This is a genomic window from Pseudomonas sp. YJ42 (assembly GCF_047225135.1).
Classification (GTDB): Bacteria; Pseudomonadota; Gammaproteobacteria; order Pseudomonadales; family Pseudomonadaceae; genus Stutzerimonas; species Stutzerimonas stutzeri_E.
On record NZ_CP178378.1, the window covers coordinates 2,430,343 to 2,486,972 of the forward strand.

Annotated in this window: 54 protein-coding genes and 2 pseudogenes (2 of these 56 only partly in view); 25 read left to right on the forward strand and 31 right to left on the reverse strand. The window is 61.7% G+C overall.

Features of this window, described 5'->3' with window-relative positions; translation table 11 throughout:
- Together ACL0K2_RS11045 and rpmE are read right to left on the reverse strand one after the other, a co-directional pair.
- Positions 1-459, reverse strand: the 5' portion of a protein-coding gene (locus tag ACL0K2_RS11045) for a thermonuclease family protein (protein WP_045160486.1). The gene continues 336 nt to the left of window position 1, outside the view; 459 of the gene's 795 nt are visible here — the first part of the coding sequence; it begins with the start codon at positions 457-459; the stop codon falls past the left edge of the window.
- 23 nt (positions 460-482) lie between these two features.
- Positions 483-695, reverse strand: coding sequence for a 50S ribosomal protein L31 (gene rpmE / locus ACL0K2_RS11050; protein ID WP_045160485.1), 213 nt, complete (start codon positions 693-695; stop codon positions 483-485).
- A 223-nt stretch (positions 696-918) separates the two neighbouring features.
- Between rpmE and ACL0K2_RS11055 the strand changes: the two genes are divergently transcribed.
- The 3 genes from ACL0K2_RS11055 to ACL0K2_RS11065 all read left to right on the forward strand — a co-directional run bounded on the left by ACL0K2_RS11055 (position 919) and on the right by ACL0K2_RS11065 (position 5,658).
- Entirely contained in the window at positions 919-3,141 is a 2,223-nt protein-coding gene (locus ACL0K2_RS11055; RefSeq protein ID WP_239610199.1) for a primosomal protein N', read from the forward strand.
- A 117-nt stretch (positions 3,142-3,258) separates the two neighbouring features.
- Entirely contained in the window at positions 3,259-4,998 is a 1,740-nt protein-coding gene (gene argS / locus ACL0K2_RS11060) for an arginine--tRNA ligase (protein ID WP_413044402.1), read from the forward strand.
- Entirely contained in the window at positions 4,999-5,658 is a 660-nt protein-coding gene (locus tag ACL0K2_RS11065; RefSeq protein ID WP_045160483.1) for an SPOR domain-containing protein, read from the forward strand. It begins immediately after the preceding gene.
- An 85-nt stretch (positions 5,659-5,743) separates the two neighbouring features.
- Here ACL0K2_RS11065 and ACL0K2_RS11070 read toward each other — a convergent pair whose 3' ends face one another.
- The 4 genes from ACL0K2_RS11070 to trxA all read right to left on the reverse strand — a co-directional run bounded on the left by ACL0K2_RS11070 (position 5,744) and on the right by trxA (position 10,157).
- Positions 5,744-6,715 (reverse strand): CDP-6-deoxy-delta-3,4-glucoseen reductase, encoded by a 972-nt coding sequence (locus tag ACL0K2_RS11070; protein ID WP_239610197.1) that lies wholly within the window; start codon positions 6,713-6,715, stop codon positions 5,744-5,746.
- 34 nt (positions 6,716-6,749) lie between these two features.
- Positions 6,750-8,216 (reverse strand): 4-hydroxy-3-polyprenylbenzoate decarboxylase, encoded by a 1,467-nt coding sequence (ubiD, locus tag ACL0K2_RS11075; RefSeq protein ID WP_413044403.1) that lies wholly within the window; start codon positions 8,214-8,216, stop codon positions 6,750-6,752.
- Positions 8,217-8,340: 124 nt separating this feature from the next.
- Positions 8,341-9,600, reverse strand: coding sequence for a transcription termination factor Rho (rho, locus tag ACL0K2_RS11080; protein WP_019341285.1), 1,260 nt, complete (start codon positions 9,598-9,600; stop codon positions 8,341-8,343).
- A 230-nt stretch (positions 9,601-9,830) separates the two neighbouring features.
- A complete protein-coding gene (gene trxA / locus ACL0K2_RS11085) occupies positions 9,831-10,157 on the reverse strand; it encodes a thioredoxin TrxA (RefSeq protein ID WP_019341284.1) in 327 nt (108 codons plus the stop codon).
- A gap of 209 nt (positions 10,158-10,366) precedes the next feature.
- Here trxA and ppx point away from each other — a divergent pair, with 209 nt between their 5' ends.
- Positions 10,367-11,869 carry an exopolyphosphatase gene (ppx, locus tag ACL0K2_RS11090; protein ID WP_413044404.1) on the forward strand — a complete coding sequence of 501 codons (1,503 nt, stop codon included), beginning with the start codon at positions 10,367-10,369 and terminating at the stop codon, positions 11,867-11,869.
- A 50-nt stretch (positions 11,870-11,919) separates the two neighbouring features.
- Here the strand turns inward: ppx and ppk1 are convergent, their stop codons facing one another.
- Both ppk1 and hemB read right to left on the reverse strand, forming a co-directional pair.
- A complete protein-coding gene (ppk1, locus tag ACL0K2_RS11095; RefSeq protein WP_045160479.1) occupies positions 11,920-14,121 on the reverse strand; it encodes a polyphosphate kinase 1 in 2,202 nt (733 codons plus the stop codon).
- A 19-nt stretch (positions 14,122-14,140) separates the two neighbouring features.
- On the reverse strand, positions 14,141-15,154 hold the full coding sequence (hemB, locus tag ACL0K2_RS11100; protein ID WP_045160478.1) for a porphobilinogen synthase: 1,014 nt from the start codon (positions 15,152-15,154) through the stop codon (positions 14,141-14,143).
- 316 nt (positions 15,155-15,470) lie between these two features.
- Between hemB and elbB the strand changes: the two genes are divergently transcribed.
- On the forward strand, positions 15,471-16,133 hold the full coding sequence (elbB, locus tag ACL0K2_RS11105; protein ID WP_045160476.1) for an isoprenoid biosynthesis glyoxalase ElbB: 663 nt from the start codon (positions 15,471-15,473) through the stop codon (positions 16,131-16,133).
- Between the two features lie 154 nt (positions 16,134-16,287).
- Positions 16,288-16,758, forward strand: coding sequence for a thioesterase family protein (locus tag ACL0K2_RS11110; RefSeq protein ID WP_045160475.1), 471 nt, complete (start codon positions 16,288-16,290; stop codon positions 16,756-16,758).
- A 52-nt stretch (positions 16,759-16,810) separates the two neighbouring features.
- Here the strand turns inward: ACL0K2_RS11110 and ACL0K2_RS11115 are convergent, their stop codons facing one another.
- From ACL0K2_RS11115 to ACL0K2_RS11135, 5 genes are read right to left on the reverse strand one after another with little or no spacing between them, the layout of a single operon-like run.
- Positions 16,811-17,272 (reverse strand): YaiI/YqxD family protein, encoded by a 462-nt coding sequence (locus tag ACL0K2_RS11115; protein ID WP_239610275.1) that lies wholly within the window; start codon positions 17,270-17,272, stop codon positions 16,811-16,813.
- 14 nt (positions 17,273-17,286) lie between these two features.
- On the reverse strand, positions 17,287-17,919 hold the full coding sequence (locus ACL0K2_RS11120) for a LysE family transporter (RefSeq protein WP_045160474.1): 633 nt from the start codon (positions 17,917-17,919) through the stop codon (positions 17,287-17,289).
- Positions 17,920-17,972: 53 nt separating this feature from the next.
- Positions 17,973-18,734: a TerC family protein gene (locus tag ACL0K2_RS11125; RefSeq protein WP_045160473.1), complete on the reverse strand. Its 762-nt coding sequence runs from the start codon at positions 18,732-18,734 to the stop codon at positions 17,973-17,975.
- Positions 18,735-18,739: 5 nt separating this feature from the next.
- Complete coding sequence (locus tag ACL0K2_RS11130; RefSeq protein ID WP_045160471.1) at positions 18,740-19,321, reverse strand: mechanosensitive ion channel family protein; 582 nt, start codon at positions 19,319-19,321, stop codon at positions 18,740-18,742.
- The gene (locus ACL0K2_RS11135) at positions 19,318-21,228 is read right to left on the reverse strand and encodes an ATP-binding cassette domain-containing protein (RefSeq protein ID WP_239610185.1); all 1,911 of its coding nucleotides are present in this window, start codon (positions 21,226-21,228) and stop codon (positions 19,318-19,320) included. The genes ACL0K2_RS11130 and ACL0K2_RS11135 overlap by 4 nt, the downstream gene beginning before the upstream one ends.
- Before the next feature lie 66 nt (positions 21,229-21,294).
- Between ACL0K2_RS11135 and ACL0K2_RS11140 the strand changes: the two genes are divergently transcribed.
- Positions 21,295-21,774, forward strand: coding sequence for a TIGR02444 family protein (locus ACL0K2_RS11140; RefSeq protein ID WP_413042658.1), 480 nt, complete (start codon positions 21,295-21,297; stop codon positions 21,772-21,774).
- Here the strand turns inward: ACL0K2_RS11140 and ACL0K2_RS11145 are convergent.
- The 9 genes from ACL0K2_RS11145 to ACL0K2_RS11185 form a co-directional block, all read right to left on the reverse strand.
- Positions 21,750-22,505, reverse strand: a complete 756-nt coding sequence (locus ACL0K2_RS11145; RefSeq protein ID WP_239610181.1) for an AlgP family protein — start codon at positions 22,503-22,505, stop codon at positions 21,750-21,752. The genes ACL0K2_RS11140 and ACL0K2_RS11145 overlap by 25 nt on opposite strands.
- Before the next feature lie 102 nt (positions 22,506-22,607).
- Complete coding sequence (locus ACL0K2_RS11150) at positions 22,608-23,072, reverse strand: Rsd/AlgQ family anti-sigma factor (RefSeq protein ID WP_045160465.1); 465 nt, start codon at positions 23,070-23,072, stop codon at positions 22,608-22,610.
- Between the two features lie 248 nt (positions 23,073-23,320).
- A complete protein-coding gene (locus tag ACL0K2_RS11155) occupies positions 23,321-23,812 on the reverse strand; it encodes a disulfide bond formation protein B (protein WP_413042659.1) in 492 nt (163 codons plus the stop codon).
- A 118-nt stretch (positions 23,813-23,930) separates the two neighbouring features.
- Positions 23,931-25,169 carry a heme biosynthesis HemY N-terminal domain-containing protein gene (locus ACL0K2_RS11160; RefSeq protein ID WP_239610179.1) on the reverse strand — a complete coding sequence of 413 codons (1,239 nt, stop codon included), beginning with the start codon at positions 25,167-25,169 and terminating at the stop codon, positions 23,931-23,933.
- The gene (locus tag ACL0K2_RS11165; protein ID WP_413042660.1) at positions 25,166-26,395 is read right to left on the reverse strand and encodes a uroporphyrinogen-III C-methyltransferase; all 1,230 of its coding nucleotides are present in this window, start codon (positions 26,393-26,395) and stop codon (positions 25,166-25,168) included. The genes ACL0K2_RS11160 and ACL0K2_RS11165 overlap by 4 nt, the downstream gene beginning before the upstream one ends.
- Positions 26,396-26,411: 16 nt before the next feature.
- Complete coding sequence (locus ACL0K2_RS11170; RefSeq protein WP_413042661.1) at positions 26,412-27,182, reverse strand: uroporphyrinogen-III synthase; 771 nt, start codon at positions 27,180-27,182, stop codon at positions 26,412-26,414.
- Positions 27,179-28,117, reverse strand: coding sequence for a hydroxymethylbilane synthase (gene hemC, locus ACL0K2_RS11175; protein WP_045160458.1), 939 nt, complete (start codon positions 28,115-28,117; stop codon positions 27,179-27,181). The genes ACL0K2_RS11170 and hemC overlap by 4 nt, the downstream gene beginning before the upstream one ends.
- 212 nt (positions 28,118-28,329) lie before the next feature.
- Entirely contained in the window at positions 28,330-29,076 is a 747-nt protein-coding gene (locus ACL0K2_RS11180) for a LytR/AlgR family response regulator transcription factor (protein ID WP_045160455.1), read from the reverse strand.
- Positions 29,073-30,155 (reverse strand): sensor histidine kinase, encoded by a 1,083-nt coding sequence (locus ACL0K2_RS11185; RefSeq protein WP_045160453.1) that lies wholly within the window; start codon positions 30,153-30,155, stop codon positions 29,073-29,075. Before ACL0K2_RS11185 ends, ACL0K2_RS11180 begins: the two co-directional genes overlap by 4 nt.
- 681 nt (positions 30,156-30,836) lie before the next feature.
- Between ACL0K2_RS11185 and ACL0K2_RS11190 the strand changes: the two are divergent.
- The 5 genes and pseudogenes from ACL0K2_RS11190 to ACL0K2_RS11210 all read left to right on the forward strand — a co-directional run.
- Positions 30,837-31,499, forward strand: a pseudogene (locus tag ACL0K2_RS11190) (HAMP domain-containing protein); the annotation flags it as partial.
- Positions 31,473-32,357 carry a methyl-accepting chemotaxis protein gene (locus tag ACL0K2_RS11195; protein WP_413044462.1) on the forward strand — a complete coding sequence of 295 codons (885 nt, stop codon included), beginning with the start codon at positions 31,473-31,475 and terminating at the stop codon, positions 32,355-32,357. The pseudogene ACL0K2_RS11190 and the gene ACL0K2_RS11195, both read left to right, overlap by 27 nt.
- Positions 32,358-32,522: 165 nt before the next feature.
- On the forward strand, positions 32,523-33,917 hold the full coding sequence (argH, locus tag ACL0K2_RS11200) for an argininosuccinate lyase (protein ID WP_413042662.1): 1,395 nt from the start codon (positions 32,523-32,525) through the stop codon (positions 33,915-33,917).
- Positions 33,918-34,068: 151 nt separating this feature from the next.
- Positions 34,069-34,551, forward strand: a complete 483-nt coding sequence (locus ACL0K2_RS11205) for an N-acetyltransferase family protein (RefSeq protein WP_413042663.1) — start codon at positions 34,069-34,071, stop codon at positions 34,549-34,551.
- 70 nt (positions 34,552-34,621) lie between these two features.
- Positions 34,622-35,149: a hypothetical protein gene (locus ACL0K2_RS11210; RefSeq protein WP_045160447.1), complete on the forward strand. Its 528-nt coding sequence runs from the start codon at positions 34,622-34,624 to the stop codon at positions 35,147-35,149.
- On the opposite strand, the gene ACL0K2_RS11215 is transcribed toward ACL0K2_RS11210, so the two are convergent.
- Entirely contained in the window at positions 35,150-36,115 is a 966-nt protein-coding gene (locus ACL0K2_RS11215) for a magnesium transporter CorA family protein (RefSeq protein WP_413042664.1), read from the reverse strand.
- Between the two features lie 153 nt (positions 36,116-36,268).
- On the opposite strand from ACL0K2_RS11215, the pseudogene ACL0K2_RS11220 reads away from it, so the two are divergent.
- From ACL0K2_RS11220 to ACL0K2_RS11230, 3 genes and pseudogenes are all read left to right on the forward strand, one after another.
- Positions 36,269-36,526: pseudogene (locus ACL0K2_RS11220) on the forward strand (hypothetical protein); the annotation flags it as partial.
- A gap of 80 nt (positions 36,527-36,606) precedes the next feature.
- Positions 36,607-36,852 carry a TIGR02647 family protein gene (locus ACL0K2_RS11225; RefSeq protein WP_045160442.1) on the forward strand — a complete coding sequence of 82 codons (246 nt, stop codon included), beginning with the start codon at positions 36,607-36,609 and terminating at the stop codon, positions 36,850-36,852.
- A 197-nt stretch (positions 36,853-37,049) separates the two neighbouring features.
- Positions 37,050-39,881, forward strand: coding sequence for a class I adenylate cyclase (locus tag ACL0K2_RS11230; RefSeq protein ID WP_239610167.1), 2,832 nt, complete (start codon positions 37,050-37,052; stop codon positions 39,879-39,881).
- 30 nt (positions 39,882-39,911) lie between these two features.
- Here ACL0K2_RS11230 and rnk read toward each other — a convergent pair whose 3' ends face one another.
- Both rnk and cyaY read right to left on the reverse strand, forming a co-directional pair.
- Positions 39,912-40,319: a nucleoside diphosphate kinase regulator gene (gene rnk / locus ACL0K2_RS11235; protein WP_045160438.1), complete on the reverse strand. Its 408-nt coding sequence runs from the start codon at positions 40,317-40,319 to the stop codon at positions 39,912-39,914.
- 170 nt (positions 40,320-40,489) lie between these two features.
- Entirely contained in the window at positions 40,490-40,822 is a 333-nt protein-coding gene (cyaY, locus tag ACL0K2_RS11240) for an iron donor protein CyaY (protein ID WP_045160437.1), read from the reverse strand.
- Between the two features lie 199 nt (positions 40,823-41,021).
- On the opposite strand from cyaY, the gene lptM reads away from it, so the two are divergent.
- From lptM to ACL0K2_RS11270, 6 genes are all read left to right on the forward strand, one after another.
- On the forward strand, positions 41,022-41,162 hold the full coding sequence (lptM, locus tag ACL0K2_RS11245; RefSeq protein ID WP_045160435.1) for an LPS translocon maturation chaperone LptM: 141 nt from the start codon (positions 41,022-41,024) through the stop codon (positions 41,160-41,162).
- Positions 41,163-41,174: 12 nt separating this feature from the next.
- Positions 41,175-42,422 (forward strand): diaminopimelate decarboxylase, encoded by a 1,248-nt coding sequence (gene lysA / locus ACL0K2_RS11250; protein ID WP_413042665.1) that lies wholly within the window; start codon positions 41,175-41,177, stop codon positions 42,420-42,422.
- 10 nt (positions 42,423-42,432) lie between these two features.
- Positions 42,433-43,263, forward strand: a complete 831-nt coding sequence (gene dapF, locus ACL0K2_RS11255) for a diaminopimelate epimerase (protein ID WP_239610163.1) — start codon at positions 42,433-42,435, stop codon at positions 43,261-43,263.
- Positions 43,260-43,955, forward strand: coding sequence for a DUF484 family protein (locus ACL0K2_RS11260; protein WP_045160430.1), 696 nt, complete (start codon positions 43,260-43,262; stop codon positions 43,953-43,955). The genes dapF and ACL0K2_RS11260 overlap by 4 nt, the downstream gene beginning before the upstream one ends.
- A 102-nt stretch (positions 43,956-44,057) precedes the next feature.
- The gene (gene xerC, locus ACL0K2_RS11265) at positions 44,058-44,957 is read left to right on the forward strand and encodes a tyrosine recombinase XerC (protein ID WP_413042666.1); all 900 of its coding nucleotides are present in this window, start codon (positions 44,058-44,060) and stop codon (positions 44,955-44,957) included.
- Entirely contained in the window at positions 44,954-45,649 is a 696-nt protein-coding gene (locus tag ACL0K2_RS11270) for an HAD family hydrolase (protein ID WP_045160426.1), read from the forward strand. Before xerC ends, ACL0K2_RS11270 begins: the two co-directional genes overlap by 4 nt.
- A 77-nt stretch (positions 45,650-45,726) precedes the next feature.
- On the opposite strand, the gene sutA is transcribed toward ACL0K2_RS11270, so the two are convergent.
- From sutA to glnK, 5 genes are all read right to left on the reverse strand, one after another.
- Positions 45,727-46,056, reverse strand: coding sequence for a transcriptional regulator SutA (gene sutA, locus ACL0K2_RS11275; RefSeq protein ID WP_045160425.1), 330 nt, complete (start codon positions 46,054-46,056; stop codon positions 45,727-45,729).
- A gap of 74 nt (positions 46,057-46,130) precedes the next feature.
- Positions 46,131-46,556: a secondary thiamine-phosphate synthase enzyme YjbQ gene (locus tag ACL0K2_RS11280; RefSeq protein ID WP_239610158.1), complete on the reverse strand. Its 426-nt coding sequence runs from the start codon at positions 46,554-46,556 to the stop codon at positions 46,131-46,133.
- A 95-nt stretch (positions 46,557-46,651) separates the two neighbouring features.
- Positions 46,652-47,905 carry an ammonium transporter gene (locus tag ACL0K2_RS11285; RefSeq protein ID WP_045160422.1) on the reverse strand — a complete coding sequence of 418 codons (1,254 nt, stop codon included), beginning with the start codon at positions 47,903-47,905 and terminating at the stop codon, positions 46,652-46,654.
- An 81-nt stretch (positions 47,906-47,986) separates the two neighbouring features.
- Positions 47,987-49,303 carry an ammonium transporter gene (locus ACL0K2_RS11290; RefSeq protein WP_045160420.1) on the reverse strand — a complete coding sequence of 439 codons (1,317 nt, stop codon included), beginning with the start codon at positions 49,301-49,303 and terminating at the stop codon, positions 47,987-47,989.
- Between the two features lie 164 nt (positions 49,304-49,467).
- Positions 49,468-49,806 (reverse strand): P-II family nitrogen regulator, encoded by a 339-nt coding sequence (gene glnK, locus ACL0K2_RS11295; RefSeq protein ID WP_003096476.1) that lies wholly within the window; start codon positions 49,804-49,806, stop codon positions 49,468-49,470.
- Between the two features lie 391 nt (positions 49,807-50,197).
- On the opposite strand from glnK, the gene ACL0K2_RS11300 reads away from it, so the two are divergent.
- From ACL0K2_RS11300 to ACL0K2_RS11310, 3 genes are all read left to right on the forward strand, one after another.
- Positions 50,198-50,461 carry an accessory factor UbiK family protein gene (locus ACL0K2_RS11300; protein ID WP_045160570.1) on the forward strand — a complete coding sequence of 88 codons (264 nt, stop codon included), beginning with the start codon at positions 50,198-50,200 and terminating at the stop codon, positions 50,459-50,461.
- A 33-nt stretch (positions 50,462-50,494) separates the two neighbouring features.
- Complete coding sequence (locus ACL0K2_RS11305; protein ID WP_045160419.1) at positions 50,495-51,994, forward strand: YifB family Mg chelatase-like AAA ATPase; 1,500 nt, start codon at positions 50,495-50,497, stop codon at positions 51,992-51,994.
- A 190-nt stretch (positions 51,995-52,184) separates the two neighbouring features.
- The gene (locus ACL0K2_RS11310; RefSeq protein ID WP_413042667.1) at positions 52,185-54,152 is read left to right on the forward strand and encodes a BCCT family transporter; all 1,968 of its coding nucleotides are present in this window, start codon (positions 52,185-52,187) and stop codon (positions 54,150-54,152) included.
- A 36-nt stretch (positions 54,153-54,188) separates the two neighbouring features.
- Here the strand turns inward: ACL0K2_RS11310 and ACL0K2_RS11315 are convergent, their stop codons facing one another.
- A complete protein-coding gene (locus tag ACL0K2_RS11315) occupies positions 54,189-55,826 on the reverse strand; it encodes a putative bifunctional diguanylate cyclase/phosphodiesterase (RefSeq protein ID WP_413044463.1) in 1,638 nt (545 codons plus the stop codon).
- A gap of 263 nt (positions 55,827-56,089) precedes the next feature.
- Here ACL0K2_RS11315 and rep point away from each other — a divergent pair, with 263 nt between their 5' ends.
- Positions 56,090-56,630, forward strand: partial view of a DNA helicase Rep gene (rep, locus tag ACL0K2_RS11320; RefSeq protein ID WP_413042668.1) — the 5' end (the start) only. Its footprint extends 1,469 nt past the window's final position; only the first 541 of its 2,010 coding nucleotides appear in the window; it begins with the start codon at positions 56,090-56,092; its stop codon lies off the right edge, out of view.

Below are 56,630 nucleotides of genomic sequence, written 5' to 3' on the forward strand. Positions count from 1 at the left end.
TTCCACGGCGAGATGACAGTCAGCCAGCAGCGTGTTCGGTGCGATGGCGACAAAAAAGCCCAGCCCTTCGGCAAGCAGAACAGCTTCGAGATTTTCACCGTGCGAGTCGAAGGCATGGGCCAGCAGTCGGCCGTAATGATCACTGGCCTCCTGACCGAGCCGCAGCCCCACGCGTCCGCCACTGGCGTTTACAAGTGCTTGCAGCCGACGCTTGGCCGCCTCCGCGAACGGTTCGGCACTGCGCCCCTTGCGGCCGACTTCAGGGGCATTCACGCCGATGAGGCGTACGCGACGCCCATCGACCAGGCGCAGAGTATCTCCGTCGATGACTGTTGCGACCTTCGCTGACGGCAGCGGGCCGCTAACAGGACAAAGCGCCTGCGCCTGCAGACTGAAGAAGACGGAAACGAAAAAGGCGCCCACCAGGGACGCCTTTTTAAGATGCTCGGAAAACCTCATGGGATTCCCGTCGCGGCGACAGCTTACTTCGCGCCGAACACACCGAAACGCTGCTTGAAGCGGTCGATACGGCCGCCGGTGTCCAGCACTTTCTGCTTGCCGGTGTAGAACGGATGGCACTCAGAGCACACGTCGATGTTCAGGTTCTTGGCCAGCGTGGAGCGAGTCTTGATGACGTTGCCGCAGCTGCAAGTGGCTTCGATTTCAACGTAGTTAGGATGGATATCGGCTTTCATGGAAAAATCCTCTAGGACTTGTGCCGCCACCCGACCCTATGTCGAGTACCGCACGGAAGGGCGCGAATGATACCAGAGACCGTTAGCGATGCAAGGGCAGCTGATCGATCGGCGACAGCCCCCGATCACAGGCATCTGGCTATCGAACCGACTCTTGAACGCATGCCGGTCTGTTGCAGCGCTGGATCGTTTAACATCGGCGTTCGCCTCCAAGGACTTTCGTGTGCCCCAACCCATACTTCGCCTCGCGCTACCCTCCCCGTTGCGCAGACTCTTCGATTACCTCCCCCCAACCGGCATTCCATACGCATCGCTGCAGCCGGGTATGCGGTTGCGGGTGCCCTTCGGGCGACGCGAGATCGTTGGAGTTCTGGTGGAAGTGGCCAACCACAGCGAGATCCCCGAGGCGAAGCTCAAACCGGCCCTGGAGCTGCTGGATGCGCGCCCTCCGCTACCGTCGCCGCTGTTCAAGCTGTGCCTGTGGACCGCCCAGTATTACCAGCACAGCCTCGGCGACACGCTCAGTTGGGCGCTTCCGGTCCTACTACGCCAGGGCGAGCCTGCCGAGGCCAGGCAGGAGCGCTTCTGGCATGTTGTCAATGGAGCACGACCGGAGGATCCACGCCTTAGCCGGGCGCCACGTCAACGCGAGGCACTGAAGACCATCGGCCAACATCCGCACGGCGTGGCGCATTCATTGTTGACCCAACTGCAATTGAGCAAGGACAGTCTCGATCTGCTGCTACAGAAGGGCCTTTTGCGCGTCGAGACACGCCGCAGTCATCGGACTCAGCGGCACCAGGGTAGCTGGCTACTGCAGCCGGAGCTTCCGCTGAACCAGCAACAACGCGCAGCCTTCGAAGCCATCCGTGCCGGCCTCGATGGCTTCCAGCCGTTCCTGCTGGCCGGCGTCACGGGCAGCGGCAAGACCGAGGTCTATCTTCAGCTAATCCATCAGGTGCTCGAAGCCGGCAAGCAGGCGCTGGTACTGATTCCTGAAATCAACCTCGGCCCGCAAACCCTGGCGCGCTTCGAAAAACGCTTCAATGCGCGTATCGCCCTGCTGCACTCCAATGTCAACGACCGCGAACGCCTGGACGCCTGGCTGGCGGCACGCGATGGCGAGGCGGACATCATCATTGGCACCCGTTCGGCGCTGTTCACCCCAATGAAGAACCCGGGGCTGATCATTCTCGATGAGGAGCACGACGCCTCCTATAAGCAGCAAGAAGGCCTGCGCTATCACGCTCGCGACTTGGCTGTGGTCAGGGCCCGCCAAGAGAACCTCCCGATCCTGCTGGGATCGGCAACGCCGTCATTGGAAAGCCTGCACAATGCGCACATCGGTCGCTACGCGCTGCTGAAGCTGACCCAGCGTGCCGGTGGTGCCCAAGCGCCCCGGTTCCTGCGCCTCGACGTGAAAAGCCGACCGCTGGATTCAGGCATCTCCGGCCCGCTGCAACAAGCCATGGCACAGACACTCGCCGCCGGGCAGCAGGTGCTGGTGTTCCTGAACCGCCGCGGCTTCGCCCCTTCGCTGCTGTGCCATGATTGCGGCTGGCTCAGTCAATGCCCGCGCTGCGACGCCCGAATGACTCTGCATCAACGCCACAATGAGCTGCGCTGTCACCACTGCGGGCATTCCGAGCGTCCACCCCGCAATTGTCCGGAGTGCAACAAACTCGACCTGCGTCCTGTAGGTGCTGGCACCGAGCGCGCGGAAGAACGTCTGAGCATTCTCTTTCCGGACTATCCGGTGCTGCGCATCGACCGCGACAGCACGTCACGCAAGGGATCCATGGAGCAATTGCTGGCTACCATCAACCGTGGCGAACCCTGCCTGCTGGTGGGCACCCAGATGCTCGCCAAGGGACATCATTTCCCTCGGGTCACCCTGGTCGCGATCCTCGATGCGGACGGCGGCCTATTCTCTGCAGACTTTCGCGCCAGCGAGCGAATGGCCCAATTGATCGTACAGGTGGCGGGGCGCGCAGGCCGTGCCGAAGAGCCTGGCAAGGTCATCATCCAGACCCATCTGGCCGACCATCCGCTGCTGGTTCAATTGACCGAGCAAGGCTATTTCGCCTTCGCCGACCAGGCATTGAGCGAGCGCCGCGCCGCGGGCCTGCCACCGTTCAGCCATCTTGCTTTACTACGCGCCGAAGCGGCAAAGCCCGGCCAGGCTGAAGACTTCCTCGACCAGGCCTGCAGCCAAGCCGAACACCTGACGACGCAACTCGGCTTAAGCGGGGTTGAATTGCTCGGCCCGGTGCCCGCACCGATGGAGCGACGCGCCGGGCGCTTCCGCGCCCAGCTGCTGCTCCAGGCCAATGCCCGAGCCCCGCTGCACAAGCTGATGAGTGCATGGCTGCCCCTGGTGGAAGCGCTCCCGGGCAGCCGTACGGTACGCTGGTCGCTGGATGTCGATCCGATCGACCTGTTCTGACGCTGGATGAATCTGGCCTTAACCGGCAACCAAGCACCTTAAGCCTTGAAGGTTCGCCCCTCGGACGTCGATAATGCCCAGTTTTCGACCAAAGCCTTCGGGCCGACCGAGCTCACGATGAAAGACAGCATCCGCCACCTGATCCAGCAAGCCCTGACCCGTCTCACCGCTGAAGGCGTGCTGCCCGAAGGGTTGGGCCCGACCATTCAGGTGGAGAACACCCGCGACAAGGCTCACGGCGATTTCGCCAGCAACATTGCCATGATGATCGCCAAGCCTGCCGGGATGAAGCCTCGCGACCTCGCACAGAGACTCATCGAGGCGCTGCCGGCCGATCCCGGCGTCAGCAAGGTGGAGATCGCCGGCCCAGGCTTTCTCAACTTTTTCCAGAACAGCGCCGCGCTGGCCCAGCGCCTTGACACTGCGCTTGCCGACCCGCACCTGGGCGTCAGCAAGGCAAGCCCACCCCAGCGGGTCGTGGTCGACCTTTCCTCGCCGAATCTCGCCAAGGAAATGCACGTAGGCCACCTGCGCTCCACCATCATTGGCGATGCCGTGGCGCGGGTGCTTGAGTACCTTGGCGACGAGGTGATCCGGCAGAATCACGTCGGCGACTGGGGCACTCAGTTCGGCATGCTGCTCGCCTATCTAGAGGAGAACCCCGCCGCGGCCGAAAGCGAGCTGTCCGATCTCGAGCAGTTCTATCGCGCGGCCAAGCGGCGCTTCGACGAATCCACCGACTTCGCCGATCGGGCCCGTGAATTGGTGGTGAAACTGCAAGCAGGCGATGCCGACTGCCTGCGCCTGTGGACCCGCTTCAACGAGATATCCCTGTCGCACTGCCAGAAGGTCTACGACCGCCTCAACGTCAAGCTGACACCGGCCGACGTCAAGGGCGAGAGCGCCTACAACGCCGAGCTAGGCGACATCGTCGAGTCGCTCAAGGCCAAAGGCCTGCTGAGCGAAAGCAACGGTGCCCAGTGCGTCTTTCTCGATGAGTTCAAGAATGCCGAAGGCAACCCCTTACCGGTGATCGTCCAGAAGGCTGGTGGCGGCTACCTGTACGCCACCACCGACCTGGCGTCCATGCGTTACCGCAGCCAGCAACTCAACGCCGATCGCGCCCTGTATTTTGTCGATCAGCGTCAAGCGCTGCATTTCCAGATGGCCTTCGAGGTCGCGCGCCGCGCCGGCTTCGTGCATGAGGGAATGCAACTCGAACATATGGGCTTTGGCACCATGAACGGTGCCGATGGCCGCCCGTTCAAGACTCGCGATGGCGGCACGGTGAAGCTGGTCGACCTACTCGACGAGGCCGAGCAGCGCGCCTACAGCCTGGTCAAGGGTAAGAATCCGGACCTGAGCGAAGCCGAACTGCGGCAGATCGCTCGCGCTGTAGGCATCGGCGCCGTTAAATACGCGGACCTCTCCAAGCACCGCACCAGCGACTACAGTTTCAACTTCGAGCAGATGCTCAGTTTTGAAGGCAACACCGCGCCCTACCTGCTTTATGCCTACACTCGCGTGGCCAGCGTATTTCGCAGACTGGGCACCGGTATGGACGGGCTTGTAGGCGAGATACGGCTGGAAGCCGAACAGGAACAAGAGCTGGGCGCAAAACTCGCTCAGTTCACCGAGGTGCTGAACGGCGTCGGCGAAAAGGGCGTCCCGCATTTACTGTGCAGCTACCTGTACGAGCTGGCCGGGCTTTTCTCCAGCTTCTACGAGCACTGTCCAATACTCACCGCCGAAAGCGAAACCGTGAAACAGAGCCGCCTGCGTCTAGCTGCCCTGACCGGCAAGACCCTCAAGCAGGGTCTGGAGTTGCTTGGCCTGGAAACGCTGGAGCGGATGTAAGTGGCAGCCAGGAAGAAACCTGCACCGAAGCGTGGCGCGAGCCGCTACCAAGCGCCCGCTAAGAAACCCGTGCCCGGATGGATCTGGCTGGTTTGCGGCTTGGTCATCGGCGGCTTCATCATGTTTCTGATGAACCTCGAACCCGGCGGGGACGAGATCAAGCGTGCCAAGGACACGCCCAAGCCCAAGGAGCAGCCGAAGCGCCATCCGCCGACTACAGGCCAACCGGTGAAGCCGAAATACGACTTCTATACGCTGCTGCCCGAGTCCGAAGTGATCCTGCCGCCTGAAGCACCGAAACCGGAGCCTCCGAAACCGGTCACCGCAGAAGAGGCAGCCAAAATCGATGCGGCGCGTGCCGAAGCCGCTTTGAATGGCCAGGTACCGCCACCTCCGCCGATGGTGGCCAAAGCACCGGTTACCCAGTTTTTCCTGCAGGCAGGCTCGTTCCGCAAGCAAGCCGAAGCAGAAAGAGTCAGGGCTCAAATCATCCTGCTGGGTCAGGATGTGCGGGTCGAGAACGTCACCGTCCGCGACGAGGATTGGTATCGGGTGTTGGTCGGCCCCTACGCCAACCGGGAGCAGCTTGGCCAGGCTCAGAAGACGCTTTCGTCAAGCGGCTATAACAACCTGTTGCTGCAGCAGCGGCAGACTCGCTGAGCCGATGCCCCTACCGCAGCGCGCCATAAACGCCTGCGGTGCTCCAACCCCGGGCTCAGGCCTTACCCTACGAAGTTGCTGCCCGCTATCGCTCGCGCGGCGCGTAGGCGAACACGTCTGCGCGCATCTGAGTCGCATCCATTCCCGCCTCGACCAACGCATCCAGCGTGCCATAGATCATCGCTGGCGAACCGCTGGCATAGACATGAACCGGCTTGAGGTCAGCGAAGTCCTCGCAGACCGCTTCATGCAACATGCCGCAACGTCCCTGCCAGCCGCAGACGTCACTGACGACCTGATGGAGCGAAAGGTTCGGCATGTGCTGCCACTCATCCCAATGCGGTAGCTGATAGAAGTCCTCCGGACGCCTTACGCCCCAATACAGGTGCACGGGATGAGCGAAGCCTTCGGCTCGACAGTGCTCAATTAGACTGTGCATTTGCGCCATGCCGGTTCCCGCCGCGATCAGTACCAGCGGACCATCCGGCAGCTCGGCCAGATGGGTATCGCCGAACGGCATCTGCACTTTGACCATGCCATTGCGTCTGATGAAATCAAGCAGCCCGATCGCGGACGGCTCGCGCGCCAGCACATGCAGCTCTAGCTCACGCCCACGCCCAGGCGCGGACGCCAGGGAAAAGGCGCTGAACTCGCCATCTTCGCGCTCTAGTAGCAGATATTGGCCAGCGTGATAGCGCGGTGGTTTGCCGGCGGGCGCGCGGAGCCGCAGCCGGAACACGTCGCCACCCACCGCTTCGCAGCTGATCAACTGACAACTGAGGGTCCGCACCGGCAGTTCGCCCGGGGCCAGCACACCATCCCACAGCAAAACACAATCTTCCTCGGGCTCAGCCAGACAGGCGAAGACCTCCCCATGGTCGCGACTTTCGCCACGCTGGCGCACTCGACCGTTTACCAGCAAGGCGGCGCAGATCAGACAATTGCCGTTGCGACAGGCCTGCGGACAGTCGAAGCCTAGGCGCCGAGCCGCATCGAGAATCAGCTCGCCAGGTTGAACTTCAAGCACCGCGCCGGAGGGTTGCAGCGTAACTTTCATTTATTCAAAAACCTGAAATAACGACGGCCAGTCATCAGTCGATACCCAGCCCGGCCCAGAGTTCGTCGATACGCCGCTTGACCGCCTCGTCCTGAACGATGGCACGCCCCCATTCGCGACTGGTCTCGCCCGGCCACTTGTGCGTGGCATCGAGGCCCATTTTGCTGCCCAGACCGGAAACCGGGGAGGCGAAATCGAGGTAGTCGATGGGGGTGTTTTCGATCAGCACCGTATCGCGCTTGGGATCCATACGCGTGGTGATCGCCCAGATGACGTCGTTCCAATCCCGTGCGTTGATGTCGTCATCGGTGACGATGACGAACTTGGTGTACATGAATTGCCGCAGGAAGCTCCATACGCCCAGCATCACGCGCTTGGCGTGGCCGGGGTACTGCTTCTTCATGGTAACCACCGCCATACGGTAGGAGCAGCCTTCCGGTGGCAGGTAGAAATCGGTGATCTCCGGAAACTGCTTCTGCAGAATCGGCACGAAGACCTCATTGAGCGCCACGCCGAGGATTGCCGGCTCATCCGGCGGACGACCGGTGTAAGTGCTGTGATAAATGGCGTCGCGGCGCTTGGTGATGCGCTCGACAGTGAATACCGGAAAGCGATCGACTTCGTTGTAGTAGCCGGTATGGTCGCCGTAGGGGCCCTCGTCCGCCATTTCGCCGGGCTGGATATAACCCTCGAGCACGATCTCGGCACCAGCCGGCACCTGCAGATCGTTGCCGCGGCACTTGACCAGTTCGGTGCGGCTTCCGCGCAACAGACCGGCAAAGGCATACTCTGACAGCGAATCGGGTACCGGCGTGACCGCGCCGAGGATGGTGGCCGGATCGGCGCCAAGCGCCACCGCGACCGGATAGGGTCTGTCCGGGTATTTCTCGCACCACTCACGGAAATCCAGCGCGCCGCCTCGATGACTAAGCCAACGCATGATCACCTTTTTGCGGCCGATCACCTGCTGACGGTAAATACCCAGGTTCTGACGCTCTTTGTTCGGCCCCTTTGTGACAGTCAGTCCCCAGGTGATCAACGGTCCAGCATCACCCGGCCAGCAAGTCTGTATCGGCAGCGCTGACAGATCGACGTCGTCACCCTCGACGATGACCTCCTGACAGGGCGCGTCCTTGAGCACCTTTGGCGCCATGCTGATAACTTTCTTGTAGATCGGCAGCTTGCTCCAAGCGTCCTTGAGCCCCTTCGGTGGCTCTGGCTCCTTGAGGAAGGCCAGCAGCTTACCGATCTCGCGCAACTCCGACACCTCCTCGGCGCCCATCCCCAGCGCGACACGTTTGGGCGTACCGAACAGGTTGCCGAGCACGGGCATGTCGAAGCCGGTTGGATTCTCGAAGAGCAACGCCGGTCCCTGCTTGCGCAGGGTGCGATCGCATATTTCGGTCATTTCCAGAACGGGAGAAACAGCGGTCGAAACGCGCTTGAGCTCACCGCGCTGTTCCAAACCACTGATAAATTCGCGCAAATCGCGGTACTGCATGCTTGAGCCTCGCATGGGCCGGCAAGTGTCGAGGGCGCAGAGTTTAGCCTTGGCGCCGCCGATTCCGAAACCTGCAGACAGCCAAAGGCCGGGTTTCCCCGGCCTCGACGGTACAACCAGTCGCTTACTTGCGCTTCATCGACATGAAGAATTCTTCGTTGGTCTTGGTGTCCTTGAGCTTGTCCAGCAGGAACTCGATGGCGGCACTTTCATCCATCGGGTGTAGCAGCTTGCGCAGAATCCAGATGCGCTGAAGCTCTTCCTCACTGGTCAGCAACTCTTCGCGACGGGTGCCCGAGCGATTGATGTTGATGGCCGGGAACACACGTTTCTCAGCGATGCGGCGATCCAGTTGCAGCTCCAGGTTACCGGTACCCTTGAACTCCTCGTAGATTACCTCGTCCATTTTCGAACCGGTTTCGACCAGCGCGGTGGCGAGAATGGTCAAGCTACCCCCCTCCTCGATGTTGCGCGCCGCACCGAAGAACCGCTTGGGCTTCTCCAGCGCATGGGCATCGACACCACCGGTCAGCACCTTGCCGGAACTTGGGATCACAGTGTTGTAGGCACGGGCCAGACGGGTGATGGAGTCCAGCAGGATGACCACGTCTTTCTTGTGCTCGACCAAGCGCTTGGCCTTTTCGATCACCATTTCAGCCACTTGCACATGACGGGTCGGCGGCTCATCGAAGGTGGAAGCGACCACCTCACCGCGCACGGTGCGCTGCATCTCGGTCACCTCTTCCGGGCGTTCATCGATCAGCAGAACGATCAGATGGCACTCGGGGTTATTGCGGGTGATATTGCTGGCGATGTTTTGCAACATGATGGTCTTGCCCGCCTTCGGCGGTGCGACGATCAGACCACGTTGCCCCTTGCCGATCGGCGCGCAAAGGTCAATCACCCGGCCGGTCAGGTCTTCGGTGGAACCGTTGCCGGCCTCCATCGTCAGCCGCTTGTTGGCGAATAGCGGTGTCAGGTTCTCGAACAGGATCTTGTTCTTGGCATTTTCCGGCCGATCGAAGTTGATCGTGTCGACTTTGAGCAGCGCGAAATAGCGCTCGCCTTCTTTCGGCGGGCGGATCTTGCCGACGATGGTGTCACCGGTACGCAAGTTGAAGCGGCGAATCTGGCTCGGCGAGACGTAAATGTCGTCAGGCCCGGCGAGATAGGAAGAATCCGCGGAGCGCAGGAAGCCGAAGCCGTCCTGGAGAATCTCCAGCACGCCATCACCGGAGATTTCCTCACCGCTTTTGGCGTGCTTTTTCAGCAGCGAGAAAATCACGTCCTGCTTGCGCGAACGGGCCATGTTGTCGATGCCCATCTGTTCGGCCATTTCCAGCAGTTCGGTGATGGGCTTTTGCTTAAGTTCGGTCAGATTCATAGAAAGAGTCAGGAAGGATGAAGAAAGCGATTAGCTTGAGAAGCCGCGCAGCAAGAGACGAACGGAGTTCGTTGTGCTTTATGAGGCGGAAGTGCGTCGGCGACGGCATGCAGAGGGCGACGGGAGAAGCGTCGCGAGTCCGAATTTAGCACTGCGCAGACGAAGCGTCCACTCTGCAGTTAAAAAAAGCCCCCGCATTCGCGAGGGTCTTTTAAAGACGGAGCTTCGATTCAGATGTTGCTGTCGAGAAACGCAGCCAGCTGCGACTTCGACAGAGCGCCAACCTTGGTGGCTTCGACATTACCGTTCTTGAACAGCATCAGCGTCGGGATGCCGCGCACACCATACTTCGGTGGGGTTTCCTGGTTCTCGTCGATGTTCAGCTTGCAGACTTTGAGCTTACCCTCGTATTCCTTGGCAATCTCATCGAGCACAGGAGCGATCATCTTGCAGGGGCCACACCACTCGGCCCAGTAATCGACCAGCACAGGGCCGTCAGCCTGGAGCACGTCCTGCTCGAAACTGCTGTCGCTGACATTATTGATGTATTCGCTCATGGATTTTCTCCAGGGTCAAAACAGAAAGTGACGCCATCATAGCCCGGCTTGGTGCGGACCGAAAGCCGCAGCCTGTCACCTGGACAATCGCCAAATGGCAACGGGTGCAAGCTATGGGCGCGATATCCAGACGCTTCGTATGGGCGTTGCGCGTTGGCGGATGTCGATGATCATGTCAGGATGTCGGGGTTTTGCACAGAGACTGTCCCATGCGCCCACTAGTCGCCGAACCTTCTCCGATGATCGCCGCCCTGGATCTCGGATCGAACAGCTTCCACATGGTCCTGGCCCGCACCAGCAACGGCGAAATGCGCATCATCGAGCGGCTGGGTGAGAAGGTCCAGCTGGCCGCCGGTATCGACGAAAATCGGATGCTCGATGATGACGCCATGCAGCGCGGCCTCGACTGTCTGCGCCGCTTCGCGCAACTGGTCAATCATCTGCCTCAGGGCGCTGTACGGGTGGTCGGCACCAATGCCCTGCGCGAAGCCCGTAACCGTGCGCAGTTCATCCGTCAGGCCGAGGCGATTATCGATCATCAGGTCGAGGTGATCTCCGGCCGCGAGGAAGCACGACTGATCTATCTCGGCGTATCGCACACCTTTCCGGCGGCCGCCGGAAAGCGGTTGGTCGTAGACATCGGCGGCGGTAGCACCGAGTACATCGTCGGCCAGGGTTTCGATTCGCTGCTACGCGAAAGTTTGCAGATGGGCTGCGTGAGTTTCACCCAACGCTTCTTCCGTGACGGCAAGATTACCGCTGCGCGCTATGCCCAGGCTTATACGGCGGCGCGGCTGGAGCTGATGAGCATCGAGCACGGTTTGCGTCGGCTCGGCTGGCAGGATGCGGTGGGTGCGTCCGGCACCATCCGCGCCATTGGTCTCGCCATCAAGGGTGCCGGGTTGAGCAACGGTCAGGTCACCAGCGAAGGGCTTGGCTGGCTCAAGCGCAAGCTATTCAAGCTGGGCGACGTGGACAAGCTCGACATGGACGGCATCAAGCCGGATCGTCGGGCCATCTTCCCGGCAGGTCTGGCCATCCTCGAAGCGATCTTCGATGCGCTGGAGCTCACCAGCATGGCTCATTCCGAGGGCGCCCTGCGTGAAGGCGTGCTCTACGACCTCATCGGCCGCCATCATCATGAGGATATCCGCGATCGCACGCTGAGCTTTCTCATGGAGCGTTATCACGTCGATCTCGAGCAGGCGACGCGGGTCGAAAGCAAGGCACTGGAAGCGCTCGATCAAGTGTCGACCGACTGGGGGCTGGACGAGGATTGGCACCGTGAGCTGCTTAGCTGGGCCGCGCGGATTCACGAAGTAGGTCTGGATATCGCGCACTATCATTATCACAAGCACGGCGCCTACCTGATTGAGCACTCCGATCTTCCCGGATTTTCTCGTCAGGACCAGCAAATGCTCGCACTGCTCGTGCGCGGCCATCGCCGCAACATACCGAGCCAGAAGTTCGAAGAACTGAGCGAAGACGGCGTAAAGCTCACCCGGCTCTGCGTGCTGTTGCGCTTCGCCATCCTGTTCCACCACATCCGCGGACCCCAGCAGGCGCCAGCGTTCACGCTCAAGGCAGGCGACAACTGTCTCGATGTGGCCTTTCCCGAGGGCTGGCTGGAGAACAATCCGCTGACCCAAGCCGATTTCGCCCTGGAGGCGGAGTGGCTTAATCGGATCGACTTCACCCTGACGGTACGCTGATCGCGCCGTGCCGGACCGTATAGCGGCCGGCAAGGCACGCGGCGGACTGCTCAGCGTGCCGTCGGGCTACCTAGACGCTCTAACAGCGTATTCTGAACGTTACGCGGGTTCTGGTTGCCACTCGGGCTGTTGCGCAGGTAACCACCGTCGGGCTGCAGCACCCAGCTCTGCGTATTGTCGGTGAGGAAGCCTTCCAGCTCCTTTTTTACCCGTGTGATCAGCTTCTTGCCTTCCACTGGAAAACAGGTTTCGACCCGACGGTCCAGATTGCGCTCCATCCAGTCCGCACTGGACAGATAAAGTTTCTCGTCGCCGCCATTGAGGAAGTAGAAGACCCGGCTGTGTTCAAGGAAGCGGCCAATGATCGAACGCACTTGAATGTTGTGCGAAACACCAACGACCCCCGGGCGCAGGCAGCACATACCGCGCACGATCAGATCGATCCGCACGCCGGTCTGGCTGGCCTTGTACAGGGCGCGAATCATCTTCGCATCGGTCAGCGAGTTTATCTTGAGAATGATATGCGCCGGCTTCCCCTCGCTGGCGTGCTGGGTTTCCTGGGCGATCATGTCGAGCAGCGCCTTCTTCAGGGTGAACGGCGCATGCAGCAGCTTCTTCATGCGCATGGTCTTGCCCATGCCGATCAACTGGCTGAACAGCTTCGACACGTCTTCGCATAGCGCATCGTCAGAAGTCAGTAGGCTGTAGTCGGTGTACAGCCGGGCATTGCCGGCGTGGTAGTTGCCGGTCCCGAGATGCGCGTAGCGCCGCAATTCGCCATTTTCGCGGCGCAGGATCAGCATCATCTTGGCGTGGGTCTTGTAGCCAACCACACCGTAGATCACCACAGCACCGGCCTGTTGCAGTCGGCTCGCCAGCTGAAGATTGGACTCCTCGTCGAAGCGCGCCCGCAGCTCGATCACCGCAGTGACTTCCTTACCGTTACGCGCCGCTTCCACCAACGCGTCGACGATTTCCGAATTGGCGCCGGAGCGATACAGCGTCTGTTTGACTGCCAGCACGCACGGATCCTTGGCAGCCTCGCGCAGAAGGTCGACCACGGGCGTGAACGACTCATAAGGATGCAGCAGTAGAATGTCCTGCTTGCCGACGACGCTGAAAATATTCTCGCTGTTCTGCAACAGCTTAGGGATTGCCGGTGTGAATGGCGTGTACTGCAACTCCGGGTGGCTATCCAGACCGGTGATGCCGAACAGCCGGGTCAGGTTGACCGGACCATTGACCCGATAGAGCTCGCTTTCGCTCAGGCTGAACTGCTTGAGCAGGAAATCCGCCAGGTGCGGCGGACAGGTGTCCACCACCTCCAGCCGCACCGCATCGCCATAGCGGCGGGAAATCAATTCACCACGCAGCGCTCGTGCCAGATCCTCAACATCCTCGGTGTCCACCGAAAGATCAGCATTTCGCGTCAAGCGGAACTGATAGCAGCCCTTGACCTTCATGCCGTGGAACAGGTCGTCCGCATGCGCATGGATCATGGAGGACAGAAACACATAATTGGCACCGGGACCGCCCACCTCTTCGGGGACGCGTATCACCCGCGGCAGCAGCCTGGGTGCCGGAATGATCGCCAACCCCGAGTCGCGGCCAAAGGCATCGATACCCTCCAGCTCAACGATGAAATTCAGGCTCTTGTTCACTAGCAAGGGAAACGGATGGGTCGGATCCAGGCCGATCGGGGTGATAATCGGCGCGATCTCGTCTCGGAAATATCGACGCACCCAGGTCTTGAGCTTCGTCGTCCAGTGCCGCCGACGAATGAAGCGCACCTGATGCTTGGCCAATTCCGGCAGAAGCACCTCATTGAGAATCGAATACTGTCGATTGACCTGTTCATGCACCAGATCGGAAATCCGCGCCAGCGCCTGGTGCGGCTGCAGACCATCGGCACCTGCCTGTTCGCGAGCGAAGGTGACCTGTTTCTTCAGCCCGGCGACACGGATTTCGAAGAACTCATCAAGGTTGCTGGAGAAGATCAGCAGGAACTTCAACCGTTCCAGCAATGGATTGGACTCATCCAGCGCCTGCTCCAGCACTCGGATATTGAATTGCAGCTGCGACAGCTCACGATGGATATAGAGGCTGTTGTCGTCCAGATTCGGCACTGGTTGTACCGGCGGCGCGGGCACCTCCTCCACTTTCTCCGCTTCCTGCGGAAGCTCCAGTGGCAATGGCGCCTCATCGGCGGAGGCCAGCTGCAATTCGCTCTCGCTGAGTCCCTGAGTAGTCATCAATCTGCCTCGGAAGGGCTTATTGCCCCTGTTTCAATTGTTGTGCCGCCTGTTTGGCGAAATAAGTCAGGATGCCATCGGCGCCCGCGCGTTTGAAGGCAGTCAGCGATTCGAGAATTACCGCATCGCTCAGCCAGCCGTTCTGAATGGCCGCCATATGCATTGCATATTCACCGCTGACCTGATAGACGAACGTGGGCACGCGAAAGGCATCTTTGACGCGCCACAAAATATCCAGATAGGGCATCCCGGGCTTGACCATGACCATGTCGGCGCCTTCGGCGAGATCGGCTCCCACCTCATGCAGCGCCTCGTCCCCGTTGGCCGGGTCCATTTGATAGGTGTTCTTGCTGCCCTTGCCGAGGTTCGCCGCCGATCCCACCGCATCGCGGAACGGGCCGTAATAGGCGCTGGCGTACTTAGCCGAGTAGGCCATGATGCGCACGTTGTGGTGATCGGCGACTTCGAGCGCTTCACGAATCGCCTGGATACGCCCGTCCATCATGTCTGATGGTGCCACCACCTGGGCGCCGGCTTCGGCATGGGACAGCGCCTGCCGTACCAGCGCATCGACGGTAACGTCGTTCTGCACGTAGCCATGCTCGTCGAGTATGCCGTCCTGGCCATGAGTCGTGAACGGGTCGAGGGCCACATCGGTGATGACGCCAAGTTCCGGGAAGCGCTCACGCAGCGCTCGCGTCGCACGCTGGGCGATGCCGTCCGGATTCCACGCCTCAGAGGCATCGAGCGATTTCTTCTCCAGCGGAGTAACCGGGAACAGCGCCAGCGCAGGAATCCCCAACGCCACCCATTCCTCAGCCTCCTGCAGCAGCAGGTCGACGGACAGACGCTCCACACCTGGCATCGACGGCACCTGCTCGCGACGATTCTCGCCATCGAGGACGAATACCGGCAGGATCAGATCGTCCACGCTCAGCACGTTCTCGCGAACCAGCCGACGAGAAAACTCATCGCGACGGTTACGACGCAGGCGAGTAGCGGGAAACAATCGATTGGCAGGAACGAAACTCACAACGGACTCCTGACCCGCAACGCGGGCGAATATGACGTTTATAGGCCGACTTCGTGACCAGTTGATGACAGCGGCATCCACACCAGCCACCGAATGACGTCATTGTCGCCACCCAAGGCGGGCACTGCCAGTGCTTTGAGCGACCAATCCTCGCGCGAATGCATCTCGGCCGGAGTCTGCATCGACTGAACACCCGTCGCGATGGAGCATCCAAGCCTATGAGGCATGGGCTTACCTTGAACCTCGCCAAGGATTAGCATCGATCGCCTTCGTCCGGCTCTGTTGCTGGGCCGCTGAATCTGACCAGGAGTACCCGATGAACAAAAAAGTCGCCGTGATTCTTTCCGGCTGTGGCGTCTACGACGGCTCGGAAATCTATGAGAGCGTGATTACTCTGCTGCGCCTGGATCAGAGGGGCGCCACGGTTCAATGTTTCGCGCCGAACATTGAACAGATGCACGTGATCAATCACCTGACCGGCGACGAGATGCCGGAGACCCGCAACGTGCTGATCGAATCCGCGCGGCTGGCTCGCGGCCAGATCAAGGATCTGAAGGACGCGAACGTCGAAGACTTCGATGCGCTGATCATGCCAGGCGGGTTTGGTGCGGCGAAGAACCTCTCCGACTTCGCCACCCAAGGAGCAGACTGCACGATTCTTTCGGACGTGATATCGATCGCACAGGCCTTCGCCAAGGCCCGCAAGCCGGTCGGCATGATGTGTATCGCCCCCACGATGGCCGCACAAATCTTCGGTCCCGGCGTGGTCTGCACGCTGGGCAATGATGACGACCCAGCCGCAGCCGCATCACGGGAAATGGGCGCCGAACACCAGGCATGCGAAGTCACGGAGATCGTCGAAGATTCCAAGCACAAGCTGGTGACAACACCTGCATATATGCTCGCGCAATCGATCAGCGAGGCGGCGTCGGGCATCTACAAGCTGGTCGATCGGGTTCTGGAGCTGACCAATAAATAAGCATCCCTCGCGACGCCCCAATCCCGAGCCCCGGCTCGGGATTTTCGTTAAGCCTGTGGCTATACGGCCAATCGTACCGGTGCTCCCGCCGCACCACTGGTCAATCTTGCCTCGCTCCGGCAGCTTTGGCTGATCTGCCAGGAAGCCGCTGCTCATGCCCCCCTACAAAATCGACACAATCGAAGAGCAACAGCAGGCCGTACGCCAGCTTTTCGAGCGCATTCCGTTCAACGAGTATCTGGGCATCGAGCTTGACGAAGTGTCTCGCGAGCGCGTCGTGATGCATCTGCCGATGAAACAGGAACTGGTCGGCAATTTCTTTCATGGCATTCTGCATGGTGGCGTGATCGCCTCGCTGCTCGACGTCGTTGGTGGCGCCATGGCAATGATCGGCGCGTTCGAAAAGCATCAGCACCTAACCATTGAAGAACGCGCTCTGCGTCTCTCGCGTCTCGGCACCATTGATCTGCGCATCGACTATCTGCGCCCGGGACGAGGCAAGCGCTTCAGCGCCAGCGGAACGCTGTTGCGCTCAGGCAATAAGGTGGCGGTGGTTCGCTCTGAATTGCACAACGAGGAAGGCGTACTGGTGGCAGTGGGTACAGGCACCTATCTCTGCGGCTGAGCCATGCGCGCGGCACACCCGAAGGGGAACGGTCGGCCGCTAATTGTTTCGCCTAGCGGGCTCTGGCTCGCATCAGCTGGGTCAGCAGGCGATCCAAGGCATTGGCGAAGGCCTGGCGATCCCTTTCGCCATAGGCCGCCTGACCACCGCTGGCCTGGCCCTGTTCACGCAGGTCGGTGAATAGATTGCGCACCGCCAGACGGTCGCCCATGTTGCGCTCATCGAACTCGCGACCGCGCGGGTCGAGCGCAGCTACCCCCTTTTTGACCAGACGATCAGCCAACGGAACATCGCTGCAAATCACCAGCTCGCCGGGCTGGGCGTGCTCGACCAGATAATCGTCCGCAGCGTCCGGACCACTGGGTACTACGATCAGGCGAACACAGGCGAAGGCTGGTTTGATCTGACTCTGCCCCGCCACCAGCAACACGTCGAATTTGCGCTTGAGGGCGAACTTGATCAGCTGCTCTTTCGCCGCCTTTGGACAGGCATCGGCGTCGACCCACACCCGCAACGGTTCGATCGCCGTCATACCGCAGCCCGCCGCACCGTCGCCAGCAAGGCCGCCGTGCCGGCGAACATGGCGGCAAAGCTGCGATTGACCAAGCGCTGCTGGCGGGGCGTGCGCAGCAGCCTCAATACCTTGGCTGCCAGCCCGGTATAGCCAGCCATGACGATCAGGTCGACCACTACCATGGTGGTCCCCATATGCAGGTACTGCACCACCAGGTCCCGATGCGGATCAAGAAACTGCGGCAACACGGCAAGAATGAACACGATGGCCTTCGGGTTGCTGGCATTGACCAGAAACCCGCGGAAAATCAGGGCCAGCGGCTGCCCGATTGGCCGTGGCCCAGCGCTATCGTCAAGCACCGAGGGCACCGCTTGCCACTGCTTCAGAGCGAGCCATAGCAGGTAGGCGACACCAAACCATTTGATCAGGCTGAAGGCCAGTGAGGAGGTCGCCAGGACGGCGCCCACCCCCGCCGCCACGACTGCGATCTGCAACGCCAGCGCGATTTGCAGGCCAATGGCGTTCCAGTAGCCGCGCCAGAAGCCGTACCGCAACCCACAGGACATAGAGGCGATGGCCCCCGCGCCCGGCGACAGGCTGATGACCCAACAGGCAACAAAGAAGGCAAGCCAAGTTTCGAACGTCATGTTGAATCCTCACACCACCGGCTGCACCGAGCAGGCGCAGCCGGCGATAGGCCTCAGTCCGGTATGTCTTTGCCGAGCTTCACCGGCTCTTTCAACTTGCGATTCATTGCCTTGCGCATGCGAATGTTGAGGGCTTCGACCGTCAACGAGAATGCCATGGCGAAGTACACGTAACCCTTGGGTACGTGTGCACCGAACGCTTCTGCGACGAGCAGCGTGCCCACTACGATCAGGAACGACAGCGCGAGGATCTTCAGTGTCGGATGCTTGTCGATGAAATCGCTGATGGTGCCGGCCGCCAGCATCATCACCCCGACGGCGATGACGATCGCGGCGATCATAACTTGCACGTTGTCCACCAGCCCCACCGCGGTAATCACCGAGTCCAGCGAGAAGACGATATCGATCACCGCGATCTGCAGGATGATCCCAACGAAACCGGCCTTGGCCGCGCCTGCGGTGGTGCCGTCCTGCGCCTCTTCCCCTTCGACGCTGTGCCAGATTTCCATGGTGCTCTTGAACAGCAGGAACAAGCCGCCGAAGAACAGAATCAAATCCCGCCCGGACACGCCGTGGTCGAACACGGTGAACAGCTCGTTGGTCAGACGCATCACCCAAGCGATGGATAGCAGCAAGAGAATCCGCGTGCCCATCGCAAGGGCCAACCCGAAGAAGCGTGCCTTGGGCTGCTGCTCCTTCGGCAGGCGCCCCACCAAAATGGAAATGAAGATGATGTTGTCGATGCCGAGGACGATTTCCAGGGCGGTCAGGGTCAGAAACGCGACCCAGATTTCTGGGCTGCTAAGCCATTCCATGAGTGTTACTCGTGTGTGCTGTGATTGGAGGTTTGGATATCGGTCCCACGCCAGCGGCGCAAGACTTTCTGGAAGAACAAGCTGTTTGGCACCTGAACGATCGCACCGGTTCCACTCTCGGAGACTTCCTCCAACGTGGTGTAGAGCATGTTGATGTCGATGACACGGCCTTTGACGATCGGCTTGTCGAAGCTCTCGACCAACTCCACCAGATCGCCCAGCCGAAAGGGCCCCACAGTCATGATCAGCACGGCGCAGAGCAGATTGGACAAAACACTCCAGATAGCGAAAAAGGCGACTGCCGCCACCGCAACGAAACCGGAGAACGCTGTCCAGAGCACCGTCGCCGACACCCCGAAGCGCTCGAGCACCATGATCAGCGCGCCGCCGATGATGAGCCAGCGAACGCCACCGCGCAGCGGCAGCAGCAATTCAGGCGGCAATGGATAACGGCTGCCAAGTCGGCCTAGCCCACGCGTCACCAGACGTTGCAACAGGTAAGCGATGAACAGGATCAGCAAGACCTGCAGCCCGAGCAGCAACGGGTCGCGCCATTGCTGGGAAAGCAGTAACAATTGCTCGCTCATACGCTGCCCTCGAGCTGCACTTGCAAAGTTTCCAGCGCTTCCAGTGCGACCAGCCAGGCCTCCTCCAGCTCACCCTCGCGCACTTTCAGCTCCGCCTGCTTGGCCAGCAGCTCGCGCAACTCATCTTTGCGCGCAGCCTCGTAGAGTGCGGCATCACCTAAGCGCTGTTCCAGCACGGCCAGCTTTTCCTGAACTCCGGCCAGCTCGTTTTCAAGCTTGTCGGCCTGGCGCTTGAGCGGCGCCAGCTGTTGGCGCAACGCAGCCGCCGCCTGACGCAAGGCACGCTTGTCGGTCTTATCACCGGCGGGCTCGGCTGCGCTGGACGGTTGCTGACGGGCGCGGTAGTCCACCAACCATCGAGCGTAATCTTCCAGATCTCCGTCGAAGGTGACGACTCGCCCATCGGCCACCAAGAGAAACTCATCGGTCGTGCTCTTGAGCAGATGGCGATCGTGCGACACCACCAACACAGCCCCCTCGAAGTCCTGCAACGCCAGCGTCAGAGCCAGACGCATCTCCAGATCCAGATGGTTGGTCGGCTCGTCGAGCAGCAACAGGTTGGGCTTGCCCCAGGCGATCAACGCCAGCGCGAGTCGCGCCTTTTCTCCGCCGGAAAAATTCAGGACTGGCTCGTCACAACGATTGCCGCGAAAATCGAAACCACCGAGAAAATCGCGCAGCACCTGTTCGCGCTCACCCGACGCGACGCGCTGCAAATGCAACAGCGGGCTGGCCTTGGCATCCAATGCGTCGAGTTGATGCTGGGCGAAATAGCCGATCACCAAATTCTCACCGCGCTGCAGACGACCGCCCAGTGGTTGCAACTCGTTGGCCAGCGTCTTGATCAGCGTCGACTTGCCCGCACCGTTGGGACCGAGCAGGCCGATCCGTGCGCCAGGCACCAGCTGCAACTTGACCTTGTCCAGTATCAGCCTGTCGCCATAGCCGAGACGCCCTTCGGCCAGATCCAGCAACGGACTGGAAACCTTGTCCGCTTCACGGAACATGAAGTCGAACGGCGAATCGATATGCGCCGGGGCCAGTTCTTCCAATCTCTCAAGCGCCTTGATTCGACTCTGTGCCTGGCGCGCCTTGCTCGCCTTCGCCTTGAAACGCCGAATGAAATCCTCCATGTGCTCGCGCTGCGCCTGCTGCTTTTCGAACGCTTGCTGCTGCTGTGCCAGGCGTTCGGCACGGGCACGCTCGAATGCCGAGTACCCCCCGCGATAGAGGGTCAGCTTGCGCTGTTCGACATGCACCACGTGGCCGACCACCTCGTCGAGGAAGTCACGGTCGTGGGAAATCAGCATCAGGGTGCCCGGATAGCTTTTGAGCCAGGTCTCCAGCCAGAGAATGGCATCCAGATCGAGGTGGTTGGTGGGTTCGTCGAGCAACAGCAGATCCGAAGGACACATCAAGGCCTGTGCCAGATTCAGGCGCATCCGCCAACCGCCGGAAAAGCTGCTGACCGGTAGATCCATCTGTTCGTTGGCGAACCCCAGGCCGGCGAGCAGCTTGCGCGCTCGGGCATCGGCGGAATAGCCATCGGCGTTGTCCAGCTCGGTATGCAAACGCGCCAAGGCGGTGCCGTCATGAGCGGACTCGGCGATGGCCAGCTCGGTCTGGACACGGCGCAACTCGGTGTCGCCATCAAGGACATAATCGACGGCTAGGCGATCGAGCGTGTCGACCTCCTGGCGCATGTGGGCGATACGCCAATCCGGCGGCAGCTGGCAATCGCCGCCGTCTGCAGTGAATTCGCCACGCAGTAGCGCGAACAGGCTGGATTTGCCGGCGCCATTGGCACCTACCAGCCCCACCTTCTGGCCAGGATGAAGGGTCAGCTCGGCGCCTTCCAGCAGTCGCTGAGGCCCGCGCTGTAGAGTCAGGTTCTGAAGTCGGATCATAATGGCGGCGGAGTTTATCAGGTCGCCCGGAAATCCATCCGGCTCTTACGAAAAAAACCGACACTCATGATCCATGACGATCTCTGGACCTTCGCCCTCAGCTGCTATGCACAGCCCGGTGTGGAGGCAACCTGTCTTGAACTGCAAGCTGCAGGTGCTGATGTTTGCCTGCTATTGACCGGCGCCTGGCTGGAATGCCGCAGCGTCGGCTGTGATGACGCGCGGCTTGCTCAATTGAAAAATATCAGCGACGACTGGCGGACCAGCGTGGTCGCCCCGCTACGCAACCTGCGCCAGGGCTGGCGCCAACAGGCCATTTCGGACGACGATCTGACGGGTTTGCGCGCACGCGTGAAGAGGCTGGAACTGGACGCCGAACAAGTCCAGCTCCAGCGTTTGCAGGATGCAGCGCGACATTGGCCGACAGGCTGCAGGCCAGCCGACTGGCTGGAACGACTCTCCATCGACTTGCGCGGCGAGACACGCATGCCGATAGCCATCCTGCGACGTGCAGCAGCGGCTCAACTCGCAGCGGGCGAAGACTGACCGCTTGTTTCGCGTTTGGCCGCGGTCGGTTTGCGTGCTGCCGGTTTCTTCGCAGCCGTCGGCTTGGCTGCCGAAGCCGGTTTGGCAGGGCCAGACTTGGCAGCTGTGCTCGCGGGCCGGCGCGCAGCATTCGCCGCTTTCGCTACGGGCGCCTTGGCTTCGGAGGGCTTATCCGTGGCGCTGCTTTTGGCGCTGGCCGGTCTGGCTCGCGCCGCACGTGCAGGCACCTTGCCTGACGCTGCCTTGCTATCTGCTGAGACGTCGGCGGCCGGTTTGGCTACATTGGGAGTAGCTTTGGTTCGGCTCGCAACACGAGGGGCGGCGGGCTTGTCGCGCGACACCAGCGCTTGGGCGGCGGCTTTTTCGACCTGGGTAACGCCCTGAGCCAGTTTCAGGCTCTGTTCCGCGTCGCGTTTCAGTTCAGCCAGGTAACTCAGCGTTTCACTCTGCCGCGCCTGCAACACGGCGAGCACATCGTCCAGCTCGGCCAGTTTGGCGCGAGCCTTGGTCTGCGCCTTCGATTTGCCAGCATTACCGGCGTCATCAAGCTTGGCGCGCGCCTTGACGATTTTCTCCTGCGTCTTGCCACGCTGTTTTTCGAGCTGCGCCAACAGAACTTCAGCGTCCCTCTGCGCCTCGCTACAGGCCTTCTGCAGATGCACCACCAAACTGTGCGAAAGCTGCTGCAACAGATGCAGCGGAGTGCTGACGGGGTTTTTCTTTGCAGCCATGAAGACGTCTCCTGACGAAATGGATGCAGCCACCAAATAAGGTTCCCAGGCAATCGCCATAGGCCGCGGCTAAAACCGCAGCCACTCTATACAGGACCAGCTTCAAGCGGTAGCGGCGGTCTGTTTATGCGCGGTGTGGAGGACTTCGATCAGACAATCTTCCAACTCGAAGCGCTCATGCAATAACGGCCCCAGTCGCTTCAGCTCATCGGGCAAATCCGGGCTGCTCAAGCAATCGCCTTTATCGCAACGGTCATTGAAGGCCACCGCTACCTCGGTAATGGCTTCGATTCGCGGATAGATCTGACGGGCGAGTTCGAGGCCGCGCTCATCGCCGAACGCTTCGGCCTCATTGAGCAGTTGCTCGTAGATTTCGAAATGACCGGCCGACACGTAGTCGAGCAGAATTTCGCAGAATTTCTGCAAGGCGGAACGGCTGGCAACAGCCTCACCGACATGCAATCCATCGAATGCGTTGATCAATGCATGGCGTTCTTGCAGCCAGCGGTCGATCAGCAAGTGCACACCTCCCCAGCGTTCCTGGGCGTTCCGACAGCTCTCGAGCATGATGACCTCACTTCCCTAATCGATGATGCCTGTTGCGCCTTCCGAGACGGTTATTGTCTTGGGATATCGGCCTTGGGTGAGTGACAGCGACGGACGGAAACCGACGCTGCCAGAGCAGACTAAGCTGAGGCGATCGATGCATCAAGCAGCACAGACCAAATTACTCCGAGCAATCAAATGTCCATCGCTTCGCTCTGGATCATTGACCACCAAGCGCAGCGATCATTCGCTCACCCTGACGAAAAGCCTCAATCGCGTCGCAACAGCTGCCAGAGACAGAAAACCACCATCCCGATGAACGCCAACAAGGTCCATTCCGGGATGCTCATCCCCAGCAATGTCCAGCTGACTTCGGCGCATTCGGCCGTACCATGGAGCACCAGACGGGCAATCTCCTGGAACGGTAACGCATCCATCATGTACTCGAGACTGGGCAAGCAGCTCGGCAGTTGGTCGGCAGGCATGTTCTGCAGCCAAATCTGACGAATGGCCGTGGCACCGCCTGCCACCGCGAACAGCAGCGCCACCGCCGAATATACGCGGCGACCGGTTTTGTGCGGCCCGTGAAGCGCGGCAATCAGGCAGACCAGGCCGAAGCCGATAACGCAAATACGCTGAACGATGCACAGGGGGCATGGCGCGAGCCCGACCACATGCTCGAGATACAGTGCAGCGATCATCATCAGCACGCAGCCGATGAATGCCAGAAGAAACAGCGAACGTGGGCTGGCCAGGCTCATGGTGACTCCGCAGACAGGAAAAGTTCGCTACGGTAGTGCTGCGCGCGGCGAGCTGCAAGCCATACGGAAATCGACGCAACGGCACGGGATGGCCGTCACGCCACGCGCCCACTGGTTGCTAGCTGCCGTTGACCACTTGCAACCGGTTGTTGCTGGACTGATCGAGAAGCCCGAGCCCTTCCTGAAATAGGCGATTGCTACGCTCTTTGTCACCCAGCTGGGCCAGCAAGCGCGCCAGCTCGGCGCAGGTTTGCGGACGATGCTCGAGCCGCAGGCTCGCTTCCAGATAGTCCCGCGCCTTGCCCCAGAACTCGTTGCGGAGGCTCAGGCGGCCGAGCGCGAGCAGCAATTCGGGGTTGTCCGGATGCGCCTTGAGCCAGGCCTCCGCATGGGCCAATTGGCGTGAAGGCTCGCGCCCACGAACGCGACCGTAGCGCTCGATTAGGAGGTCGTCGAACTGGCGCTTGAGCGCGGCATACAGGATTTCCTCCGCCTTTTCCTCCACGCCCAGCCGGCTCAAGCCATCCGTATAGGCACGTACCAGCAGCGGTTCGTTACGCAATTTACTCGGTACGGTTTGCCAGCGCTGATTCAGCGCCTGCTGCGCGCCCTCCGAGGTCGCGGCTTGCACCTGCCCCACCTGCTCCAGAGCGGCGGTCCAGGCCAGCCGTTCCAGCTCATCTAGCCGAGCGGGAGGCAGCACGCGGTGCTTGCGCAGCTCTGGTAGCAGCCGGCACAGGGCAGGCCAGTCCTGCAGTTGCACGTAAAGCTGCTGAAGCAAGGTCAGCACATAGGGATGGCGCGGGTGATCGCTGTGCAATGCATTCAGGGACTCACGCGCCGCATCGTACTGGCCGCGAGCGATTTGCAACTGGGCCTGTGTCAGTCCTACAGCCAGGCCGGCTTCGGGTTCGCGTTCGCGGGCTTTGCGCAGCAACTCATCACTTTGCTCATACTCGCCCAGCTCGCTCGCGGCACGGGCGGCACCGAGATAGTGCACCAGCGGTTGGCGATCATGCTCGGCGGCGATACGCAGGTGCCCGAGCGCAAGCCCCCACTGTCCTTCGGCCAGCTCCCGCAATCCCGCGCGCGAGGCCTTGGCTACACGGCGCGCGCGATGGCGCCGGGACCAGGGATTGACCAGTGCGCCGGACGCATGAAGCAATCCGATAACCCAGTGAACCACCATCGCCAACAGCCAGAGACAGGCGATCAGGCCCAAAAATATCCAGAAGCTCGATTCATAGCGAAAGCGGTCATAGCTGATCAGAACGTAGCCGGGGTCTTGGTAAATGGCCCAGCCGAAAAAGCCGACCACCACCAGCAGGATAAGAACAACAAAGGCCAGTCGCTTCATGTGCGCAGATCCCCTTCGGCCGCTTGGTCGGCCTCGCCGGCCGGCTCACCGCGCTCGGCAGGAGCGGCAGCAGGTTCGCTGTTTTGGGACGATTCACGCTTTTGCACATAGGCCTGCATGGCCTGTAGCGCCGGCGCTAGATCCGGCAGGGTGACCGACACCTGCCGCTTCGCCAGCTGCTCGATGCGATCACGCAAACCTCGGCTCTGGCCGTTGTCCTCGCTGAAGTGGTCTTCGATCAGCCGGGCGGCCTGATCCAGCGATTGCCGATAGACTTGTTCGTTGCCATTGAGCACCGCCCACTGCGCCTGCTCGATGGCCAACGATAGGGCGAGCCGCACTTGCGCCAGGCTCTGGCCAGCCAGCAGTGGTTTGACATCGGTCCCGGCATTGAAATCGATCCGCACGTAGCGCGTCAGCTCGTCCAGCCATTGCCGCCAGCGGCTTTCGTTCTGCATATCTGGCGTGCCGGGGCCGTTTTCGAACTCAGGGGCCAGGCCGCTGAGTTGATTGGCCTGTCCACGCAGCGCGCCCAGTTGCATGAACAGGCCGGTCCGATCCAGATCCGGCAGGCTGCGCAAGGCCTCGAGCCCCTCCAGCAGTTTCTGACGTGCACCATACGCGCCCGGATCGTCCTGCTTGCGCAAAATCAGATCCGCCTCGGCAATCAAGGATTGCGCACTGTTCACGTCTTGCATGGCCGACAGACGCAACATCGCCATACGCAACAAATGTTCGGCCTCAGCCAACCGCCACTGTTCTCGGCTCGCCCCCAGCACCTGCTCCACCCGCCCCGCGAGCCGCTGCTGATCACTCTGCAACTCGGAAAGCAGGCGACGCCGGTCTTCCAACTGTTCCGCCGAAGGCAGCTGCTCCAACCGTCCGAGACGACTGGCCAGCTGTTGATTGCGCGTGTCCAACTGACTCGCCTGCTCACGGGTCGCCTGTACCGCATCGAGCTGCTGGCGCTCCCGCTCAGCCAATTGCTGGGTCTGCCAGACGCTGTAGCCTCCAGCAGCCAGACCGGCCAGGCCGACCAGCAGAGCCAGGCCGGCCAGTGCTTTACCGCCGCGGGAATCGGTCGCAACAGGGGTGGTTTTGGGTGGCGGAGCCTTGGGTGGCTCTTTCGAATCTTTTTTGTTCTCTTTTTCGACGGGCTTCGGTGGGGTGACGGGATCGCTGCCCGTGGGTTGTTTCGCTGTCTTATCGGAATCTGCTTCGCTCACGTTTCCATCCTTTGCATCAGGAGGCGGGCTCGGGATTGCCCCGTAGCGCCGCCAGCAAAGCCGCGGTTCCGGCACCACGGCAGTCCACTATTCTCTTGGCGCCCAAAGACGCAGCCATTCCGGCCACCCGAGGGCTAGGTACGAACAAGGGTAGCTCACGCAGCATGGGCCAGTCGTCCCCTGCCAGTTCGTGCAGGGACTCTAAACCCTGCCCACTGCTGACCACCACGGCATTCAGCCGTTCCGAACGAAGGATCTCGATCAGTGCGCCTGGGTGATAGTCGGGTAGGCAGCGCCGGTACAACTCAAGGCTGTCGACCTGGGCACCGCGGTGGCGAAGCGTTTCGGCAATATGTTCGCGACCGCCTTCACCGCGCAGGATCAAGACTTTCGGGTCCGCTATGTCGAGCGCCGCAGTCAGACGCGGCAGCGCCAGGAGAGCCTCGCTGTCGTCGCCACGATCAGGCCAACAGGCATTCACGCCATGGTCTTTCAGGATGGCCCCTGTAGCAGCACCAACGCTGAACCAAGCTTGGCCAGGCGATGGCTGCAGCCCATAGCGATCGAGCAATGCCAGACCCAGCCTCGCCGCTGGCTTGCTCACTACCACCACCGCGCCATAACGATCCAGCTCGCGTATCGTGGTGCGCTGCCCCACGGTCTCGTCCAATGCTTCGATCGCGAGCAGTGGCAGGCTCGCGCTGTGGATACCCGCCTCAGACAGCGCTGCAGCCAAGGCGACGCATTCTTCAGCCGGACGCGTCAGCAGCAGACGCCAGCCGCTCACGCCTTGCCGGCCTCACCGTAAACGTCCTGCAGGATCTTGGCCGCGCCTTGTGCCAGCAGCGCTTCGGCAACGCGCACGCCGAGCGTTTGCGCATCGGTGGCCGGAGCACGGTCTTCGGCGCGCAACAGCAAGGTGCCATCCGGCTGTCCGACCAGGCCGCGCAACCACAACTGATCGCCTTCAAGCACTGCATAACAGGCAATCGGTACTTGGCAACCGCCATTCAGATGACGATTCAGTGCACGCTCAGCACTGACACGCAACGCCGTCTGCGGATCGTTCATGCACTGCAGTAGTTGATGCAGCTCCGTATCGCCAGTCCGGCATTCGATACCGACTGCACCCTGGCCTCCTGCTGGCAGACTGTCTTCGACGCCGATGCTGGAGCGGATGCGTTCACCGAAACCAAGGCGGATGAGACCGGCCGCGGCGAGGATGATGGCGTCGTACTCGCCGGCATCGAGCTTGGCCAGACGGGTGTTGACGTTGCCGCGCAGGAACTGAATCTTCAGATCCGGGCGGCGCGCCAGCAATTGCGCCTGACGCCGCAGGCTGGAAGTACCGACGATCGCTCCCGGCGGCAATGCATCGAGATTCTCGAAGCGATTGGAAACAAAGGCGTCGCGGGGATCTTCACGTTCGCAAACGCAGTACAGGCCGAGCCCTTCGGGGAACTCCATCGGCACGTCTTTCATCGAGTGCACGGCAATATCTGCCTGGTTCTCCATCAGCGCCGTTTCCAGCTCCTTGACGAACAGCCCCTTGCCACCGATCTTCGCCAGCGGAGCATCGAGCAGCTTGTCACCGCGACTGACCATCGGCACCAGGCTGACGGACACGTCGGGATGAGCAGCCTCAAGGCGCGCCTTGACATATTCGGCCTGCCACAGGGCCAGGGCACTTTTTCGGGTGGCGATGCGAATTTCGCGGGACATGGGCAATTCCTGGCAAATGAACTGCCGCCGATGATAACAGGCCGGGCAACCCGGCTGGATTGGCAGGAATCAAGGAAAGTAGCGTGGAGCTAGAAGCTAAAAGCTAGAAACGGCGCAGCATGGTGCGTCCCTGCATCAACCCAGCCCCCACCGCCGCAGCACTCGCTCACGGCCCTGCGGCCACCCATCAGCTTCTGACTCACAGCTGCGCCTCAAAGGTTCTGCATCAGCTTACGCACACCGGCGACATGTCTCCGGCTGACCGTCAGCGGCTCACCTTCTAGGCCCTTGAGAAACAATTGGAAATGACCAAGCGGCGTGCGCTGTAGGCGTTCGATGCGGTCCCGGTACACCAGGGCGTTGCGATGAATGCGTACGAAGCGGTCGCCGAACTCGTCCTCGAGCGCCTTGAGCGGCTCGTCCAACAGCACCTCGCCGCCCTCGTGACGCAGGGTCACGTATTTATGATCGGCGATGAAATAAATCACCTTGGGCAGCGGAATCAGCTCGATGCCCTTGCGAGTCCGGGCGCTGATATGGCTGCGAGGTCCGGTCCCTGAAACCGCCGCAGGACGTGTGAGTGCGGCAAGCTGGACCCGGTTCGGGCGCTCAGCCTTCTTCAGCGCCTCGGCCAGATGCTCCGGGCGCACTGGCTTGACCAGATAGCCGACCGCACTGACCTGGAACGCATCCAGCGCGAATTCGTCATGGGCCGTACAGAAAATCACGGCCGGAGGGGCATCGCGCTCGCAAAGCTTGGCAGCGACCTGAAGACCATCGAGGCCTGGCATACGGATATCCAGCAACACGACATCGGGGCGCAGTTCCTCGATCAGGGACAGCGCCTCCTCGCCGTTGGCGGCGGAAGGTTCCAGGACACGATAGCCGTCAAGATCACCTACCAGTCGGCTAAGGCGCTCGCGGGCTAGAGGTTCGTCATCGACAATCAGCACATTCATATGGATCTGGCTTCCTGCTTTTGTGTCGCACACGGATAGCGTAGACAGGTGTAGTGACGGGCGTTATGCCGCTTCACGCTGAGACTCGCTGCGGGACCGAAAAGTGCCGTTAGTCGTGCGTCTATATTGTGCAGGGCCTGCTGCGTGCCCCGGGATGGCGGCGTTTGGGCGGCCTCATCAAAGGGATTGCTGACCTCCAAATGAAACACGCCATCGGCATAATGCGCCGCCACGCTGACCATTCCTCCCTCGATCCGAGGCTGAATACCATGAATCAGCGCGTTTTCCAGTAGCGGTTGCAAAGTCAGCTGAGGAATCGGCAGATCATCCGGAACGCCCTCCACCTGCCATTCGATCTGCAGCCGCTCGCCAAGACGGTAATGCTCGATCGACAGGTAGCGGCGCGACAGCTCCAGCTCCTCGCTCCAGGGCACCAGCGTTCCGGGACGCGCCAGGCTGGCGCGAAACAGATCGGACAGGTCCAGCACCGCCTGCTCGGCCTTGCTCGGATCCGTCGCGACCAGACTGGCGATACTGTTCAGGCTGTTGAACAGAAAATGCGGACGAATGCGCGCTTGCAGCGACTCGATGCGCGCCTTGAGCTCGGCCTGCTCCTGTCGCCGCCACTGGCTCTGGAGGTAGAAGTAGCGCAACAGCAGCCCCGACATGATCAGACTGATCAATGCATGTCGCAGGTACAAATTGACCTCACCGACACGAGTCAGCGGCCCGCCCAACTGGTAGATATCGGCCACCGCCGTGCAAGCCAGCGTCAGCCCAACCACCAAGGCGCAGCAGGCCAGGCCCGCCAGCCAGGGCGACAATCGCGCCAGTAACGGCCTCAACTGGCAGGTCAGGCCGGCCGATAGCAGCATCACCCACTGCACGAACAGCGATGTCAGCGCCAGACGCATCCAGTTGAAGCTGGGCTGCATCGGCTCGGCCAGCACCAATACCAGCACCAGTAGTTCGGCGAGCAAAACCAGTCCGAGAAGCGCTTCTGGCTCGCACAATTCGGGCACGAAGAAGTCATCGGTCTGGGCAGCTGGGCGTGACCGGCTGGAGGTTTTTATTTGCATGGAGTGAGTTTCCGCGCGGCTAGGACACAAAGCAATGAGCAGACCGGGGAAGGTCGAATGGCTGCCACCGCATCTGTAAACGCCTTAGTCTATCGACGCCTCAAGAACCGGAAGTACTAAGCCTTCGCAACTTGCGCGCGGAATCGAATCGGCGACGGTTCATCGGGGCGGTTAAAGACACGAACAGCCTGGCCGATACGGAAATAGTGGCCTAATGATTGCATTGCGCCTACCGACCATTGGCCGCCCGGGGCGGCAGGAGTATGAGCCGTGCTGCTGTTTTCCTCTTTGCGTAGCCGTTTGCTGCGTCCGGTATTTCTCACATTGTGTGCGGCGGTGGTGGTGCAGGTTGTGGTCGCTCTCGCACTGACGAGGGGCACTATCGGCGCGCTGGAGCAGGAAATTCGGAAAAGCCTGGACCAGGACGCCGCGCGCCTGCTGGGCGAACTTCAATCCGCTGATGTGGAAGTGCGAAGCGGTCTTTCCAGTCTGTCCGAGCGCATGCGAGGCGATCTCGCCCAAGGCCTGACGCAGCGCCTTACCGGCGAACAGGCACAGCTGCAGGACGTGCTCGAACGCCACCTCAAGCAATCCGGCGATGACTTGGCCATTTTGCTGGCTGGCGTCGCGCCTTCGGCGATCTGGGACAACGACATTCCCGCGCTGACCGAGTTCGTCAGGATGGCGCACCGAAACCCGGCGGTCGTCTTCGTCGTTTATTTCGATGCCGGCGGCAATCAACTCACCCGTCATCTGAATCGCAAGGACCCGAGAATCAAGGCACTGCTCGACAAGGGCAACGGTCGATCCGCTTTCGACAAGGTTCTGTCCGCAGCCGCGAACGACCCGGCGCTGTACCTCGCTAAGGCCGCCATCAATCCCAAGGGCGCCGTCATTGGCCAGGTCGTTCTCGGCTTGTCCACATCGGCGGTAGAAGCCGAGCTCGCCGCCTTCGACAGCCGGTTCCAGACGCTGATCGAGGGCACCGTGAAACTGGTCGAAACCGGCCTTGCCGCCACCGCCAGCGACAGCGCAAAGGTATTGGCTGCGCGCCTGACGGCTGCTGCGGAAGTGGCGCAAGCCCTCGATGCGAACAGCCAGAAAGCCGTGAAACAGTCGGCGACCAGCCTGCTGTGGAAAATCAGCCTCGGCCTCGCGATAACTGGCGCGCTCCTGCTGATTGCCGTGACGCTGGTGCTGGGCCGTCGGGTCTTGCGGCGCCTGGGTCTGTTGGTGACGGCGCTGCGCGACTTGTCGGCCGGCCACGGCGACCTCACCCAACGCGTGAAGATTCACAGCGCGGACGAAGTGGGCGACATGGCCGATGCCGTCAACCTCTTCCTGGCCAAACTTCAGCCCATCGTCCAGGAAGCGCGCGCGATCGCCGTGCAGACCGGCACTGAAATCGCTGCGCTGAGCAGCCGCAGCACTGCCGCAGCGACCGCTGCCGAGCGCCAGCGCGATGAGGTGGCCGGCAGCCTACAGGCGCTTGCGGACATGACGCACCGCGCCCAGGAAGAAAGCCAGGCAATGCAAGCTGCGCTGGAGCAGGTGATTTCGATCCGCAAGGCGGCTCGCGACAACGAGGCCATCTCGGACCAGGTCGAAAAAACCATCGCAGCACTCGGCGAAGGCGTACGCAGCAGCACCGAGGTGATCGAGAAGCTGGCCAAGCAGAGCGAACAGATCGACGTCGTGCTGACCGTGATCCAAGGCATTGCCGAACAGACCAACCTGCTCGCGTTGAATGCGGCCATCGAGGCAGCTCGTGCCGGCGAAAGCGGCCGCGGCTTTGCCGTCGTGGCCGATGAGGTACGAGCGCTGGCCAGCAAGACCCAACAGTCCACCGGCGACATCCGGGCGCATATCGAGAGCCTGCAGCAAGGTGCGCGGACTGCCGTATCGACCATCAGCAGCACAGGCGAGCAGGCCGACAGCGGCTTGGCTTCGCTCACGACCAGCCGCGAGCTGCAGCGCACGCTCCAGCTCGCCGTGGCGCAGGTGCATGACACCGTACAGGAAGCGACAGCGGGTGCCGAACGGCAGGCCAGTACTGCGTCCGATGTCCGCGCCCGGGTGCAGGTGATCCTGACCGAGGCCGAACGATCGGCCGACGCGGTTACCGCCACCGCCACCAGTGGCCGAGCGCTAGGCAATCTGGCAGACCGGCTCGAAGCCAGCCTGGGTCAGTTCAGGGCGTGACGGGAAATCGCGCCGGCTAGTCGCTCAGGTTTGAGCGCGATCCTAGCCGACGTCGCTTCCGGGCGGCTCCCCGGTTGGCCAAAGACCGGGGAGCGCATGAGGGGCCACTGAACCCTGTTATTATTCGGCCTTTCTTTCGCCCATTCCGATTCTGCGAGCGCATTCATGAGCACCGACAAGACCAACCAGTCCTGGGGCGGCCGCTTCAGCGAGCCCGTCGACGCCTTCGTCGCCCGATTCACCGCCTCCGTCGAGTTCGACAAGCGCCTGTACCGCCACGACATCATGGGCTCCATCGCCCACGCCACCATGCTGGCAAAGGCCGGAGTGCTGAGCGATGGCGAACGTGACGAGATCATCGCCAATCTGAAGGACATCCAGGGCGAGATCGAGGCTGGCAGCTTCGACTGGCGCGTCGATTTGGAAGACGTGCACATGAACATCGAAGCACGACTGACCGACCGCATCGGCGTGACCGGCAAAAAGCTGCACACCGGACGCTCACGCAACGATCAAGTCGCCACCGACATCCGCCTGTGGCTGCGGGATGAAATCGACACCATCCTCGGCGAAATCACCCGCCTGCAGCAGGGCCTGCTCGGACTGGCGGAAGCGGAAGCCGATACGATCATGCCCGGTTTCACCCACCTGCAAACGGCACAACCGGTCACCTTCGGACATCACCTGCTGGCCTGGTTCGAGATGCTCTCGCGCGACTACGAACGCCTGGTCGACTGCCGCAAGCGCACCAACCGGATGCCGCTGGGCTCGGCCGCACTGGCCGGCACCACCTACCCGATTCAGCGCGAAATCACCTGCAAACTGCTGGGTTTCGACGCGATCTCCGGCAATTCGCTGGATGGCGTCTCCGACCGCGACTTCGCCATCGAGTTCTGCGCCGCCGCCTCGGTGGCGATGATGCACCTGTCGCGATTCTCCGAAGAGCTGGTGCTCTGGACCAGCGCGCAGTTCCAGTTCATCGACCTGCCGGACCGCTTCTGCACCGGCTCCTCGATCATGCCGCAAAAGAAAAACCCGGACGTGCCGGAGCTGGTTCGCGGCAAAACCGGACGCGTGTTCGGCGCGCTGAGCGGCCTGCTGGTGCTGATGAAAGGCCAGCCACTGGCTTACAACAAGGACAACCAGGAAGACAAAGAGCCGCTGTTCGACGCCGCCGACACCCTGCGCGACTCGCTGCGCGCCTTTGCCGACATGGTCCCGGCGATCAAGCCGAAGCGCGAAATCATGCGTGAAGCGGCGCTGCGCGGCTTCTCCACCGCGACGGATCTGGCCGACTACCTGGTGCGCAAGGGGCTGCCCTTCCGCGATTGTCACGAGATCGTCGGTCATGCAGTGAAATACGGTGTCGACAGCGGCAAGGATCTGGCCGAAATGAGCCTCGACGAGCTGCGCCGGTTCAGCGACCAGATCGACGAGGATGTCTTCGCCGTGCTGACCCTAGAAGGCTCGGTGAATGCCCGCAACCACATCGGCGGCACCGCCCCGGCGCAGGTTCGCGCGGCCGTCCAGCGCGGACGCGAACTGCTCGCCTCGCGTTGATACGCAACCTGAAGAACAGTCGACGACTTCGTTCGTCGGCTGTCCCAGCGTGGTCAATTCCCTGGCTGCGCCGATTGCCCATCATCGTGGCCAGGCGCTGAAGTACGCTCCGCCGCCCGTCCAAGCCACACGTTCAGCTGGAAGTCTGTACATGCCCTTGAATATCCGTCATGCCACCCGAGAAGACGCAGCGTTGATCCTGCGCTTCATCACCGAACTGGCGATCTACGAGCGCGCCGAGCACGAGGTCAAGACTGACGTCGCTGGCATCGAAACCAGCCTGTTCGCAGAGAATGCCAGCGCCAGTGCGCTGATCTGCGAGAGCGATGGCCAACCGATCGGTTATGCGGTGTATTTCTTCAACTACTCGACCTGGCTCGGCCGCAACGGCCTGTACCTCGAAGATCTTTACGTCACCCCCGAGGCTCGCGGCACCGGTGCCGGCAAGGCGCTCCTCAAATATCTCGCGCGCCTTGCGGTGTCCCGTGGTTGCGGGCGCTTCGAGTGGTCGGTATTGAACTGGAACGAGCCGGCGATTCGTTTTTACGAATCACTGGGTGCGCGCCCGCAGGACGAATGGACGACCTATCGCCTGACGGGCGACGCGCTGCAGGCGCTGGCGGAGCAGGTCTAAGATCAACTCAAGGGGGAACTCGACCGACCGGATAGCGCCAAACGCGTTAATGCCCGAGTTGCTCCCCCTTATGACCGACCTCAAAACGCTGTTGCTCAATCAGGACACCGTAGGCGCTGAAGTCTTCGACTCGCCGAAGGAGCGGTTGAACTTCTATCGTTCGGAGATTCATTTCGAGTCGACGCTACTGGCCAGCCGCACCAGCGGCTACCTGTCTTCGCAGTCGTTTCTGATGATTGCCTTCGCATCTTCCATGGCCAATACCAATCCCGACTGGGGAAGCCTGTTCAGGCTGGTTGTGCCGAGCGTGCTAGCGCTGCTTGGACTGCTCACCTCGCTGCATGCGATACCCGGCATCCGGGCGAGCTTCGACGTGATAGAGCGCTGGCATCGCAAGCAGGCCGAGCTGCTGCAGACCGAAGGCAATGTCGGCCTGCTACCCAACCACGATTCTGCCCTGTTCGGCGAGGGAAATAGCCCGCCGGGCGGAGAGCGCTACAAACGTACACTGCTGTTCTCGCTGCGCACGCCCGTCATTTTTGGCGCCGTGTGGGCGCTGCTGGGCGCATTCTGCATCGTTCTTTATTTCTTCGGCTGATCAGAGCCAGTCGCGGAACTTGAACCAGGCATAGGGAATGATCGCGGAGATCACCATCATGCCCAACGCCATGGGGTAGCCGAGCGACCAGCCAAGTTCGGGCATGCGCTCGAAGTTCATGCCGTAGACCGTCCCCACCAGCGTAGGGGGCAGGAACAGCACCGCGGCGATCGAAAACACCTTGATGATGCTGTTCTGCTCGATATTGATCAGGCCCAGGGTGGCATCGAGCAGGAACGCGATATCGCCGAGCAGGCGTGCCTGGTGCTCGCCCAGTGATCGCACGTCCCGCTCCAGCGCCTTCAATAGGCCCTTGGCGACGCCCTGTTTGGGCTCGTCGGCATGCAGACGATAGAACGCGATCAGTCGACTCGAACTGAACAGGCTTTCGCCCAGCTGCGACAGCAGCGAGCGATGCTGCCCGAGCTGTTGAATGATCTGCTGCAGGTCCCTGCGGTGCTCCTTTCCTTCATCGAAGATGCGCCGCGACAAGGCCTGCAATTCGATTTGCACGCTTTCCAGCACGTCCGCGATGCGATCGACCACGGCGTCGGCCAAGGCGAGGAAGATCTGATGACTGGTGGCGTAGTTGGACGGCTGCCGTGAGCTCTTGGATTCGAACTGGCGAAACGCGCTGAGTTCGCTGTACCGCACCGTCACCAGGCGGCGCTTGGTCAGCACGAAGGTCACCTCGGCATTTTCCGGGCGCCGATCGGCGATCCCCATCACCACCGTGGTGGTCATGAAGATGGCGCCGTCCTCGTCGTAGAACCGCGACGAATCCTCGATTTCCGCCAGTTCTTCGCGGGTCGGAATATCCAGCCCCAGTTCCGACTCGACAAAGCGCTCTTCCTGTTGATCAGGCGACAACAGGTCGATCCACAGCACGTTATCGGGCAGCGTCTGCAGGCTTTCGGCAACGCGACGCACCAGCGCGCCATTTTCAAGGCAGTACAGAGTGATCATTGCTGCGGTCGTGCTCCTTGATGGTCCATAGTAGAAATAGAGACCGGCCCAAGCGAAGCGTTCAGAGGTTCGCGGCTGGCGCCAGCTTGCCGGGACTCGCCGAAACCCGCTATCGAGATTTTTCCTGACGAGAGTTGCGACATGAACGATGCCACGTCCGATGAAGATGAAAGCTTCGCCGAAGAAACCCTGATCCAGGCGATCGAAAACCAGCTCGAAGCCGGCGAGCCTGCCGCCGCGCAGGCTACGCTGAACAAACTGACCCTGGTCGGCTACGAACGCGACGAGATTCTCAAGCTGATGGCCCTCGTCCTCGCCCGCGAGATTCGGCAGATGCTCGAGCAAGACCGCGCATTCGACGTCGAGAGCTACGAAACGCAGCTGCGCAATCTGCCTGATCTCGCCGAATAGGCGAAGAGTGCGGCACGTCGCGGCGCACAGCATCTACACTTCGCAAACCGGGCCAAGGCCCACCACCCGAAGGAACAGTCATGTCCTATACCCCCGAACTGGTAGCCGAGCTGGAAATCCTTAGCCTGTTCAACCTCGACAACACACTCGAAGGTCTGAAAGTCCATCAAGACGCCGATCAGGCAGCGATCGCCGCTGCTCGCCGGCTGCATACCAAAGGCCTGACCACTCAACCCGACGGCGGCTATCTGACCAGCCTCGGCCGTGACGCAGCCGAGCACGCGCAAGCGCTGCTGACGATCCTTTCGGAAACCGTCCCGGCCTGAATTCGTTCGGTTCTTCGCGAGAGCACCGCGCCGACTGAATTGCGCCATAGCGCAACCGTTCTGTCGGCCGGCAGCGATTGTTGCTGTTCTTCCTCTTCCTGCCTTGCGTTTTTCCTCCGGCCTTCAGCCATGTTATTTTTCCGCCCTTTCTGCCTCGCTCAACAGGCGGATCCCAATCGCTTTCACGAACAATCTGAATGACCCGCCACCAGGAAATCCGCCCCGTTCTCGAAGAGGGTATCGACCGCAAGGTACTCGGCGTCCTGCGCGACCGCTTTCTGTCAGTGAATGCCGGACGCCTGGAGCGTACCCGGCTGGCGATGTCGCCACGTCAGCAAGCGGTGCTCAAATTGTTGCCGCTGCTGTTTCATGTCAATCACCCGATTCTCCCGGGGTATGTGTCGGGAACCACGCCAGCTGGACTGGCCGGCTTCGAACCGGACGCCGAAACCCTCGCCGAAGCTCAGCGCCTGAGCCGCTCGTTCGCCTACAAGCCCCTGCGCGGCAAACCACCGCAGCCGATCCTCGGCCTGTTCCTTATGGGCAGCCTGGGTACCGTTGCCCAGGGCGAGCAAAGCGATCTGGATGTCTGGGTCTGCCATGATCCAGAGCTGCCTGCACCTCGGCTCGATGAGCTGCAGCGAAAGTGCGAGCAGTTGCAGGCCTGGGCCGCGACCCAAGGTAGCGAGGCGCATTTCTTTCTGGTCGACCCGGTGCGTTTCACCCAGGGTGCGCGCGAAGCGAAACTGACCTCCGATGACTGCGGCACCACCCAACACTACCTGCTACTCGACGAGTTCTACCGCACCGCCATCTGGCTCGGTGGCCGCACACCGCTTTGGTGGCTGGTGCCGGATTACGAAGAGCATCGTTACCAGGATTACGTCCGCACCCTGCTAGATAAACGCTTCGTGCGCAGCGACGAGGTGCTGGATCTCGGCAGCCTCGGCAATATCCCGCCGGGCGAATACCTAGGTGCGGGCCTCTGGCAGCTGTACAAGGCCATCGAATCGCCCTACAAGTCACTGTTCAAGTTGCTGCTGGTCGAGGTCTACGCCAGCGAGCATCCTCAGGTGCGATGCCTGAGCCTTGATTTCAAACAGGCGGTTTACGCCAACCGCCTGGAACTGGACGACCTCGATCCCTATATCGTCGCGTACCGCCGGATCGAAGCCTATCTGGTCGAACGCGGCGACATGGAACGCATGGCCCTGTTACGGCGTTGCCTGTATTTGAAGGTCAACAAGCCCCTGAGCAATCCGCCAATCGGTCGCCGCAAGAGCTGGAAGCGACACCTGCTTGAACGCCTCACCCGCGACTGGGGCTGGGACGAGCGACAGTTCGCCCTGCTCGATCGTCGCAGCCAGTGGAAAACCCGACAGGTTGATCAGGAGCGCCGAGCGCTGGTCAACGAGCTGACTTATGGCTATCGCTTCCTCAGCGAATTCGCCCGACGCCTGCAGATCACCAGCAGCATCAACGGGCGTGATTTCGGCGTGCTCGGCCGGCGCCTGCATGCAGCCATCGAGCGCAAGGCGGGCAAGATCGAAGCGATCAATCTGGGCATCTCGCCTGACATGGCCGAGCACAGCTTGACGCTGGTGCAGGGCTACGACGCGGCCTCCGATATCTCTTGGGCGCTCTATGAGGGCAATCTGAACGCCCGGGAAGTCACGAACCACTCGCCGCTGAAGCGCTCGCGTGATCTGATACCGCTGCTCGGGTGGTGTCATCGCAACGGCATAGTCGATAGCGCCACCCACGTCGCGCTACACCCGGGCGATAGCGGATTGAGCGAAGCCGAGCTGTTCTCCTTGCTGACCGATCTGCGTCAGGCCTTTCCCATGCCGCCACCTGCCGTAGCCGAGGATGCACTGTTGACGGCGGCGGTACCGACCCAGGTGCTGCTGCTGGTGAATATCGGACTCGACCCGTTCAGCCCTGAGCACCCGCTCTCGCCCGACGAGCGCAACGATCCGTTCGGCTATGGCGCAGCGCGGGAAAATCTTGTCCTGAGCATCGATCGCCTCACCCTGAATAGCTGGAACGAGCTGATCGTCAGTCGCTACGAGGGCGCTTCGGCACTGCCCGATTGCCTGCGCGATTACCTTGACGAACTGCCCGCGCGCGGTGTTCGCCCCGCTCTGCAGGTGCGCTGCTTCTGTCGCCACTCCGGCCTGGCCATCGCACGGCGGGTGGAAACGCTCTTCAGCGACGCTCAGAGCGGCCTCGACGAAGCGAGCGACGGCCGCTACCTGCTGCAGGTACGCCAGCATTTTCACGTGCTCGACCTGACTGCAGGCAACGTCCATCACACGAAGCTGAGCGACCTGCAGGCCCTGGTCGAACATTTGGGCGAGGCACACCAGCGCGCTCGCCCGCTGCGCGTGGATCGACATGCCTTGGAAGGCCAGGACCTGGCGCTGATCCTGGCCCAAGCCAGAGCGCAATGCCTACAGGTGTTCTATCGCATCCAGGGAGCGATGGCGGAGCTGACGGTGTTGGACGAATTCAATGCCCTGTGGCGTCAGCAGGTGCCGTATCGCGACGAGCAGACCCTGCTGACGCCATTGCTGCGCTTCCTTCAGTCGGTGAGCTACCGCCGCACCACTCAGCTGCCGTTCGAAGAAAGCCGTCTGGCGGCCATGGACATCCTCTTCTACCGGCTACAACAGGCTTCGCCGGATCGCCCCTTGGCTGTCGAGCGCCGAGCGGCACCGCGCGAGGAAGCCAGCGATCCGCTCTACGACATCCAAGCGATCATCGAACCCAGCGAAAAGGGCCGCTCGCAGGTAGCGCTGTATTGCAACCATCAGGAGTTTTCCAGCCTGGAATATGGCGCCGGGCTCTTCGCCGCGGTAGCTCGCTACATCCTCGCCCAACGGAGCGGTGGCGAACGTTATCCCTGCTACATCACCGACCTGGATCTGTCCGGTCTGCACGGTGGGGGGAGAACCCAGACCGTGCAGCATCTGCGCTACAAAGCGCATCTCGAAGCAGCGCTCAATCAGGCACTGGGGTCGGTCTGAACGGACGCGACGCGAGGACTAAAACGCTCGTTACAGACCAACGTCGCCGGCCGCTTCAGGTTGGTACTCGACCGCCAGCAACGTGAGTTTGAGCACCTTGCCGCCAGGGGTCGGCCAATCGATGTGCTGGCCGACACTCATGCCCAGCAGGGCGGTACCTACCGGCGCCAATACCGATACGGTGCCCTCCTTTCCGGCATCCTGCGGGAAGACCAACGTAAGATGGTAGTCCTTGCCGCTCCCCTCCTCGCGACAATGGACGCGCGAGTTCATCGACACCACGCCAGCAGGCAGCTCGCTACGCTCGACCACCTGGGCACGCGACAACTCTTCTTCGAGCGCCTCGGCGGCCGGACCGTAGTCAGCCAGGCTGTCGAGCAGCCGCTCGAGCCGCTGCAAATCAGGTTGAGTGATGATAATGGGCGGTGCACTGGCCATGGTTCCGGGTGAGCTCCTGTAAAAAACGTCGGTGGGTAAAAAAGCAAAACCCCGCCCGAAGGCGGGGTTTTTTAACCTGCACTCGACCCTATCACAGCTCATTAAATAAGCAAGGGTGCCGGAAAAATCACGGCCCAGGTACGGCGACCCGGCTCAGGCAGCGTCGCGCATCACAAGTCTTCGAATTCGAGCGCCTCGCCCCCCTGCTCCTGCGTAACCCGGGCCAATAGTTCACCGAGTCGCTCGTCGTTGGTGTCACAGATCCACAACGACGCGGCTTCGTCGTAGTCGAAGTGGAAGCCGCCCGAACGCGCGGCCACCCACAGTTGGCGCAACGGCGGCTGACGGCTGAAGATCAACTGCGTGCCGTTTTCGAAACGCACGGTGAGAACGCCACCGGAATTGTCCAGATCGACATCCATGCCGCTGTGATCGAACACATCCTCGATTTCTTCCTGCGCGGCATCGACAAGATCGTGAAAGCGGGCTTCGCTCAGACTCATGAATCGTTTTCCTCGGTGCGATTTTGTACGGCGGGACAGGGCCGCCGACGATGCCGACGAGCTTAGCAGGCCACCGCCGCGTCTAGCGAGCGGCTGTCGGAGCGGTCGCCCGATGTGGCTGCCGACGAGCGCGGCCACATAGGCAATCCGGTAGGTGCTGGGTATACTCCGGCCCATCGATTTTCAAGGATTGCCCCCAATGAAGCGTCTACTGCTTCCACTTATTGCACTCGCGGTTCTCGCTTCCGCACTTAGCGGCTGCGGCCAGAAAGGCCCGCTGTATCATCCGGACGACGAAGCAACCGCCAACGAACGTTCCAAAGACCGTTTCGAACTGTAAAGGAGGCATTCCATGGAGGCCTTCTCGTACCGCGACGGTCAACTCTTCGCGGAGGGCGTGGCGCTGCCCGCTCTCGCGCAGCGCTTCGGCACCCCTACCTACGTCTATTCGCGCGCCCATATCGAGGCCCAGTACCGCGCCTATTCCGACGCGCTGCAAGGCATGCCGCACCTGGTCTGCTTCGCGGTCAAGGCTAACTCGAATCTAGGCGTGCTCAACGTACTGGCTCGCCTCGGTGCCGGTTTCGATATCGTGTCGCGCGGTGAATTGGAGCGCGTGCTGGCAGCAGGCGGGCAGCCTGAGCGCATCGTGTTTTCCGGCGTCGGCAAGACCCGTGATGACATGCGGCGCGCGCTGGAAGTCGGCGTGCACTGTTTCAACGTAGAATCCACCGACGAGCTCGAACGTCTGCAGCAGGTCGCTGCCGAGCTCGGTGTAATGGCGCCGGTGTCGCTACGGGTCAATCCCGATGTGGATGCCGGCACCCATCCGTATATCTCTACCGGCCTCAAGGAAAACAAGTTCGGCATCGCCATTGCAGACGCCGACGCGGTCTACGGCCGCGCTCACGCGTTGAGCAACATTGACGTGATCGGCGTCGATTGCCACATCGGCTCGCAGCTCACCACGCTGCCACCGTTTCTCGACGCGCTAGACCGCTTGCTGGCACTCATCGATCGTCTGGCCGTGCGGGGCATCCGCATTCAGCACCTGGATCTGGGTGGCGGGCTCGGTGTGCGCTATCGCGAAGAGCAACCGCCGCTGGCCGGCGATTACATACAGGCGGTGCGCAAGCGCATCGACGGGCGCGACCTGGCGCTGGTGTTCGAACCCGGTCGCTCGATCGTGGCCAACGCCGGTCTGCTGCTGACGCGTGTGGAGTACCTCAAGCACACCGAACACAAGGACTTCGCCATCGTCGATGCGGCGATGAACGATCTGATCCGCCCGGCGCTGTATCAGGCCTGGATGGACGTGGTGCCCGTGCAGCCACGCGAGGGTGATGCGCGTCACTACGACATCGTTGGCCCGGTCTGCGAAACCGGTGATTTTCTCGCCAAGGAACGCCCACTGGTCCTGGCCGAAGGCGACCTACTGGCGGTTCGTTCGGCTGGTGCCTACGGTTTTGTCATGAGTTCCAACTACAACACCCGCGGCCGAGCCGCCGAAGTGCTGGTGGATGGCGACGAAGTCTACGAAGTGCGCCGCCGCGAGAGCGTGCAGGAGCTATACGCCGGCGAAAGCCTGCTGCCTGCCTGAGGCCACGACGATGCTTTTGCGTTTTACCAAGATGCACGGCCTGGGTAATGATTTCATGGTCATCGACCTGATCAGCCAGCACGCGCATATCCAGCCGAAACACGCCAAGCAATGGGGCGATCGGCATACCGGCGTGGGCTTCGATCAGCTGTTGCTGGTCGAGCCGCCGCACGATCCCGATGTTGATTTCCGCTACCGCATCTTCAACTCGGACGGTTCCGAAGTGGAGCAATGCGGCAACGGTGCGCGCTGCTTCGCACGCTTCGTGCTCGACAAGCGTCTGACCATGAAGCGGCAGATTCGCGTCGAGACCAAAGGCGGGATCATCGAGTTGGACATCCGCCCCGACGGGCAGATCAGTGTCGACATGGGCCCTCCACGTCTGGTGCCGGCCGATATTCCGTTCCTGGCTGATGGCGAAGCCCTGAGCTATCCGTTGAATGTCGACGGCCAGCAGTTAGAGATCGCCGCGCTGTCCATGGGCAACCCACACGCCGTGTTGCGGGTGGATGACGTCACCACCGCGCCGGTGCATGAACTGGGGCCGAAGATCGAGCACCACCCGCGCTTCCCGCAGCGAGTCAATGCCGGTTTTCTGCAGGTGGTTGACCGCCAGCACGCGAAACTGCGGGTTTGGGAACGTGGCGCTGGCGAAACCCAAGCCTGCGGCACCGGCGCGTGCGCCGCAGCGGTCGCTGCGATTCGCCAGGGCTGGATGGACTCACCCGTACAACTCGATCTACCGGGTGGCCGTTTGTCCATCGAATGGGCAGGACCAGGGCAGCCGGTTATGATGACCGGTCCCGCCGTTCGCGTTTTCGAAGGACAAGTTCGCCTATGACCGAGCAAAACCAGGATAAGCCGCACCTGCCGGACGCCGAAACCGTCGTGGCCTATCTGCGCGCCCATCCGGAATTCTTTGTCGATCACGACGAGTTGATTCCCGAGCTGCGCATCCCCCACCTGCCCGGCGGCGCCGTGTCGCTGGTCGAGCGGCAGGTGAAGCTGCTACGTGAACGCAACATCGAAATGCGCCATCGCCTGTCGCAGCTGATGGATGTGGCTCGCGACAACGACAGGCTGTTCGACAAAACGCGCCGGCTGGTCCTCGACCTGCTGGACGCCAACAGCCTGGAAGAAATCATCGGCGCGGTGGATGAAAGCCTTCGGCATGAGTTCCAGGTGCCCTATGTCAGCCTGATCTTGTTCAGCGATTCGCCGTTGCCGGTTGGCCGCAGCGTGACCGCCGCCGAGGCGCAGCAGGCCATTGGCGGCCTGCTCGGCACCGGCAAAACCGTCTGCGGTGTACTGCGCCCGCATGAGCTGGCGTTTTTGTTTGGCGAAGAAGAAAGCAGCGGCATCGGCTCGGCCGCGGTGGTTGCGCTCAACCAGCAGCAAGGCATCCTGGCGATCGGCAGCCAGGACCCGCAGCATTACAAGAGTTCGCTGGGCACGCTGTTTCTCGGCTATATCGCCGAGGTGCTGACGCGCGTCCTGCCGCACTACTCAGCACCGCTGCGCTCGGTACGTTAGACGCCGCTGGACGCTGGAAGCCAATGCACGAACCACGAGCACTTCGTCCGGCTTCTACGTTCAGCTTCCATCTGATGGCTGCCTCTTATCGAAGTGAGCCCGATGCAGAACGATCTCGACGCCTATTTCGAACACCTGCGCAGCGAGCGGCAGATGTCGCCTCACACCCTCGATGGTTATCGGCGCGATCTAATCAAGGTGATGAACTTCTGCCATAAGCAGCACCTCGAGCAATGGGCCGAACTGAAAAGTCCTCAGGTTCGCCAGCTGATCGCCGAACAGCATCGCCAAGGTCAATCCGGCCGCAGCCTGGCACGTCTGCTGTCGTCGTTGCGGGGCCTTTATCGCTATCTCAACGAGGAAAAGCGCTGCGCCCATGATCCGGCGGCCGGTATCTCCGCGCCCAAGGGCGAGAAGCGTCTGCCGCGCCTGCTCGATACCGATAGAGCGATGCAGCTGCTCGACGGCGGGATTGAGGACGATTTCATCGGCCATCGCGATCAGGCCATGCTCGAACTGTTCTATTCGTCCGGTCTGCGTCTGGCCGAGCTGGTCGGTCTCAACCTCGATCAGCTCGATCTGCCGGCCGGTCTGGTTCAGGTTCATGGCAAAGGCAACAAGGAGCGTGTGCTACCCATCGGTCGCAAGGCCCGTGAAGCGCTGCAGGCCTGGTTACCACTGAGGACGCTGAGCAATCCAGCCGATGGCGCGGTCTTCGTCAGCCAGCATGGTCGGCGCCTCGGGGCTCGCGCGGTACAGCTGCGGGTACGCCAAGCCGGCGTGCGAGAGCTCGGCCAGCATCTTCACCCGCACATGCTCAGGCACAGCTTCGCCAGCCACATGCTGGAATCCTCCCAAGACTTGCGCTCGGTGCAGGAGCTGCTCGGTCATGCCGACATCGGCACCACGCAAATCTATACCCACCTGGACTTTCAGCATCTGGCCAAGGTCTATGATCAGGCGCACCCGCGAGCGCGCCGCAAACAGGACAGCGAGCCATGAGTATTCAGCTGATCACCTTCGACCTCGACGACACGCTTTGGGATGTCGCGCCCGTCATGCGCGGCGCCGAAGCGACCCTGCGCGATTGGCTAGGACGCAATGCGCCACGCCTGGGCGACTTCACCACTGAAGCGCTGTGGGCCATCCGTGAGCGGCTGCTGCAAGCCGACCCTATGCTCAAGCATCGCCTCAGCGAGCTGCGCCGGCAGATACTGTTCAACGCACTGGAGCAGGCCGGCTACCCGCCGGGCGAAGCCAAAGAGCTGGCCGAAGCGGGTTTCCGGGTCTTTCTCGAGGCGAGACACGCTGTCGAGTTATTTCCCGAGGTGCACCCCACACTGGAGCTGCTCGCCAATCGCTACATGCTCGGCGTGCTGACCAACGGTAACGCCGACGTCAGCCGGCTGGGGCTGGCCGACTACTTCCGCTTCGCCCTCTGCGCCGAGGAGCTCGGGGTCGGCAAGCCCGACCCACATCCGTTCCGCGAAGCGCTCAAGCGGGGCGGCGTGGAGGCCACCCACGCGGTGCATATCGGCGACCATCCCAGCGACGATATCGGCGGCGCCCAGCGCGCCGGCATGCGTGCGATCTGGTTCAACCCCGGCGGAGTTGAGTGGCAACACGCCGGCAGACCCGACGCTGAAATCGGCAGCCTGTCCGAATTGCCGCCATTGCTCGACCGCTGGCACTGAGCGCAGCGCGATCAAAACGCGACATCCTGATTCACAAAAAAGCCCGCAATAGCGCGGGCTTTTTCATGGGCGGCGATTCAAATAGGCCGACTGCCGTATTTGCTGTCCGGCTTTTTCGGCGGATCGGCGACTACATTGGGCTCGACTTCCTGCACACGTCCTCCCCGCGCCAAAAATTCCTCCATGGCGCGCGCCAGCTCATCGCGTTCGCGCTGCTTGGCCTCCAGACTTGGCAGCTCGTCGACGACGACAGCCTTGGCCTTGGCCTTCTTGGTCGTTGGAGTGGCGCGCTCGCTGTCGGTCCCCTCTTCATCAGCGAGATCGTCGCCGTCGTCGGCAGCAGCCAGCTCCTCGTCATCTTCCTCGTCGTTAACGTCCAGGTCTTGTTCTAATTCTTCGTCGCTCATGTTCAACCTCGTACCTTGCCAAAGCGGAAGTTATAGCCCAGCGATGTGATTTGTTCGCCATCGCCAAAAAAAATTCAACTTGCCATTCCGTACAGCGTTGCAAGGATCTGCCTGGCGCCGCCCTGATCACGGTGCTCGCCCAGATAGATACCCTGCCAAGTCCCCAATGCCAATCGCCCCTCACTGACCGGCAAACTCACCTGGCAACCGAGCAGGCTCGCCTTGAAGTGTGCCGGCAGATCGTCCGGCCCCTCGTAATCATGTTCGTAACCATCCTGACCCTGCGGCACCAGGCGGTTGAAGAACCGCTCGAAGTCGCGCCGAACCGCGCCGTCGGCGTTCTCGTTGATGGTCAGCGAGGCCGATGTATGACGCAGCCACAGGTGTAACAGACCGACCGGGCATTGTTGCAGTTCCGGCAGTTGTGCAAGCAGCTCGTCGGTAACCAGGTGAAAACCGCGCGATTTCGGGCGCAGCGTGATCATCGTCTGTTGCCACATGCCGGAGCCTCTGCGATCACCTGAACGGGCGCATTCTAGCGCGGCGCCAGAAAAAACAAAGGGCGCCATAGGCGCCCTCGTCATTAGATTGCAGGTCAACGTTTACTGGTGAACTCCGGGTAGGCTTCGAGGCCGCACTCGACCACATCAACACCCTCGTATTCCTCCTCTTCGCTGACACGCAGGCCGAACACGGCCTTGATGATGCCCCAGACGATCAGGCTGGCGATGAACACCCAGGCAAAGATCGACACCAGACCCAGCAGCTGCGCTCCGAACGAGGCGTCCGCATTGGTCAGCGGTACGGCCAGCAAGCCCCACATGCCGACAACACCATGCACCGATATAGCACCGACAGGGTCATCAAGCTTGAGCTTGTCCAGGCCAAGGATGCTGAACACTACCAGTACGCCGCCCACACCACCGATCAACACGGACTGCAGCGCACTCGGGGTCAGCGGCTCGGCGGTGATGGCGACCAGACCGGCCAGTGCACCGTTGAGGATCATGGTCAGATCGGACTTGCCGAACAGCAGGCGCGCTGTGATCAGTGCCGCAACCAGGCCACCGGCAGCCGCCATATTGGTATTGGTGAACACCTGAGCGACCGCGTTGGCGTCTTCGATGGTGCTCATCTTCAGTTGCGAACCGCCGTTGAAGCCGAACCACCCCATCCACAGGATGAACGCACCGAGGGTCGCCAGCGGCAGGTTGGCGCCGGGGATCGCGTTGATCTGACCGTTCGGGCCGTATTTGCCCTTGCGCGGCCCCAACAGCAGCACGCCAGCCAGAGCAGCGGAAGCGCCGGCCATGTGCACCAGACCGGAACCGGCGAAATCGAGGAAACCAGCCGCGTCGAGGAAACCACCGCCCCATTTCCAGAAACCCTGCACCGGGTAGATGATGCCGGTCATCACCACTGCAAAGGCGATGAAAGCCCAGAGCTTCATCCGCTCGGCCACCGCACCAGAAACGACCGACATGCAGGTCGCAGCGAATACCACCTGGAAGAAGAAGTCCGCGCGCGTCGAGTAGTAAGGCGCGTCTTCGCCGCCGGCGGCGACCACGTCTACCGCGTTCTCATCGCCGATCAGAAAGCCCAGGCTCGGCAGAATGCCGCCGTCCGGACTGGAATACATGATGTAGTAGCCGATCAGCAGATACATGATCGACGCCACGGCGTAGAGCACGATGTTCTTGGTGAGTATCTCGGCGGTGTTCTTCGCCCGGACCAGACCGGCTTCGAGCATGGAAAAACCGGCCGCCATCCACATCACCAGCGCGCCGCAGATAAGGAAGTAGAAGGTATCGAGTCCGTACTGAACGGGTATCAGTGCTGTGCTATCCATTTGTTATCACCTTTTGCCGAGCGCCTCACGACGCTGTTCGGTTAAAGGCGCCCGGGTTGGCTCCGGGCGCACTCCGTGTGCTTACAGGTTGTAGCCACGCTCGTTGTGCAGGCTGAGGTCGAGGCCGATGGTTTCCTCTTCTTCGCTGACCCGCAGCCCCATCACCACATCGATCACCTTGAGAATCACGAAGGTGACGATGGCGGTGTACACGACGGTGAACAGCACACCCTTGAATTGGATCCACAGCTGCAGCGCGATGTTGTCCACTTCACCGAAGCCGCCCAGCGCCGGAGCCGCGAACACACCCGTCAACAACGCACCGACGATGCCGCCGACGCCATGCACGCCAAAGGCGTCCAGGGAGTCGTCGTAACCGAGCTTGCGTTTCAGACTGGTGGCACAGAAGAAGCAGATGGCGCCAGAGGCCAGACCGATGATCAGCGCACCCATCGGGCCCACGGTGCCGGCAGCCGGGGTAACGGCAACCAGACCGGCAACCACGCCCGAAGCGATGCCCAGCGCGCTGGGTTTGCCGTGAGTCAGCCACTCGGCGAACATCCAGGCCAGTGCCGCGGCAGCCGTCGCGATCTGGGTAACCAGCATGGCCATGCCGGCGGTGCCGTTGGAGGCCAGTGAGGACCCGGCGTTGAAGCCGAACCAACCGACCCACAGCATCGCTGCACCAACCAGGGTCAGGCCCAGGTTATGCGGCGCCATCGGCGTGGTGGGGAAGCCCTTGCGCTTGCCGAGCACGATGCACGCCACCAAGCCTGCGATACCGGCATTGATGTGCACCACGGTGCCGCCGGCGAAGTCGAGCACCCCCCAATCCCACATCAGGCCGCCGTCGCCACCCCAAACCATATGCGCGATGGGCGCATAGACCAGGGTGAACCAGACACCCATGAACACCAGCATCGCGGAGAACTTCATACGTTCGGCGAAGGCACCGACGATAAGCGCCGGAGTGATGATGGCGAAGGTCATCTGGAAGGTGATGAACACGCTCTCCGGCACGGTACCGGTGAGGCTGTCCGGCGTCAGCCCGCTGAGGAAGACACGCCCCAGACCGCCAACGAAGGAATTGAGATTGGTGACCCCCGCTTCCATGCCAGCCGTGTCGAAGGCCAGGCTGTAACCGTAGACCATCCAGAGGATGCTCATCAGGCCAGTGATGGCGAAGCACTGCATCATGACCGACAGAATGTTCTTGGAACGGACCATGCCGCCGTAGAACAGTGCCAGGCCTGGAATCGTCATGAACAGCACCAGCGCAGTGGCTGTGAGCATCCATGCCGTGTCACCTGAATCAAGCGTTGCCTCCTGCGCCATGGCGATGCCGGGGCTGATCAGAGACAAAAGGGCTCCTAGCCCTGCGAATTTTCGCAGAGTCATGGTTTTACTCCTGGGGCGTGGGGTTCGTAGGCCTGCTAGGCAGGCAATCGCAAAATGATCGAGATCGTGCGTGGCAGCGAGAAATCAGACTCGGTTGGCTTGGCTGATTTCGGCGAACTCGGGCGTCTCCGCCCGGTCAATCGCTCCCTACGCGACGAAGCCGATCAGATCGCGTCGGTATCGGTTTCGCCTGTCCGGATGCGGATGGCCTGTTCCAAATTGACGACGAAAATCTTGCCGTCACCGATCTTGCCGGTATTGGCCGCCTTGGTGATGGCTTCGATCACCCGATCGAGCTGATCGTCGGCAATCGCCACGTCGATCTTCACTTTCGGCAGAAAATCGACCACGTACTCGGCACCGCGATACAGCTCGGTATGGCCTTTCTGGCGCCCGAAACCCTTGACCTCGGTGACTGTGATGCCTTGAACACCGATCTCGGACAGCGACTCGCGTACGTCGTCCAGCTTGAACGGCTTGATGATGGCAGTGACTAGTTTCATGAAACTCTCCCGTTAGGTGGACTTGCCCCAGAAGTACGAACCCGGCTCAAGTCTAAGCTCAGTGTCTGGCTCTTGTAACGCGCCGGCGTGGCCGAGCGACTCCCGACACCATCAACCGATCCGACGAAACGTCCCGAATCGCCTGCGCACCGCAACGCTCTGGTGCATCGTCATGGCCCTCCAAGCAGAATCGGTGCCAGTTTGCTGGAAAGCGCGGTCTGGTGCGTTCCGCGACGCCGGGATGCCGTGGTGCCTGTAGCGAACCAGCGCAACCGCGCACCAATACCGCGCACAACGACGCAGGCGTCTGCCCATAATCGTGCATGCTGGTAAAAAATGACCGCGGACGGCCCGTGTTACACTGCCCGCCGCTCAGAAACAGGTGATGCTCATGTTTCCACCCAAAGCTTTTCTCGACGCCATCGGCTCCCAGGCTTCGCGCCTGTTCAACGGCGAAACGCCACTACCCCGCCCGGAAATCGAAGCCCAGCTGAAAGGGATCGTGCAGGGCGCGCTGAGTAAGCTGGATGTCGTCAGTCGTGACGAGTTCGACAGCCAGATGGTCGTCCTGGCCCGCACACGGGCGCGGCTCGAAGCGCTCGAGGCCAAGGTCGCCGAGCTGGAAGAAAGACTGGTGCCCCCCGCCTCCGAATAAACCCGGTGGCGACACGATCAAAGGAGTGATCGAATGTCCCTTGCCATTGTTCATAGCCGCGCCCAGGTGGGCGTCGAGGCGCCCAGCGTCACCGTGGAAGCCCACCTGGCCAACGGCTTGCCCTCGCTGGCGCTGGTCGGACTGCCGGAGACCGCCGTCAAGGAAAGCAAGGATCGTGTGCGCAGCGCGATTCTGACCTCCGACTTTGACTTTCCTGCCCGCCGTATAACCCTCAATCTGGCCCCGGCGGACTTGCCGAAAGACGGTGGCCGCTTCGATCTGGCCATCGCCTTGGGTATTCTCGCGGCGAGCGGTCAGATTCCCCCGGACCGCCTCGATAGCCTCGAATGCCTGGGCGAGCTGGCACTGTCTGGAGCGCTACGCCCGGTTCAGGGCGTTCTGCCCGCCGCACTGGCCGCACGCAAAGCCGGACGTGCTCTGCTGGTACCACGCGCCAATGCCGAGGAAGCCAGCCTGGCCTCTGGCCTGGTGGTCTACGCCGCCGATCATTTGCTCGAGGTCGCAGCGCATTTCAATGGCGTCGCGCCTCTTGCGCCGTTCGAAGCCCAAGGTTTGCTGCGTCAACTGTTGCCCTATCCCGACCTGGCCGAGGTGCAAGGCCAAGTTGCCGCCAAGCGCGGCCTGCTGGTCGCTGCGGCGGGCGCGCACAACCTTTTGTTTTCCGGGCCGCCGGGCACCGGCAAGACGCTCCTCGCCAGCCGTCTTCCGGGCCTGCTACCGCCTCTGGAAGAGCAGGAGGCGTTGGAAGTCGCGGCGATTCATTCGGTCGCCAGCCAGTCACCGCTCGAGCATTGGCCGCAGCGGCCTTTCCGTCAGCCCCATCACAGTGCATCGGGACCGGCTCTGGTTGGCGGTGGTAGCCGACCGCGGCCGGGCGAAATCACCTTGGCGCACCAGGGCGTGTTGTTTCTCGATGAGCTGCCGGAATTCGATCGCAAAGTCCTGGAGGTGCTCCGCGAGCCACTGGAATCAGGCTGCATCGTTATTGCCCGGGCACGGGACAAGGTGCGATTCCCGGCTCGCTTTCAACTGGTCGCGGCGATGAACCCCTGCCCCTGCGGCTACCTGGGCGACCCGAGCGGGCGCTGCCGCTGTTCACCCGATCAGATTCAGCGCTACCGCGGCAAGCTGTCCGGGCCGTTGCTCGATCGTATCGACCTGCACCTCACCGTGGCACGCGAAGCCACGGCACTGAACGCACCACTGGCCGGCAGCGAAACCACTGCACAGGTCGCGGCCCAGGTCGCCGAAGCGCGACGCATCCAGTTGCAGCGCCAAGGCTGCGCCAATGCATTCCTCGACCTCAGCGGTCTGCGCAGCCATTGCCAATTGCAAGCCGAGGACCAGCAATGGCTGGAACGCGCCTGCGAGCGACTCGGACTTTCGCTGCGCGCCGCGCACCGGATCCTGAAAGTCGCGCGGACCCTGGCAGACCTGCAGCAGCACACGGCCATCGGCCGTGCGCACCTGGCCGAAGCCCTGCAGTACAGACCCGGCAGCCAGGGCGGCTGAGTTACGCCCCCTCCAACGGCGATCGATTGGAATCGGTAATTCAATTGCAAACCGGATTTCCAGGCGGCCCAACCAGCGAAGCGAGGCAGTGGACGACCTGCGTGTCCGGTCGAAAGCTGACCGATATGTTAGATTGCGTCCTCTTCGCCACAGGCGGCCACTCCCTAATCGGTTATCAAAGGAGCGCAGCATGGAGGCCAACAAGTCTTCTTCCCCTACCCTCAACCCCCCCGTTTTCTACGGCTCTGCCGTTCTGATCCTGATGCTGGTGATCTACAGCGTCGCCACCCCGGAGCATGCTCAGCGCGTCTTCAGCGATGTCCAGGCCTGGATCATCGCCAATGTCAGTTGGCTGTACATTCTTGCCGTGGCGATCATTCTGCTGATGGTGGTGTTGCTGGCCCTCAGCCGGTACGGAGAAATCAAGCTCGGCCCCGATCACAGCGAGCCGGACTATAGCTACCTCACCTGGTTCTCGATGCTGTTCTCGGCGGGCATGGGTATCGGTCTGATGTTCTTCGGCGTCGCCGAGCCGGTGATGCACTTTCTATCCCCCCCGGTCGGCGAAGGCGGCACTGTAGACGCCGCACGCGAAGCGATGAAAATCACCTTCTTCCACTGGGGACTACACGCCTGGGCTATCTACGCCATCGTCGCGATGATCCTGGCCTATTTCAGCTATCGGCAAGGGTTGCCGCTGACTCTGCGCTCGGCCCTGTACCCGCTGATCGGTGAACGTATTCATGGCCCGATCGGCCACGCGGTGGATATCTTCGCCATCATTGGCACCGTACTCGGCGTCGCCACCTCTCTGGGTCTTGGGGTCACCCAGATCAACACCGGCTTGAACCATCTTTATGGGCTGCCGGTATCGATACCGGTACAGATCGCACTGATCGCAGGCACCACGTTGCTGGCGACCATTTCCGTGGTCACCGGGCTGGACAAGGGCGTACGCCGGCTGTCCGAGTTGAACCTGACGTTGGCGGTCCTGTTGCTGCTTTTGGTACTGATCGCCGGCCCCACCGTGTTCATCCTGCAGACCTTCGTGCAGAACACCGGTAACTACTTCTCCCAGATCGTCACCGCTACCTTCAATCTCTACGCCTACGAGCCGAACGATTGGATAGGCGGCTGGACGCTGTTCTACTGGGGCTGGTGGCTGGCCTGGTCGCCCTTTGTCGGGCTGTTCATCGCGCGGATCTCGCGTGGCCGCACCATTCGCGAATTCGTCACCGGCGTCCTGTTGGTGCCGACTGCCTTCACGTTGCTTTGGATGACGGTGTTCGGCGATACCGCGATTCACATGATTCTCTGGGACCACGTAACCAGTCTGGGTGAAGCCATCGAGCGCGACAGCTCATTGGCGCTGTTCGCCTTTCTCGAGCACTTCCCCTTTGCCTCGCTGCTATCGCTGATCGCGATCATCATGGTCGTGGTGTTCTTCGTCACCTCGGCGGACTCCGGTGCGCTGGTGGTGGACATGCTCGCTTCCGGTGGCCAAGGCCAGACGCCCGTCTGGCAGCGCGTGTTCTGGGCCGGTTCCATGGGCGCGGTGGCCATCGCGCTGCTGCTCGCCGATGGCCTGACGGCCTTGCAGACCGCCACGATCGCCAGCGCGCTGCCCTTCACCCTGGTGCTGCTCTGCGCCATGTGGGGGCTGCTCAAGGCGTTGCGCGTCGATGCCACCAAGCAAGGCCTGCGCTATCAATCACTCAGCACCACGCCCACCGCGCCGCAGGAAGGCGGTTGGCGGCGACGCGTGCAGAACCTGACCAAGTACCCGCGCCGCCGCGATGTGGAGCGCTTCATCAGGGAAGTTGCGGCCCCGGCCTGTACTGCAGTGGCCGAGGAGCTGCGCCAGCAGGGCTACAGCGTCGAACTGACCAGCGGTGAGGACAACCGTACCGGGTTGGCGATCACCCACGAGGGCGCTCCCGACTTCATCTACCAGATCCGTCCGCGCGGCTATCCGATGCCGAGCTTCGTCGTCACCGAAGAAGGTGACGAGGACGAGCGCAACTACTACCGCGCCGAGGTGCACCTCAAGGAAGGCGGACAGAACTACGATGTGATGGGCTGGAGCCGCGAGGGCGTCATCGGCGACATCCTCGACCAGTACGAGAAACACATGCACTTCCTGCACATGGTGCGCTAGCCGGCTGGGCGCCGGGTGCCGCACCCGGCGTTCGCCTCAGCCGCTGAGCTGGGCCTGATGCTCCTGATCCAGGAAGCGCTCCAGCTCCGCCAGTGGCAGCGGCTTGCTGATCAGGTAGCCCTGCACCTGATTGGCGCCGTAGCGCTCCAGCAGTTTCAACTGACCGGCCCGTTCCACGCCTTCGGCCACCACCTCTAGCCCCAGGTCATGAGCCAGACCGATCATGGCCTGGACCAGGCTGTTGTCCGCCTTGGCGCTGACCCCATCGACGAAGCTCTTGTCGATTTTCAGCAGGCTGATAGGAAGCCGGCTCAGGTGCACGAACGACGAAAATCCGGTGCCGAAATCGTCCAGCGAGAAGCGCACACCCAGCTCCGCCAGCGCGCTCATGGTCCCGCTGACCTGATCGCTGCGGCGCATCACCGCGGTCTCGGTGAGCTCGAATTCAAGCCAGCGCGGGTCCACACCGCGCTCCTCGATCAGTCGCTGCAGGGTGACCAGCAATTGACTGTCCTGAAACTGCCGGAACGACAGGTTGACCGCCATGTGCAGTTCCCCGGAGCCCTTCTCGCGCAGGCTCTGCATGTCGCGCAGCGCCCGCGAAATCACCCAGTAGCCCAGCGGCACGATCAGCCCGCTTTCCTCGGCCATGGGAATGAACTCATCCGGGGCCAGCAGGCCGCGCGAGGCATGTGGCCAGCGCACCAGCGCTTCCAAGCCGACGATGCGACCGGTCTCCATGCACAGCCGCGGCTGATAGTGCAATTCCAGATCATCGCGGCGCAGCGCACGGCGCAGCTCACCTTCCAAGTCCGCCAGGCTGCTGGCGCTGCGATTGACCCGCTCGTTGTAGAGATACCAGGTACACCCTTGCTTGGCCTTGGCCTGCCGCATGGCAACCTGCGCCAGCCATAGCAGCTGATCGGCATCGGTGTCGGCCTTGGCGTGGGCCAGCCCAAGGCTGCAGCCGAGCATCAGGCTTTCGCCGTCGAGCCAGTAAGGCTCGGCCAAGGCTTCCACCACCCGATCGGCTACCTGCTCGGCGCGCCCGGAGCGGCGCCCGGTATCCAGTAGCAGGCCGAATTCGTCGCCACCCAGCCGCGCGATCCGGTCGCCAACCTCCAGCTGCGCCTTCAAGCGCGCCACCACTTGCAGGATCAGCCCGTCACCGGCCTGGTGCCCCAGCGCCTCGTTGACCCGGCGAAAATTGTCCAGGTCCAGCAGTCCCAGGGCCAACCCCCCGCCGTCGTGCTCCGCCAGCTCTCCCGCAAGCAACGCCTGGAATCCCTGGCGGTTCACGACTCCTGTCAGCGGGTCCTGCTCGGACAGGCGCTGCAGTGCCGCATGCAGAGTGCACCGTTCTCGTGCATAACGCAGGCTGCGGCGCAACACATCAGCGCTGAACTGCGAACCGACCAGCCAGTCGACAACGCCCTCGGGCGCCTCGTCCGGCTCTTCGTCGAGCAGGAGCATGGTAGGAATGGGAAAACGGCCCGAAGCCGGGCGGCGGCGCGGCGTGGTGAGCAGCAAGACGTGACCCGCTTCAGCCAGATGCGCAGCGGCGGAGGGCCAGTCATCGGCGATCAGCAGCAGGTGTTGGCTACGCAACGCGACCAGCGCGGCGTGCAAACGTTCGCCCCACTCGGGCTCGTCTGCCAGCAGAACCAGACGCATGGGTTGGATGGGCGCTGTCACGGTGTGTCCCCGGTTCGTGCGGAGCAAGAGGATGGTTGGCCACCTCGACGGCACACCTCCTTGTGCGAAGCGGAGCGGTGACTGAACAGCCTAAGGCGGTCACGGCGCGCATAGACTAGAGCATTCCTGTCCAAAACTGAGTACGGCGGGCGACGACTGGTAGGCACGAAGCCTGGTCAACGTCATCTGGCAGGGCTTGCCCTGCTAAACTCTCGCCCCCCGCTTCAACAGACCGAACGAGAATGTCCCGACTCAACCCCCGGCAGCAGGAAGCCGTGAACTACGTCGGCGGCCCCATGCTGGTGCTCGCCGGCGCCGGCTCCGGCAAGACCAGCGTGATCACCCGCAAGATCGCCTACCTGATCCAGCAGTGCGGCATCCGCGCCCAGTACATCGTCGCCGTGACCTTCACCAACAAGGCCGCCCGTGAAATGAAGGAGCGCGTCAGCAGCCTGCTGCGCGGCGGGGAAGGCCGCGGCCTGACGGTCTCGACCTTTCACAACCTCGGTCTGAACATCATTCGCAAGGAATACGCCAAGTTGGGTTACAAGCCCGGCTTCTCGATCTTCGATGAGGGCGACATCAAGGCGCTGCTGACCGACATCATGCAGAAGGAATACGCCGGTGACGACGGCGTGGACGAGATCAAGGGCTACATCGGCAACTGGAAGAACGACCTGATCCTGCCTGAAGAGGCGCTCGAAAACGCACGCAACCCCAAGGAGCAGACCGCCGCTATCGTCTACACCCACTACCAGCGCACGCTCAAGGCGTACAACGCGG

Coding starts and splice junctions, on each gene's coding strand:
- rpmE (WP_045160485.1), bottom strand. CDS start 695: ATGAAAGCCGATATCCATCCTAACTACGTTGAAATCGAAGCCACTTGC.
- argS (WP_413044402.1), top strand. CDS start 3,259: ATGAAAGACAGCATCCGCCACCTGATCCAGCAAGCCCTGACCCGTCTC.
- ACL0K2_RS11070 (WP_239610197.1), bottom strand. CDS start 6,715: ATGAAAGTTACGCTGCAACCCTCCGGCGCGGTGCTTGAAGTTCAACCT.
- ubiD (WP_413044403.1), bottom strand. CDS start 8,216: ATGCAGTACCGCGATTTGCGCGAATTTATCAGTGGTTTGGAACAGCGC.
- rho (WP_019341285.1), bottom strand. CDS start 9,600: ATGAATCTGACCGAACTTAAGCAAAAGCCCATCACCGAACTGCTGGAA.
- trxA (WP_019341284.1), bottom strand. CDS start 10,157: ATGAGCGAATACATCAATAATGTCAGCGACAGCAGTTTCGAGCAGGAC.
- ppx (WP_413044404.1), top strand. CDS start 10,367: ATGCGCCCACTAGTCGCCGAACCTTCTCCGATGATCGCCGCCCTGGAT.
- ppk1 (WP_045160479.1), bottom strand. CDS start 14,121: ATGACTACTCAGGGACTCAGCGAGAGCGAATTGCAGCTGGCCTCCGCC.
- elbB (WP_045160476.1), top strand. CDS start 15,471: ATGAACAAAAAAGTCGCCGTGATTCTTTCCGGCTGTGGCGTCTACGAC.
- ACL0K2_RS11110 (WP_045160475.1), top strand. CDS start 16,288: ATGCCCCCCTACAAAATCGACACAATCGAAGAGCAACAGCAGGCCGTA.
- ACL0K2_RS11120 (WP_045160474.1), bottom strand. CDS start 17,919: ATGACGTTCGAAACTTGGCTTGCCTTCTTTGTTGCCTGTTGGGTCATC.
- ACL0K2_RS11125 (WP_045160473.1), bottom strand. CDS start 18,734: ATGGAATGGCTTAGCAGCCCAGAAATCTGGGTCGCGTTTCTGACCCTG.
- ACL0K2_RS11130 (WP_045160471.1), bottom strand. CDS start 19,321: ATGAGCGAGCAATTGTTACTGCTTTCCCAGCAATGGCGCGACCCGTTG.
- ACL0K2_RS11135 (WP_239610185.1), bottom strand. CDS start 21,228: ATGATCCGACTTCAGAACCTGACTCTACAGCGCGGGCCTCAGCGACTG.
- ACL0K2_RS11140 (WP_413042658.1), top strand. CDS start 21,295: ATGATCCATGACGATCTCTGGACCTTCGCCCTCAGCTGCTATGCACAG.
- ACL0K2_RS11145 (WP_239610181.1), bottom strand. CDS start 22,505: ATGGCTGCAAAGAAAAACCCCGTCAGCACTCCGCTGCATCTGTTGCAG.
- ACL0K2_RS11150 (WP_045160465.1), bottom strand. CDS start 23,072: ATGCTCGAGAGCTGTCGGAACGCCCAGGAACGCTGGGGAGGTGTGCAC.
- ACL0K2_RS11155 (WP_413042659.1), bottom strand. CDS start 23,812: ATGAGCCTGGCCAGCCCACGTTCGCTGTTTCTTCTGGCATTCATCGGC.
- ACL0K2_RS11160 (WP_239610179.1), bottom strand. CDS start 25,169: ATGAAGCGACTGGCCTTTGTTGTTCTTATCCTGCTGGTGGTGGTCGGC.
- hemC (WP_045160458.1), bottom strand. CDS start 28,117: ATGTCCCGCGAAATTCGCATCGCCACCCGAAAAAGTGCCCTGGCCCTG.
- ACL0K2_RS11180 (WP_045160455.1), bottom strand. CDS start 29,076: ATGAATGTGCTGATTGTCGATGACGAACCTCTAGCCCGCGAGCGCCTT.
- ACL0K2_RS11185 (WP_045160453.1), bottom strand. CDS start 30,155: ATGCAAATAAAAACCTCCAGCCGGTCACGCCCAGCTGCCCAGACCGAT.
- ACL0K2_RS11195 (WP_413044462.1), top strand. CDS start 31,473: ATGGCCGATGCCGTCAACCTCTTCCTGGCCAAACTTCAGCCCATCGTC.
- argH (WP_413042662.1), top strand. CDS start 32,523: ATGAGCACCGACAAGACCAACCAGTCCTGGGGCGGCCGCTTCAGCGAG.
- ACL0K2_RS11205 (WP_413042663.1), top strand. CDS start 34,069: ATGCCCTTGAATATCCGTCATGCCACCCGAGAAGACGCAGCGTTGATC.
- ACL0K2_RS11210 (WP_045160447.1), top strand. CDS start 34,622: ATGACCGACCTCAAAACGCTGTTGCTCAATCAGGACACCGTAGGCGCT.
- ACL0K2_RS11215 (WP_413042664.1), bottom strand. CDS start 36,115: ATGATCACTCTGTACTGCCTTGAAAATGGCGCGCTGGTGCGTCGCGTT.
- ACL0K2_RS11225 (WP_045160442.1), top strand. CDS start 36,607: ATGTCCTATACCCCCGAACTGGTAGCCGAGCTGGAAATCCTTAGCCTG.
- ACL0K2_RS11230 (WP_239610167.1), top strand. CDS start 37,050: ATGACCCGCCACCAGGAAATCCGCCCCGTTCTCGAAGAGGGTATCGAC.
- rnk (WP_045160438.1), bottom strand. CDS start 40,319: ATGGCCAGTGCACCGCCCATTATCATCACTCAACCTGATTTGCAGCGG.
- cyaY (WP_045160437.1), bottom strand. CDS start 40,822: ATGAGTCTGAGCGAAGCCCGCTTTCACGATCTTGTCGATGCCGCGCAG.
- lptM (WP_045160435.1), top strand. CDS start 41,022: ATGAAGCGTCTACTGCTTCCACTTATTGCACTCGCGGTTCTCGCTTCC.
- lysA (WP_413042665.1), top strand. CDS start 41,175: ATGGAGGCCTTCTCGTACCGCGACGGTCAACTCTTCGCGGAGGGCGTG.
- dapF (WP_239610163.1), top strand. CDS start 42,433: ATGCTTTTGCGTTTTACCAAGATGCACGGCCTGGGTAATGATTTCATG.
- ACL0K2_RS11260 (WP_045160430.1), top strand. CDS start 43,260: ATGACCGAGCAAAACCAGGATAAGCCGCACCTGCCGGACGCCGAAACC.
- xerC (WP_413042666.1), top strand. CDS start 44,058: ATGCAGAACGATCTCGACGCCTATTTCGAACACCTGCGCAGCGAGCGG.
- ACL0K2_RS11270 (WP_045160426.1), top strand. CDS start 44,954: ATGAGTATTCAGCTGATCACCTTCGACCTCGACGACACGCTTTGGGAT.
- sutA (WP_045160425.1), bottom strand. CDS start 46,056: ATGAGCGACGAAGAATTAGAACAAGACCTGGACGTTAACGACGAGGAA.
- ACL0K2_RS11280 (WP_239610158.1), bottom strand. CDS start 46,556: ATGTGGCAACAGACGATGATCACGCTGCGCCCGAAATCGCGCGGTTTT.
- ACL0K2_RS11285 (WP_045160422.1), bottom strand. CDS start 47,905: ATGGATAGCACAGCACTGATACCCGTTCAGTACGGACTCGATACCTTC.
- ACL0K2_RS11290 (WP_045160420.1), bottom strand. CDS start 49,303: ATGACTCTGCGAAAATTCGCAGGGCTAGGAGCCCTTTTGTCTCTGATC.
- glnK (WP_003096476.1), bottom strand. CDS start 49,806: ATGAAACTAGTCACTGCCATCATCAAGCCGTTCAAGCTGGACGACGTA.
- ACL0K2_RS11300 (WP_045160570.1), top strand. CDS start 50,198: ATGTTTCCACCCAAAGCTTTTCTCGACGCCATCGGCTCCCAGGCTTCG.
- ACL0K2_RS11305 (WP_045160419.1), top strand. CDS start 50,495: ATGTCCCTTGCCATTGTTCATAGCCGCGCCCAGGTGGGCGTCGAGGCG.
- ACL0K2_RS11310 (WP_413042667.1), top strand. CDS start 52,185: ATGGAGGCCAACAAGTCTTCTTCCCCTACCCTCAACCCCCCCGTTTTC.
- ACL0K2_RS11315 (WP_413044463.1), bottom strand. CDS start 55,826: ATGCGTCTGGTTCTGCTGGCAGACGAGCCCGAGTGGGGCGAACGTTTG.